Annotated in this window: 49 protein-coding genes and 1 pseudogene (2 of these 50 cut by a window edge); 23 read left to right on the plus strand and 27 right to left on the minus strand. The window is 69.3% G+C overall.

Annotated features, from left to right (window positions below; all coding sequences use genetic code 11):
- A protein-coding gene (locus tag DBO33_RS35400; RefSeq protein ID WP_234391443.1) for an ATP-dependent DNA helicase UvrD2 crosses the window boundary here: on the minus strand, positions 1 to 1,631 show its 5' portion. 541 nt of this gene lie to the left of the window's left edge; 1,631 of the gene's 2,172 nt are visible here — the first part of the coding sequence; its start codon is at positions 1,629 to 1,631; its stop codon lies off the left edge, out of view.
- Positions 1,632 to 1,682: 51 nt separating this feature from the next.
- Between DBO33_RS35400 and DBO33_RS35405 the strand changes: the two genes are divergently transcribed.
- Positions 1,683 to 2,942 (plus strand): low temperature requirement protein A, encoded by a 1,260-nt coding sequence (locus DBO33_RS35405; RefSeq protein WP_107658931.1) that lies wholly within the window; start codon positions 1,683 to 1,685, stop codon positions 2,940 to 2,942.
- Here DBO33_RS35405 and DBO33_RS35410 read toward each other — a convergent pair.
- Positions 2,937 to 3,395 (minus strand): MarR family winged helix-turn-helix transcriptional regulator, encoded by a 459-nt coding sequence (locus DBO33_RS35410; protein ID WP_107658932.1) that lies wholly within the window; start codon positions 3,393 to 3,395, stop codon positions 2,937 to 2,939. The two genes, DBO33_RS35405 and DBO33_RS35410, sit on opposite strands and share 6 nt — an antisense overlap.
- Positions 3,396 to 3,744: 349 nt before the next feature.
- On the opposite strand from DBO33_RS35410, the gene DBO33_RS35415 reads away from it, so the two are divergent.
- Positions 3,745 to 3,975, plus strand: a complete 231-nt coding sequence (locus DBO33_RS35415) for a mycoredoxin (protein ID WP_107660865.1) — start codon at positions 3,745 to 3,747, stop codon at positions 3,973 to 3,975.
- 139 nt (positions 3,976 to 4,114) lie between these two features.
- Here DBO33_RS35415 and nudC read toward each other — a convergent pair whose 3' ends face one another.
- Positions 4,115 to 5,014: an NAD(+) diphosphatase gene (gene nudC, locus DBO33_RS35420; protein WP_107658933.1), complete on the minus strand. Its 900-nt coding sequence runs from the start codon at positions 5,012 to 5,014 to the stop codon at positions 4,115 to 4,117.
- Positions 5,015 to 5,059: 45 nt separating this feature from the next.
- The gene (locus DBO33_RS35425; protein ID WP_199857053.1) at positions 5,060 to 6,115 is read right to left on the minus strand and encodes a potassium channel family protein; all 1,056 of its coding nucleotides are present in this window, start codon (positions 6,113 to 6,115) and stop codon (positions 5,060 to 5,062) included.
- Positions 6,116 to 6,254: 139 nt separating this feature from the next.
- On the opposite strand from DBO33_RS35425, the gene DBO33_RS35430 reads away from it, so the two are divergent.
- Complete coding sequence (locus DBO33_RS35430) at positions 6,255 to 6,668, plus strand: DoxX family protein (protein ID WP_107660866.1); 414 nt, start codon at positions 6,255 to 6,257, stop codon at positions 6,666 to 6,668.
- On the opposite strand, the gene DBO33_RS44830 is transcribed toward DBO33_RS35430, so the two are convergent.
- The 3 genes and pseudogenes from DBO33_RS44830 to DBO33_RS35440 form a co-directional block, all read right to left on the minus strand.
- Positions 6,625 to 7,509, minus strand: a complete 885-nt coding sequence (locus DBO33_RS44830) for a RecB family exonuclease (RefSeq protein WP_234391225.1) — start codon at positions 7,507 to 7,509, stop codon at positions 6,625 to 6,627. The two genes, DBO33_RS35430 and DBO33_RS44830, sit on opposite strands and share 44 nt — an antisense overlap.
- A gap of 20 nt (positions 7,510 to 7,529) precedes the next feature.
- Positions 7,530 to 8,156 (minus strand): annotated as a pseudogene (locus DBO33_RS44835) (UvrD-helicase domain-containing protein); the annotation flags it as partial.
- A gap of 199 nt (positions 8,157 to 8,355) precedes the next feature.
- A complete protein-coding gene (locus DBO33_RS35440; RefSeq protein WP_407670570.1) occupies positions 8,356 to 12,288 on the minus strand; it encodes an ATP-dependent helicase in 3,933 nt (1,310 codons plus the stop codon).
- Between the two features lie 71 nt (positions 12,289 to 12,359).
- Between DBO33_RS35440 and DBO33_RS35445 the strand changes: the two genes are divergently transcribed.
- The 5 genes from DBO33_RS35445 (at position 12,360) to DBO33_RS35465 (ending at position 16,874) form a co-directional block, all read left to right on the plus strand.
- Entirely contained in the window at positions 12,360 to 13,136 is a 777-nt protein-coding gene (locus tag DBO33_RS35445; RefSeq protein WP_107658935.1) for an alpha/beta fold hydrolase, read from the plus strand.
- A gap of 5 nt (positions 13,137 to 13,141) precedes the next feature.
- A complete protein-coding gene (locus tag DBO33_RS35450; protein ID WP_107658936.1) occupies positions 13,142 to 13,438 on the plus strand; it encodes an MGMT family protein in 297 nt (98 codons plus the stop codon).
- A 40-nt stretch (positions 13,439 to 13,478) separates the two neighbouring features.
- Positions 13,479 to 14,228, plus strand: a complete 750-nt coding sequence (locus DBO33_RS35455; protein WP_107658937.1) for a VOC family protein — start codon at positions 13,479 to 13,481, stop codon at positions 14,226 to 14,228.
- 77 nt (positions 14,229 to 14,305) lie between these two features.
- Complete coding sequence (locus DBO33_RS35460; RefSeq protein ID WP_107658938.1) at positions 14,306 to 16,042, plus strand: NTP transferase domain-containing protein; 1,737 nt, start codon at positions 14,306 to 14,308, stop codon at positions 16,040 to 16,042.
- A 73-nt stretch (positions 16,043 to 16,115) separates the two neighbouring features.
- Positions 16,116 to 16,874, plus strand: coding sequence for a class I SAM-dependent methyltransferase (locus DBO33_RS35465; RefSeq protein ID WP_107658939.1), 759 nt, complete (start codon positions 16,116 to 16,118; stop codon positions 16,872 to 16,874).
- Positions 16,875 to 16,981: 107 nt separating this feature from the next.
- On the opposite strand, the gene DBO33_RS43250 is transcribed toward DBO33_RS35465, so the two are convergent.
- Entirely contained in the window at positions 16,982 to 17,269 is a 288-nt protein-coding gene (locus DBO33_RS43250) for a hypothetical protein (RefSeq protein WP_159080688.1), read from the minus strand.
- 105 nt (positions 17,270 to 17,374) lie between these two features.
- On the opposite strand from DBO33_RS43250, the gene DBO33_RS35475 reads away from it, so the two are divergent.
- The 5 genes from DBO33_RS35475 (at position 17,375) to mtnC (ending at position 23,237) form a co-directional block, all read left to right on the plus strand.
- Complete coding sequence (locus DBO33_RS35475) at positions 17,375 to 19,687, plus strand: arylsulfatase (RefSeq protein ID WP_107658941.1); 2,313 nt, start codon at positions 17,375 to 17,377, stop codon at positions 19,685 to 19,687.
- A 104-nt stretch (positions 19,688 to 19,791) separates the two neighbouring features.
- Positions 19,792 to 20,139, plus strand: a complete 348-nt coding sequence (locus DBO33_RS35480; RefSeq protein ID WP_107658942.1) for a DUF1330 domain-containing protein — start codon at positions 19,792 to 19,794, stop codon at positions 20,137 to 20,139.
- A 106-nt stretch (positions 20,140 to 20,245) separates the two neighbouring features.
- The gene (gene mtnA, locus DBO33_RS35485) at positions 20,246 to 21,979 is read left to right on the plus strand and encodes an S-methyl-5-thioribose-1-phosphate isomerase (RefSeq protein WP_107660868.1); all 1,734 of its coding nucleotides are present in this window, start codon (positions 20,246 to 20,248) and stop codon (positions 21,977 to 21,979) included.
- On the plus strand, positions 21,976 to 22,551 hold the full coding sequence (locus tag DBO33_RS35490) for a 1,2-dihydroxy-3-keto-5-methylthiopentene dioxygenase (protein ID WP_107658943.1): 576 nt from the start codon (positions 21,976 to 21,978) through the stop codon (positions 22,549 to 22,551). Before mtnA ends, DBO33_RS35490 begins: the two co-directional genes overlap by 4 nt.
- Positions 22,548 to 23,237, plus strand: a complete 690-nt coding sequence (gene mtnC, locus DBO33_RS35495; RefSeq protein WP_107658944.1) for an acireductone synthase — start codon at positions 22,548 to 22,550, stop codon at positions 23,235 to 23,237. Before DBO33_RS35490 ends, mtnC begins: the two co-directional genes overlap by 4 nt.
- On the opposite strand, the gene DBO33_RS35500 is transcribed toward mtnC, so the two are convergent.
- Complete coding sequence (locus tag DBO33_RS35500) at positions 23,238 to 23,669, minus strand: YdeI/OmpD-associated family protein (protein ID WP_107658945.1); 432 nt, start codon at positions 23,667 to 23,669, stop codon at positions 23,238 to 23,240. It abuts the gene before it with no gap.
- A 119-nt stretch (positions 23,670 to 23,788) separates the two neighbouring features.
- Between DBO33_RS35500 and DBO33_RS43255 the strand changes: the two genes are divergently transcribed.
- Complete coding sequence (locus DBO33_RS43255; RefSeq protein WP_159080689.1) at positions 23,789 to 24,595, plus strand: CPBP family intramembrane glutamic endopeptidase; 807 nt, start codon at positions 23,789 to 23,791, stop codon at positions 24,593 to 24,595.
- 33 nt (positions 24,596 to 24,628) lie between these two features.
- Here DBO33_RS43255 and DBO33_RS35510 read toward each other — a convergent pair whose 3' ends face one another.
- Positions 24,629 to 25,081, minus strand: a complete 453-nt coding sequence (locus DBO33_RS35510) for a VOC family protein (protein WP_107658946.1) — start codon at positions 25,079 to 25,081, stop codon at positions 24,629 to 24,631.
- A gap of 111 nt (positions 25,082 to 25,192) precedes the next feature.
- A complete protein-coding gene (locus DBO33_RS35515; RefSeq protein WP_159080690.1) occupies positions 25,193 to 26,095 on the minus strand; it encodes an aminoglycoside 6-adenylyltransferase in 903 nt (300 codons plus the stop codon).
- Between DBO33_RS35515 and DBO33_RS35520 the strand changes: the two genes are divergently transcribed.
- The 5 genes from DBO33_RS35520 to DBO33_RS35540 all read left to right on the plus strand — a co-directional run bounded on the left by DBO33_RS35520 (position 26,060) and on the right by DBO33_RS35540 (position 34,323).
- Positions 26,060 to 29,056, plus strand: coding sequence for an ATP-binding protein (locus DBO33_RS35520; RefSeq protein WP_159080691.1), 2,997 nt, complete (start codon positions 26,060 to 26,062; stop codon positions 29,054 to 29,056). The genes DBO33_RS35515 and DBO33_RS35520 overlap by 36 nt on opposite strands.
- 73 nt (positions 29,057 to 29,129) lie before the next feature.
- Positions 29,130 to 29,567 carry a DUF4267 domain-containing protein gene (locus DBO33_RS35525; protein ID WP_107658948.1) on the plus strand — a complete coding sequence of 146 codons (438 nt, stop codon included), beginning with the start codon at positions 29,130 to 29,132 and terminating at the stop codon, positions 29,565 to 29,567.
- Between the two features lie 70 nt (positions 29,568 to 29,637).
- Entirely contained in the window at positions 29,638 to 31,077 is a 1,440-nt protein-coding gene (locus DBO33_RS35530; protein WP_159080692.1) for an amidase, read from the plus strand.
- Positions 31,078 to 31,090: 13 nt separating this feature from the next.
- The gene (locus DBO33_RS35535; RefSeq protein ID WP_107658950.1) at positions 31,091 to 32,398 is read left to right on the plus strand and encodes an FAD-binding oxidoreductase; all 1,308 of its coding nucleotides are present in this window, start codon (positions 31,091 to 31,093) and stop codon (positions 32,396 to 32,398) included.
- A 221-nt stretch (positions 32,399 to 32,619) separates the two neighbouring features.
- Positions 32,620 to 34,323, plus strand: coding sequence for a metallophosphoesterase (locus DBO33_RS35540; protein ID WP_107658951.1), 1,704 nt, complete (start codon positions 32,620 to 32,622; stop codon positions 34,321 to 34,323).
- Between the two features lie 4 nt (positions 34,324 to 34,327).
- On the opposite strand, the gene DBO33_RS35545 is transcribed toward DBO33_RS35540, so the two are convergent.
- The 8 genes from DBO33_RS35545 to DBO33_RS35580 all read right to left on the minus strand — a co-directional run bounded on the left by DBO33_RS35545 (position 34,328) and on the right by DBO33_RS35580 (position 46,833).
- Positions 34,328 to 34,666 (minus strand): TfoX/Sxy family protein, encoded by a 339-nt coding sequence (locus DBO33_RS35545; RefSeq protein ID WP_107658952.1) that lies wholly within the window; start codon positions 34,664 to 34,666, stop codon positions 34,328 to 34,330.
- Positions 34,667 to 34,711: 45 nt separating this feature from the next.
- A complete protein-coding gene (locus DBO33_RS35550) occupies positions 34,712 to 35,689 on the minus strand; it encodes an alpha/beta hydrolase (protein ID WP_107660871.1) in 978 nt (325 codons plus the stop codon).
- A gap of 140 nt (positions 35,690 to 35,829) precedes the next feature.
- The gene (locus tag DBO33_RS35555) at positions 35,830 to 40,086 is read right to left on the minus strand and encodes a non-ribosomal peptide synthetase (RefSeq protein ID WP_234391227.1); all 4,257 of its coding nucleotides are present in this window, start codon (positions 40,084 to 40,086) and stop codon (positions 35,830 to 35,832) included.
- 244 nt (positions 40,087 to 40,330) lie between these two features.
- Positions 40,331 to 41,086 carry a sirohydrochlorin chelatase gene (locus DBO33_RS35560; protein ID WP_107658953.1) on the minus strand — a complete coding sequence of 252 codons (756 nt, stop codon included), beginning with the start codon at positions 41,084 to 41,086 and terminating at the stop codon, positions 40,331 to 40,333.
- Positions 41,083 to 42,306 (minus strand): uroporphyrinogen-III synthase, encoded by a 1,224-nt coding sequence (locus tag DBO33_RS35565; RefSeq protein WP_107658954.1) that lies wholly within the window; start codon positions 42,304 to 42,306, stop codon positions 41,083 to 41,085. The genes DBO33_RS35560 and DBO33_RS35565 overlap by 4 nt, the downstream gene beginning before the upstream one ends.
- A 4-nt stretch (positions 42,307 to 42,310) precedes the next feature.
- A complete protein-coding gene (nirD, locus tag DBO33_RS35570; protein ID WP_107660873.1) occupies positions 42,311 to 42,712 on the minus strand; it encodes a nitrite reductase small subunit NirD in 402 nt (133 codons plus the stop codon).
- Between the two features lie 64 nt (positions 42,713 to 42,776).
- Positions 42,777 to 45,287 carry a nitrite reductase large subunit NirB gene (nirB, locus tag DBO33_RS35575; protein ID WP_107660874.1) on the minus strand — a complete coding sequence of 837 codons (2,511 nt, stop codon included), beginning with the start codon at positions 45,285 to 45,287 and terminating at the stop codon, positions 42,777 to 42,779.
- A 286-nt stretch (positions 45,288 to 45,573) separates the two neighbouring features.
- Entirely contained in the window at positions 45,574 to 46,833 is a 1,260-nt protein-coding gene (locus DBO33_RS35580) for an MFS transporter (RefSeq protein ID WP_407670571.1), read from the minus strand.
- A 65-nt stretch (positions 46,834 to 46,898) separates the two neighbouring features.
- Between DBO33_RS35580 and DBO33_RS35585 the strand changes: the two genes are divergently transcribed.
- Together DBO33_RS35585 and DBO33_RS35590 are read left to right on the plus strand one after the other, a co-directional pair.
- Positions 46,899 to 47,570, plus strand: a complete 672-nt coding sequence (locus DBO33_RS35585) for a FadR/GntR family transcriptional regulator (protein WP_107660875.1) — start codon at positions 46,899 to 46,901, stop codon at positions 47,568 to 47,570.
- 209 nt (positions 47,571 to 47,779) lie between these two features.
- A complete protein-coding gene (locus DBO33_RS35590) occupies positions 47,780 to 49,270 on the plus strand; it encodes an MFS transporter (RefSeq protein ID WP_107658956.1) in 1,491 nt (496 codons plus the stop codon).
- An 85-nt stretch (positions 49,271 to 49,355) separates the two neighbouring features.
- On the opposite strand, the gene DBO33_RS35595 is transcribed toward DBO33_RS35590, so the two are convergent.
- From DBO33_RS35595 to DBO33_RS35605, 3 genes are all read right to left on the minus strand, one after another.
- The gene (locus DBO33_RS35595) at positions 49,356 to 50,210 is read right to left on the minus strand and encodes a TIGR02569 family protein (RefSeq protein ID WP_107658957.1); all 855 of its coding nucleotides are present in this window, start codon (positions 50,208 to 50,210) and stop codon (positions 49,356 to 49,358) included.
- Positions 50,211 to 50,306: 96 nt separating this feature from the next.
- On the minus strand, positions 50,307 to 51,491 hold the full coding sequence (moeZ, locus tag DBO33_RS35600) for an adenylyltransferase/sulfurtransferase MoeZ (protein WP_107658958.1): 1,185 nt from the start codon (positions 51,489 to 51,491) through the stop codon (positions 50,307 to 50,309).
- Between the two features lie 86 nt (positions 51,492 to 51,577).
- Complete coding sequence (locus tag DBO33_RS35605; protein ID WP_407670572.1) at positions 51,578 to 52,747, minus strand: DUF3152 domain-containing protein; 1,170 nt, start codon at positions 52,745 to 52,747, stop codon at positions 51,578 to 51,580.
- 309 nt (positions 52,748 to 53,056) lie between these two features.
- Between DBO33_RS35605 and DBO33_RS35610 the strand changes: the two genes are divergently transcribed.
- Positions 53,057 to 53,713 carry a TetR/AcrR family transcriptional regulator gene (locus tag DBO33_RS35610; protein ID WP_107658960.1) on the plus strand — a complete coding sequence of 219 codons (657 nt, stop codon included), beginning with the start codon at positions 53,057 to 53,059 and terminating at the stop codon, positions 53,711 to 53,713.
- Between the two features lie 73 nt (positions 53,714 to 53,786).
- Here the strand turns inward: DBO33_RS35610 and DBO33_RS35615 are convergent, their stop codons facing one another.
- On the minus strand, positions 53,787 to 54,014 hold the full coding sequence (locus DBO33_RS35615; RefSeq protein WP_107658961.1) for a DUF3107 domain-containing protein: 228 nt from the start codon (positions 54,012 to 54,014) through the stop codon (positions 53,787 to 53,789).
- A 143-nt stretch (positions 54,015 to 54,157) separates the two neighbouring features.
- Entirely contained in the window at positions 54,158 to 54,709 is a 552-nt protein-coding gene (locus tag DBO33_RS35620) for a YceI family protein (protein ID WP_107658962.1), read from the minus strand.
- A gap of 102 nt (positions 54,710 to 54,811) precedes the next feature.
- Between DBO33_RS35620 and DBO33_RS35625 the strand changes: the two genes are divergently transcribed.
- The gene (locus DBO33_RS35625; RefSeq protein ID WP_107658963.1) at positions 54,812 to 55,648 is read left to right on the plus strand and encodes a helix-turn-helix transcriptional regulator; all 837 of its coding nucleotides are present in this window, start codon (positions 54,812 to 54,814) and stop codon (positions 55,646 to 55,648) included.
- Between the two features lie 3 nt (positions 55,649 to 55,651).
- On the opposite strand, the gene DBO33_RS35630 is transcribed toward DBO33_RS35625, so the two are convergent.
- The 3 genes in view from DBO33_RS35630 to DBO33_RS35640 are tightly spaced (at most 58 nt apart) and all read right to left on the minus strand, a layout consistent with a single transcriptional unit that may run on beyond the window.
- Positions 55,652 to 56,341 carry a ferritin-like fold-containing protein gene (locus DBO33_RS35630; protein ID WP_107658964.1) on the minus strand — a complete coding sequence of 230 codons (690 nt, stop codon included), beginning with the start codon at positions 56,339 to 56,341 and terminating at the stop codon, positions 55,652 to 55,654.
- 58 nt (positions 56,342 to 56,399) lie between these two features.
- A complete protein-coding gene (locus DBO33_RS35635) occupies positions 56,400 to 57,467 on the minus strand; it encodes an alpha/beta fold hydrolase (protein WP_107658965.1) in 1,068 nt (355 codons plus the stop codon).
- A gap of 54 nt (positions 57,468 to 57,521) precedes the next feature.
- On the minus strand, positions 57,522 to 57,671 hold the end of the coding sequence (locus DBO33_RS35640) for an SCO6745 family protein (RefSeq protein WP_107658966.1). It continues 708 nt past the right edge of the window; the window shows 150 of its 858 coding nt (coding positions 709–858); its start codon lies off the right edge, out of view; its stop codon occupies positions 57,522 to 57,524.

Raw genomic sequence — 57,671 nt, forward strand, 5'->3', positions numbered from 1 at the left:
ACCGAACCGTCGTCGGCGAGCACGTGCGCGATCGGCAGGGTGCCGTCGGCGACGCCGACCAGGAAGACCGCGTCCCACTCCAGCCCCTTGGCGGCATGCAGCGAGGCGAGCGTGACGCCCTGCACGGTCGGTGGGTGCCGCGCCTCGGTCCGGGCGGCCAGCTCGCGCAGGAGGCCGGGCAGGTCGAGCTTTTCGTCGTGCTCGACCAGCTCCTCGGTCAGCGTGACCAGCGCGACGAGCGAGGCCCACTTCTCCCTGGCCTGGGCACCGGCCGGTTCGGCCGTGGTCAGGCCGAGCGGGGCCAGCACCGCGCGCACCCGGGTGACCAGCGCGGTGCCGCTGCGCGCCTCGCCGGGCAGATCGTCGCGCGAGGCGGCCTGGCGCAGCGCCGAAACGGCTTGCCGCACTTCGGCACGCGAGAAGAAGCCTTCGCCGCCGCGCACCTGATACGGGATGCCGCGTTCGGTGAGCGCCTGCTCATAGCTTTCGGACTGGGCGTTGATCCGGTAGAGCACGGCGATCTCGGCGGCCGGGGTGCCCGCATCGATCAGCCGCTTGATCGACTTCGCCACCGCGGCGGCCTCGGCGGGGCCGTCCTCGAACTCGGCGAAGACCGGCTCGGGTCCGTCCGGGCGCTGGCCGATCAGCTGTAGCCGGGTGCCCGCGATGCGGCCGCGGGCCACGCCGATCACCCGGTTCGCCAGCGACACCACCTGCGGGGTCGAGCGGTAGTCGCGTTCCAGGCGGACCACAGTGGCGTCGGGGAAGCGGCGGGAGAAGTCGAGCAGGTAGCCGGGGGTCGCGCCGGTGAACGAGTAGATCGTCTGGTTGGCGTCGCCGACCACGGTCAGGTCGTCGCGGTCGCCGAGCCAGGCGTCGAGCACACGCTGCTGCAACGGGGTGACGTCCTGGTACTCGTCGACGACGAAACTGCGATAGCGGCCGCGGAATTCGTCGGCCACCGCCGGATAGTCCTCCAGCGCCGCCGCGGTGTGCAGCAGCAGATCGTCGAAGTCGAGCAGCAGGCCGTCCGGTGTGGCCTTGAGCTTCTCGTAGCCCGCGTACACCTCGGCCACGCGCAGCGCGTCGTAGGGCGTCTCGCGGCGGTTCTTGGCCACCGCCGCCGGATAATCCTCCGGGGCGATGAGCGAGGCCTTCGCCCACTCGATTTCGCTGAGCAGGTCACGCACGCTGTCGGTGGCCGAGGAGAGCCCGGCCCGGTTCGCCGCCTGCGCGACGATCGGGAACTTGCCGTCGATCAGCCGCCACGGCACGTCGCCGACAATCTGCGGCCAGAAGTATTTGAGCTGGCGCAGCGCGGCCGCGTGGAAGGTGCGCGCCTGCACCTGGTTCGCGTCACCACCGAGGCCGAGGGCGCGCAACCTGCTGCGCAGCTCCCCCGCCGCCCGTGCGGTGAAGGTCACCGCGAGCACCTGATCGGCCTTCACATGTCCCGCGGAAACCAGGTGCGCGATGCGGTGGGTGATGGTCCTGGTCTTGCCGGTGCCCGCACCCGCGAGTACACACACCGGACCCCGTGGCGCGCGCACCGCGGCGGCCTGTTCGGGGTCGAGCGAATCCAGCTCGAGGCCGGACGGTCGGTGTGTACTGGTTGACGACACGGCACCCATCATGACAGTGACCGCCGACAACTCACGCGGCCCGCGCAATACTCTCGCCTGGTGGCACACGACACGCCGTCAACGGACGCACAACCGACCGACCGGCATGCGACCTGGATGGAACTGTTCTTCGACCTGGTCGCGGTCGCCGGGATCGGCCAGCTCACCCACCTGCTGCACCGTGGGCCATCGCTCGGCGACTTCGGCCTGTATCTGCTGCTCTACCTGGCCTTCTGGACGGCCTGGGCGTGCATGATGCTGTACGGCAACATCGCGCGCGACCAGACCAGGATCCGGCTGATGCTGGCGGCGATGCTCGGCCTCGGCGTGATGGCGAGCGCGGTCGCGGGCATCCCGGACCGGCATGCGACCACGTTCGCTGCGGTCTACGTGCTCGTGCGCATGGTCGCCGCGCAGGTCTGGGGCCGCGGCACGCTGGTGGTCGACTGGCCGATCGCGCAACTGTCCGTCGGTGTGTTGCCGTGGATCGTGTCGCTGTGGGTGCCCGAGCCGTGGAAGTACGGCCTCTGGGCGCTGGGCCTCGCGCTGGATCTGTGGCTGATGTTCGCGATGACCGGCGATCGAATGCTGGCGGGCGCGCAGGAGGCGATCGATCGCCGGTTGCGTAATTCGCGCCGATTCCGAAATGTCGAACCGCCGAAAGTCAAGGCGCTGCACGCTGATTCGGCACATCTCGGCGAACGTCTCGGGCTGTACGTGATCATCGTGCTCGGCGAGGGTGTCATCGCCGTGATCGCCGCGGTGGGCGGCGTGCGATGGCACGCACCGGTGCTCGCCCTCGGCTTCGGCGCGTTCGTGATCCTGGCCAGCCTGTGGGCGCTGACCCTGATGTACGGCTTCGTGCCGCGCCTGATCACCGGTATCGCCCCGGACGGCTCGCTGCCGAGGCAGTACGCGATGGCGATGCACTGCTGGATCACCGCAGCGATCGCCACCATCACCGCCGGGCTCGGGCTGGCCGTCGAGCACGCGGACGGGCACGTGTCCACCGGCATCGGCTGGTCACTCGGTGGCGGCGCGGCCGCGTATTTCGTGATCACCGGGCTCGGCGGCGCGCACAGCGGGGCCGGGTGGCGCTGGATGCTGAGCTGGCCGCTGCCGTGCGCGGTGCTCGCGGTGCTGCTCGGTGCGTTCGGCCCGCACCTCGGTGCGCTCGGGCTGGTGTACGGCGTGGTGGTGCTGTTCCTGTGGGCCGTGCTGTGCCAGACGCACGCCGCGGGGCAGTGGGGCGTCGGATCCGAACGCCGCGGGCGGTGGCGGCGGCCGAACCACGGTCTCGGGATCGATGAGGTGCTATAGCCGCCGGTCGCGCAGGCGCCGCAGATCGACGCCGAATTGCCCGGTCCGCGGCCCGAGCGGACCGAAGAACTCGCGGTCGCAGGCTTGCACCGCGACCACCGCCCGGTTCGCCAGTGCCGCACCGGCTTCGGTGGGCACCAGCGACTTCGCCCGCCGATCACTCGGATGGTCGCGCCGCTCGACCAGGCCCTTCTGTTCGAGTACGCGCAGCACCTGGGAGGTCATCATCGGGTCGGTGGCGGCCTGCGCGGCGAGATCACGCTGCATCACCGGATCGCCGGCGACCGCAAGGTAGGTGAGCGAGGTGAGCAGCACGAACTGCACGTGGGTGAGTTCGAACGGGGCCAGCGCCGCGCGCTGGGCGGCCTGCCAGCGGTTGGTCACCTGCCAGAGCAGCAGGCCCGGACCTTCGTCGGCGTGTTCGAATTCGCTGCGTAGCCCATTGTTTCGCATCGGCCTGCCTCACTCGCCTGACATCGCTGCCGCGATCACCGCATGGTCGTGTTCGGTGAGTTGTATCAGGCCGCGGCGCAATATCATTCCCCAGTTCGGGGTGCTCGTCATCGCCAGTTCGTCGCGCAAGTCGCCGATCGGGAACTCCCTGACCCCGGTCCGGTGGCTGACCGAACGACGCCACGGCCGGCAGCGGCTGCCGCCCGACAAGTCGACCGGGCGGCCTACCGAGCGGGGCGGTCATCGATGGTGCCGATCGCGGTCAGCGCGTGGATCGGCGACCACGCGGAACACCATCGCCCCGGGCAGCGTTGCATCCTTCGTGACTGACGCAACCCCCGACCTGACGATGTACTCGACCACCTGGTGCGGTTACTGCCGCAGGCTGAAGAAGCAGCTGGACGAGTCCGGTATCAGCTACATCGAGATCGACATCGAACAAGATCCGGCGTCGGCCGAGTTCGTCGGCAGCGTCAACGGTGGCAACCATGTGGTGCCGACGGTGAAGTTCGCGGACGGCTCGACGGCGACCAATCCGTCGCTGGTGGACGTCAAGAAGGCGCTCGCCGCACTCGCCTGATCAGCCGCGCCACGGTGCCCTGATCAGCACGCTGTGCTGGTTCGGATCAGCAGGCGGCAAGGCTGCTCGGCCAGTTCCAATGAGCACGTATCCGCGCGGGCCGTCTCCGGCCCGCCGCGGACTTTCGCGCGCGCCGAACTCAGTCGAGCGCGGCCCAGGATTCCATGATGGTGCGGGCGATGGAGATCGAACCCGGCAGCAACAACCGCGCGCCCGACCCCTGCGCCGACCAGTCGCCCGCCGCCAGCGCCGCGCGCACCTCGTCCCGGGTGAACCAGTGCGCCTCGGCGATCTCCCCGTCGGAGAAGACCAGCGGCTGCGCCGGATCGCCGACCGCGGCGAAGCCGAGCATCAGCGAGCGCGGGAACGGCCACGGCTGGCTACCCAGGTAGTGGATGTCGCGCACATCGACGCCGACCTCCTCCTTCACCTCCCGCTCGACGCACCGCTCCAGCGACTCCCCCGCCTCGACGAACCCCGCGAGCAGCGAGAACAGCGTCTCGGGCCAACTGTGCTGGCGCGCGAGCAGCACCCGGTCGGCGCCGTCGTGAATCAGGCAGATGACCGCTGGATCGATCCGCGGGAACTCCTCGTAACCGCTCTCGGTGACCCGCGACCAGCCGCCCTTGCTCGAGGTGGTGGCGGTGCCGTCGGCGCTGTTGAATCCGGCCTTGTCATGCCAGTTCAGCAGTGCGACGGCAGTGGAGAGCACCCCGGCGGTGAGATCGTCGACCGTGTTCGACATGCCGCGCAGGTCGGTCAGCGAGCCGGTCAGTTCCCGGTCGCGCACCGCCCACAGGTGCACACCGTCGATACCGAGGAACACCGCCTCGGGGCTCGGCTCGGGCGACAGGTCGATGGCCTTGTCCAGGACGAGCGCGCCGTTCTCGAATCTGACCTGGCCGCGCGCGTTCACCCGCAGCAGCTTGGCGTCGCGCCAGCCTTCCAGTAGGGCCTGCGCGTCGGCTCGCGTCTCCTCGGCGCGATCGAGCACGGAACGGGACAGCAAGGGCACACCATTGAGCTGAAAGACCGGCACCCTCCGAGACTATCGCGCCGAACGCCCAATGCCCGTGGCGCGGCCTTACTTGGCAGTGCGCCGGATGTAGAGCAGCTTGTCGCTGCCCTCCAGCGAGTCCACTTCCGGCTCGCCGACCCGGACCAGCACGCCCGCGCGCACCACGCCGAGCACGATGTCGCTCAGATGCCGTGGGGAGCCGCCGATCTCCGAGGGATCGACGTCGCGCTCGGCGATCGCGAACCCCTCCTCCGGGGTGAGCAGGTCCTCCATCATCTCCACCACCGAGGGCGTCGTCGTCGCGACACCGAGCAGCCGGCCCGCCGTCTCCGAGGAGACCACCACCGAGTCGGCGCCGGACTGCCGCACCAGGTGGGTGTTCTCCGCCTCGCGGATCGCGACCACGATCTTGGCGCTCTTGGTGAGCTCACGGGCGGTGAGGGTGACCAGCACCGCGGTGTCGTCGCGGTTGGTCGCGACCACCACCGAGGACGCGTTCTGCACGCCGGCCAGCCGCTGCACATCGGACTGGGTCGCCGAGCCGTGCACTGTCACCAAGCCGGCGTTCGCGGCAGCCTCCAGCGCGATCACATCGGTGTCGACCACCACGATGTCGGCGGGCTGCACGTTGTCGCCGAGCATCGCGTCGATCGCGGTCCGTCCCTTCGTGCCGTATCCGACGACCACGGTGTGATTGCGCACGCTGTGCCTCCATCGCTGAATCTTGAAAGCCTGCCGGGACCGTTCCGTCAGCACGCCGAGGGTGGTACCGACGAGAACAATGAGGAACAGCACACGCAGCGGCGTAATGATGATGATGTTGGCCAGTCGCGCCTGCGGCGTGATCGGCGCGATATCGCCGTAGCCGGTGGTCGACAGCGACACCGTGGCGTAATAGAACGCGTCGAGAAACGACAGCGGATCGCCCGAATTGTCGCGGTAACCGTCCCGGCCGATGAACACCACCAGGGCCGCGGTGAACAGCAGTCCGATCGCGAACAATACGCGGCGGCTCAGCGAAATCCACGGGCTGGTCTGCACTTCGGGGATGCGCAGCACGCCGACCAACGCGAAATGCGGGCGACTCGACAGCCCGAGCGTGCGCGCTCGATCACCGAACAGCGGACTCACCCGCCCTGGTATTCAACGAGTCGGCTGTACCCGGCTCTGCTTGTCCCTCCAGCACAGCACGGGAGCCTACCTGTTTCCCGGGATACCACCCGGTCTCGACGCGAATACCCGGGGAATGCGAAAGTTCCTCATGGCAGAAAACGCTCACGTACCCACCCGCGCCGCCGGGCGTCGCCCCGCACTGGCCATCGCCGCCCTGCTGTTTCCCATGGGCATCCTGCACTTCGTCGCGCCCAAGTTCTTCGACGGGATCGTGCCCCGCGCGCTGCCGGGCGAGGCGCGCAACTACACCTATGCCTCGGGCGTCGCCGAGATCGGCGTCGCCGCGGCGCTGGCGATCCCGCGCACCCGTAGCCTCGGCGGGCGGCTGGCCGCGCTGCTGTTCATCGCGGTGTTGCCCGCGAACGTGCAGATGGCCGTCGACACGCTCGGCAACAAGAAGGCCTCGCAACTGATGAAGGTCGGCACGGTGCTGCGGCTGCCGTTGCAGATTCCGCTGATCACCCAGGCGTTGAAGGTGAGCCGGTCGGCGCGGAATTCCTGATCAGCTCGGCCAATTCGTCCGGTCCGGCCAGCGCTGTTGGTGCGATGGTGCGGCCGGTGCGCACGTAATGGAAAGCGGCACTGATGCGCTCGAGCATCTCCTGCTCGGGCCTGCCCTCCCTGGACGCCATCAGCCTGGCCCAGGCCAGCCGGTAGACGGCCAGCTGCATGGCGACCGCGGGCTCCTCGGCGGGGGTCGGCTCGGCGCCGGTCTTCCAGTCGACCACGATCCAGCCGCCGCCCGGCTCGGCGAACACCGCGTCCATCCGGCCGCGAATCACGGTGCCCGCGAGCGACGTTTCGAACGGGACCTCCACATCGATCGGGCTGCGGTTGGCCCACGAGGAGTTCAGGAACGCGTCCTGCATCGCGGTCAGCTCGTCGTCGACGCCCGCGTCGGCGGCGGTGCTGTCGGCCGCGCCCGGCAGTTCGTCCAAACCGAGCAGCCGGGTCGAGCCGAACCAGCGCTGCACCCAGGCGTGGAATGCGGTGCCGCGGCGGGCCAGCGGGCTCGGCGGGAACGGCAGCGGGCGACGCAGGCGCGCGGCGAGTTTCGCCGGATCGGCGCGCATCTCCACCAGGGCGGTCGCGGCGATCTGGCCGGGGAGTTCGACCTCCTCGGCAGCGGCCTGCTCGGACTCGAACTCGGCGAGTAGGGCGTCGACGTCGGCGGCCCAGCCGTCGGGGTCGTCGGGGTCGGGGGCGGGGGTGATCGGGTCCAGGGGCTGGTCGGCCGCGAATTGTGCGGTGGCGAAGGCGATGTCCTCGTCGGAGAGGGGCTCGTCCATGGGGTCGGGTGGGATATCGCTGAGGTGCTGGGGTTCGGTGAGGTGGGTGTCCATGGGGTCCGGCGGCAGAGTGTCGGGGTCCGGNGCACCAGTTTCTCGAGGTCGGTGTGCGCCTCGGCCAATTGTTCCGGCTCGACCAGGTGCTCGGCCAGCTGCCCGGACAGGGCGAGAATCGCCTCGGTGACCGAGACGGGGGTGCGGTCGGTGTCCAGGTCGCCGTCCCAGGTGCGCACCACCTGGTGCGCGAGCTGCCAGAGCTGGGTCTGGGTGAGCAGCGTCGCCGAGGGCTCCACCGGCAGCAGCAGGCCGTGCTCGGTGAGCAGCCTGCCCGCGTACGAGTGGTAGGTGCTGATCTCCGGCTCGGCGCCGGACAGCTGCGCCCGCAACTGCCCGGACGGGTCGAGGTCGCGCAGCAGCGGCGCACCGGCCAGCCGGGCCAGCCGGGTCCGGATGCGAGCGGTCAACTGCTGCGCGGCTTTTCGGGTGAACGTCAGGCCGAGTACTTCATCGGGCAGGACGAGGCGGTTGGCCACCATCCACACCACGCGGGCGGCCATCGTCTCGGTCTTTCCTGCCCCGGCTCCTGCGACGACCAAGGTCGGGCCCGGCGGCGCGGCGATCACCGCCGCCTGTTCGTCGGTGGGCGGCGGCAGACCGAGTGCGTCGGCCAGCTGGTGTGGGGTTACCCGTGCGCCGGTCACGGCTGTGCCTCGGTGGCGCCGCACTCCGAGGCGCCGGGTGGCACAGGTCCGCCGGGTCGCGGCCGACGTGGTCCGGTGGCCCGGCGACGTGGCCCGATACTCGAGTGCGCCGCGGCGTCGATCGCCCGCTCCGGTATGACGGAGCAGCACAGGCATTCGGGGCCGCAGATCGGCAGCGGTACGCGGCGGGGCTTGTCGTTCACTCGTCGGTCACCTGCCTGCCGGTGTCCTGGACGGGGCAGCTGCCTGCGACCGGGCAGTGGCGGCAGCCGTCGTTGCGCATCGCGAGATAGCTCGGGCCCTCGGTGGCGGCGGCCGCATCGTGAATGGTGTTGCGCCACTTGTCCAGAGCTTCCGGATCGAGCGGCGGCTGCATGCGCTGGGTGGCGCCCTCCTTGCTGCTCGGCTTGGCCACGTAGACCAATCGAGCGCCGCCCGGCTCGCCGAGTGCGCCGCCCTCGTCCGCGATCTGTTCGTCCGAGTCTTGCTCGTCGGCACCCGGTTCGCCTGGGGCGGTGAGCGATTCGCCCGCAGCCGAATCAGCCGGCCTATCGGCGGGGTCTGAGTCGTCCCGCGCTTCCTCGGTAGCCGCGTCGAGCGCGCCCATCGCCGCCGCCACCTGGTACGTCGCCAGCTGCGCGTGATCGACCGCCGCCTGCTTGGTGACCGGCGACTTCCCGGTCTTCACGTCCACGATCACGAAGCGGCCCAGCGCATCCCGCTCCAACCGGTCCACCCGGCCGCGAATCCGCACGGGTCGTTCGCCTTCCGTGCGCGGCGGCAGCACGCAGTCCACCGGCACCTCGACCCCGGCCTGGGTGAGTTCGCCGCGGGTGTTGCGCACCCACGCCATGAAGGTTTCCAGCATGGCCTCGGTGCGGCGCAGCTCCTGCCGGGAATGCCAGCCGGACCCGGGATCGACGGACTGCCAAGCCTTTTCGAGCGCGGCGCGCACCTGTGCCTCGGGCACCTGTCCGGCCAGCGCCTGCACCAGGGTGTGCACCAGGTTGCCCTTGACGGCGTGCGGGTTGTCGCCGTCGGTGCCGCCGTGCCGTTCCAGTGCCCAGCGCAGCGGACAGGTGCGCAGCAGCTCCACGGTGGACGGCGAGAGGCCGATCGGGCTCTCGTCCTCCTCCCACAGGGACCGCGCCGAGCTCAATTCGGCGGTGCCGTACCACTCGTCCGGGTGGGTGCCCGGCACGCCGGCACGGGCCAGGCGCGCCAACTGGTGTGCGGCCCGTTGCTTGCGGTCCGGATCGGCCTCGGGATCGCAGACGGCGCCGCGCAATTCGGCCACCAGCGAATGCATGACCAGGGCGCGGCCGGGGTCGGCGATCGGCAGCGCGCCGGGTTCCCCGTCCTCGTCGTGCCCGAGCAACTCGGCCAGGAACCGCGACGGAACGAGATCCCGCTCCCCCGAGACCGATTCGACCGCGGTGACCAGCAGCGAGCGCCGGGCCCGGCTGCACGCGACGAGCAGCAGCCTGCGTTCCTCGGCGAGGATCGGCGCCGCCCGGCTCACCTGTTCGCCGCCGTCGATGACGCCGGCGGTCAGGTCCACCAGGTCCTCGGTGTTCAACAACGTCCCGCGCGCCCGTGGGTTCGGCCAAATCCCTTCCTGCACAGCGGCGACCGCGACGACGTCCCATTCCCGCCCCGCGGCGGCGTGCGCGCTGAGCAGGGCGACCGCTTCCTTGGGCGCGGTGCGCGGCGCCGAGCCGTTCGGAATCTCCTGTTGCACCAGGTATTCCACGAAACCCTCGATACTCGCGCGGGGCAGCCGGTCCACATAGGCCGCGGCCGCGTCGAACAAACCGACGGCGGCATCGAGATCGCGGTCGGCCTGCATGCCCACCGCGCCACCGCGTTCGGACTGCGCGACCCACCGTCGCTCGAGCCGCGAGGCGGTCCACAGCGCCCACAGCACGTCCTCCAGCCCCGCGCCGCGCCGACGCGCCTTACGAGCACGCTCCAGCGCGTCGAGCACCCGGCGCAGCGGTGCCGCCTCGACATCGGTCAGCCGCTCCAGGATGCGCAGATCACCGGACCCGATCAGCAGATCCCGCAGCACCTCCGCTGACGATTGATCTATGCCGTGCCGGAGTACGGCGGATTCACCGCTCGCCGCCGGATCGTCCGCGGCATCGCTGGAGTGACTCGCTTGCGCGGAGGAGCCGTCGACCGCGGCGGCGGTCGCGGCCGTCGAGTCGGCGGAGTCATCGGTGGTGGCGGCGGTCGGATCGTTGGCGGTGACGCCGTCGTCGTCGGCGGCTGTCGCGTCGGTGGCGGCGGTGGCGGCAGCGGCGGCATCAGGGTCAGCGTTCTGGTCTGCGTCCTCGCCATCCTGTTCGTCTTCGATGCCACGCCATTCGGAGTCCTCGATGCTCCATTCGGCGTCTACCCCATACCAATCCGCGTCGTCCGCAGCCCGCTCGACGCTGCCCGGACTCGGCTCGGGCAGCCCGGTTTCCCGCTCCGAGCTTTCGATAGCCCGATCGGGCTCACCCGGATTCCGCTCCGAATACTCGTTTTCCGGAGCCTCGTCCGCACCCCGGCCGAACTTCGCCTTGTTCCGCTCGGATTCCAGCACGCTGCGCCGCACACCACGCCGCAACCGCCGCAGCGTGATCTGATCGGCCCCACCGAGCGGACCGGCGAGCAGGTCCAGCGCGTCCTCCGGCTCGAATGCCGAACCTTTTTCGCCCGCGAGCAACGCCCGTAGTGACAGCAGCATCCAGGCCGCGCCCCGTCGCCGGGCCAGCGGTGTGTCCAGCGCGGGCTGCTGCACGGGCACCCCCGCCGCCAGCAGCGCCCGGCGCAGCGGCGGCAACGACAGCGGCACCGACCGGACGATCACCGCCATCCGCGACCAGGGCACCCCACCGGTCAGGTGCGCCCGCCGCAGGTGATCGGCGATGAGCGCGGCTTCCTTCGCGGGCGTGGCGAGTACCCGCACCCGCACCGCGGTGCCGTCGTCCGTCGGTTGGTCCGCCCGCTTGGGCAACGAAAAGCGTTGTGGCGCACTACCGGGCAACTTGGCCGCCACCCTGGCGACCGCCAGCTCCACCGGACCGCCCGAACGATGGTTGTCCCGCAGCACGATTCGCTGCCCGTCGGGGGCGGGCAGGTCGGCGACGAATCGGGCGTCAGCGCCGCGGAAGGCGAAGACGCCCTGGTCGGGGTCGCCCGCGACGACGGTGGTGTGCGCACTGTGGCCGATCGCCCTGACCAGCATCGCGGCCTGCGGGTCGAGATGCTGTGCATCGTCGACCAGCAGGTACCTGATCCGGGCGCGTTCGGCGGCAAGCAGATCGGCGTCGCCGGCCAGCGCGTCCAGCGCGGCGCCGATCAATTCGGCGGCGTCCAGGGCGGGCGCGGTCGCCTCCGGCGCCTCGACGCCCACCGACCAGCGCAGCAGCATCGTCTGCTCGTAGCGCACCGCGAACTTGCCCGCCGCCACCCACTCCGGTTTACCGTGCTCACGACCGAGCCGCACCAAATCTTCGGGCCCGAGCCCGCGTTCGGTCGCCCGCAACATCAGGTCCCGCAACTGCTCGGCGAAGCCACCCAGCGCCAGCGCGGGTTGCAGACGTTCCGGCCACAAGTCGTCCGCGCCCTCAGCAATGTCGATCAGGTCGCCGCGCAGCATTTCCCGCAGCACCGCATCCTGCTCGGCACCGGTCAGCAAACGCGGCGGCGGGTTGCCGTGCGCGGTCGCGTGCCTGCGCAGCACCGAGAAGGCGTAGGAGTGCAGGGTGCGGGCCAGCGGCTCCCTGGTCGCGCCGGGTACGCCGCCCTCGGCGTCGGGGCCGGCCAGGCGTGCGGTGATGGCGTCGCGGGCCGCACTCGCGGCCTGCTTCGAATGGGCAAGGACCAGCACGGATTCGGGATCGTCGCCCGCCGCGATGCGGTCGGCGGCGAGATCGACCAGCAGGGCTGTTTTGCCCGTGCCCGGTCCGCCGAGCACCTGCCAAGGTCGCCACCCTGGGCGCGTCGGCCCGGCCGCGGCCGCGGCCTCGAACAGCGCGCGAACGTCGGCACCCCAGGCGCGCGGCCGGGGTGCCGCCACGTTCCGGCGAACAAGTCGCACCGCGCTATCCGATCGCACCACGCGGGCTATTGCAACAGACACGACCGACACGCCGACGCGCCCCTCGGGCAACTCGCCGAGCGGCCCGCCGCCACGCAGGTCAAAATGGACCGGTGTCTGCTCTCAATGTCTATCGATTCGGCCCGGCGACCGGACCGGCCGTCCTCACCCTGCACGGGGTGACCGGCCACGGCAAACGCTGGGAAGACCTGGCCGCGAACCATCTGCCCGGTGTCCGGATCATCGCACCTGACCTGCGCGGACACGGGCGGTCGAGCGCGTTGCCGCCGTGGACCTTCGAGGCCGTCGTCGCGGATCTGGTCGAGTTGCTTGCCGAGGAGACCACTGATCCGGTGACAGTGGTCGGGCACTCGTTCGGTGGCGCGTGTGCGCTTCATCTCGCCGATCGCCATCCGGACCTGGTCCGGCAGCTCGTACTGTTCGATCCGGCCATCGCGATCGATCCGGCACTGATCAACGACATCGCCGAATCGCTGCTGGCCGCCCCCGACTACGAGAGCGTGGCTCGCGCCCGCGAGGACAAGCTGGCCTCCTCGTGGGGCGAGGTCGCGCCCGAGCGCCTGGACGCCGAGCTGGCCGAACATCTGATGCCCACCGCGGACGGCCGCGTCGGCTGGCGGATGAGCCTGCCCGCCATCACCTCCTACTGGGGGCAACTCGCCCGCCCCTTCGTGCTGCCGCCCGCCGGCCTGCCCACGGTCCTGGTGCAGGCGATGAAGGTACAGCCACCGTTCGTCACACCCGAGTTCCGCGCGGCGCTCACCGAGCACCTCGGCGCGCGCCTCACCGTGCACGAGTGGCAGTGCGATCACATGATCCCGCAAGCCCTTCCGGCCGAGGCCGCCGCGCTCATCCGCTCGGTGCTCTGAGCGCGATGGCCACCACCGACGATCAGGTCGAGCGGGTGCGTGCGTTGGTCGCGTCCATCCCGCCGGGCCGGGTGGCGACCTACGGCGACATCGCCGCGGCCGCCGGGCTGTCCACGCCGCGCACGGTCGGCTGGATCATGCGCACCGACGCCGCAGATCTGCCGTGGCATCGGGTGATCGGCGCGGCAGGCAAGCCCGCCGCGCACCTGGCCGACCGCCAGCTGCGCCTGCTCGCGGCCGAGGGGGTACCGATCCGTGAGGGCCGAGTGAACTTGCGGGCGGCGCGTTTTCCGTTTGGGTAAACCCACCCGGCGCGAGCCGCGCGACGGTTACCGTGGAAGCATGTCCACCCGCCTGGCGTGTGTCGTGTTCGATGCAGACCGGCCGCGGTTCATCGCGGATTTCTGGGCCGAGCTGCTCGGCTGGGGCGTGACTCTCGACCGCCCGGACGAAGTGGATGTGGCGGCGCACGATCCCGACGGTGCCGATCTGGCCTTGGCCTTCCTGCCCGCCACACGAGCCAAGCACGGCAAGAACCGCATTCACCTCGATCTGGCCAGCCGCTCGATCGATCATCAACGCCTGCAGGTGGATCGCGCGCTGTCCCTCGGGGCGCGCCGCGTGGACATCGGGCAGGGCGCGGTGCCGTGGGTGGTGCTCGCCGATCCCGAGGGCAACGAATTCTGCGTCCTGGAGCCGCGCGAAGAATATGTGGACACCGGTGCCGTCGCGGCGATCGTGATGGACACCCGGGATCCGCTGCGGTTGGCCGAATTCTGGTCCGCCGCCTCCGGCTGGCCGGTCGCGCACGGCGGCGCGCAGGTCGCCGGACTGCGCTCGGCGACCGGGCTCGGCTCGTGGCTGGAGTTCGTGCGCACGCCGGAGGCGAAGTCGGGTCGCAACCTGCTGCACCTGAATCTGGCCTCGTTCGACGACCAGGCCGTCGAGCTGGCCAGGCTGCGGGCCGCCGGTGCCACCCCGATCGAGCACGACGGCGCGAACGTCGACACCACGCCCGGCCTCACCCTCGCCGACCCCGAGACCAACGAGTTCTGCCTGCTCCGGCCGGTGCGCGACTGCTCGACGGTGTAAACCGTCGGTGTCCGCCTCCCGGGTTCGCGGCGACGACGAATTAGCATGTCCGCCATGTCGTACCTAGGCCCTGCTCGGTGACCGCCGCCGATGCCATCGTGCTCGCCGGCGGGCGAGCCAGCCGGATGGGCGGTGTCGACAAACCCGCGATCGTCATCGGCGGTCGCTCCATGCTCGACGCCGCGCTGGCTGCCGTCAGCTCGTGTGTGCACACGGTCGTGGTCGGGCCGCATCGGCCCGAGCTGCCGCCGGAGATCAAGCAGACCCGCGAGGTACCACCGGGGTCGGGGCCGGTCGCCGCGATCGGCGCCGGGTTGCACGCACTCGGCTCGGCGGCCCCGCTCGTGGTGGTGCTCGCGGCCGATCTGCCGTTCCTGTCCGACTGGTCGGTCACCGAATTGATCAGGCACGCCTGCGAATCCGGGGCCGAAGCGGTGTTCGCGGCGGACGAGTCGGGGCGGCCGCAGTATCTGATCGGGGTGTGGCGGCGCACCGCGCTGGCCGCGGCCCTCGATGGACTGGACTCGCTGATCAATCAGCCGATGAAGGCGCTGATACCGGCAGATTCCGCGATCATCGCGCTGCCGGGTGTCGCCGACTGCGATACCGACGAGGAGGTGCGTCAGGCCCGCGCCTCCGTCGACCCGGCACCACCGCTGTCCCTGGACGAGGCACGGAATATTCTGCGCGACAACCTCTCTCGGCTCACCACCTACACCGCCGACCTGGCTTCGGTGCGCGGGGCTGCACTCGCGGCCCCACTGGCGGCCGTCGGACCGCTGCCCCGCTTCGACGTCTCCGCGATGGACGGGTACGCGGTGGCCGGCGACGGACCGTGGCGGTTGCGCCGCGATATCGGGTTCGCGGGCGGTCAGCGTCCGGTCGGGCTGCTGTCCGGCGAGGCGGTGCGCATCGCCACCGGCGCACACGTGCCCGACGGCACCACCAGCGTGGTGCGCGACGAATTCGTCCGGGTGACCGCCGAGGACAGCCTGCACCGACTACCCGATACCCCGATCCGGGACGATGTGCGCCGCCGGGGCGAGGACCGGCAACCCGGCGATCTCGTTGCGCCGCAGGGGACTCCGGTCACCGCCGCGTTGATCTCTGCGGCGGCGAGCGTGGAGGTGACCGCGGCGCCGGTGCGCGGGCCGGTCCGGGCCAGGATCGTGATGACCGGCGACGAGATCCGCAGCGAAGGTCCGCTGCACGCGGGCCAGACCCGCGATTCGATCGGCCCGATTCTGCCGGAACTGTTGTCGCTGTGCGGTATTCGCACCGCCGACCGGGTGCACCTGCGTGATACCCCCAACGGTTTCGACCAGGTGCTCGCCGCAGCTCCCGAGTGCGATCTGCTGGTGATCGTCGGCGCGACGGGCGGCGGGGCGGCCGACCAGCTACGCGCGGCGGTGGACCGCTCGCGAGCCCGGGTATTGGTGCGGCGACTGCGGCTGCGGCCGGGCGGCTCCACCATCGTCGCCGAACTCACCACGGGCACTACGGTTCTCGGCCTGCCCGGTAACCCATTCGCCGCCGTGGCTACGCTGCTGGCCTTGGCGCCCGCTATCGTCGAGGGTCGCACCGGCGGCGCACCGCGTCGCGCCCTGCTCGGCCCGCTGCACAACGCGTCGGAGATAGCGGGACCGGTCGCGCGCATCGTGCCCGCTCGTTTCGCCGAGGCGGGCGGCTGGGTCGGCGACCCGCACATTCGCACGGCTCACCTCGGCGGTCTGGTGGACCGCGACGGTCTGGTCATCGTGCCCGCCGACGCCGCCGACGGTGCGACGGTCGAGTTCCTGCCGCTCCCGCGATAGGCAGAGTCCAGCCGCCGACGCGCGGTAGGTAAACCTGTTGCCCCTGCGGCAACCGCTCGGCAACAATCGGAGCATGGGACGCAGCTTCGAGGATCTGGTAGCGGAGGCCGGCACGGCCTCCGTGGCAGGCTGGGATTTCGGCTGGCTCGACGGGCGGGCCAGCGAACAGCGGCCGTCCTGGGGGTATCAGCGGGTGCTGGGTGAGCGGCTCGGGAAAGTCACTGCGGCACTGGACATTCAGACCGGCGGCGGCGAAGTACTGGCCGGTGCCGGGAACTTTCCGCCGCTGATGGTGGCCACCGAGTCGTGGCCACCGAACATCGACAAGGCGACACAATTGCTGCATCCGCTGGGCGTGGCGCTGGTCGCGGATCCGGATGAACCGCCGTTGCCGTTCGGGGACAATGCCTTCGATCTGGTGGTCAGCAGGCACCCGGTCACCGTCTGGTGGGCGGAGATCGCCAGGGTGCTCCGTCCGTCGGGCACCTATTTGGCGCAACATGTCGGCGATGCAAGCGTTTTCGAACTCGTCGAATATTTCCTCGGTGCACAGCCGGAAGAAATTCGTAAGCGCCGCAATCCGAATGACGATCGGACCGCCGCAGCAGCCGCCGGACTCGATATCATCGACCTCCGATATGAACGGTTGCGCGTCGAGTTCGGTGATATCGGCGCGGTCGTGTACTTCCTGCGGAAGGTGCCGTGGATGGTCCCCGACTTCACGGTGGACCGATACCGCGACCGCCTCCGGACCCTGCACGACGAGATCGAAGCAAATGGTCCATTCATCGCCCATTCGACCCGATTCCTAATCGAAGCCCGCAAGCCATAACGCTTCTACCTGCTGAAATGCCTAGGATCGCCGGTGCGACAGGCTTTTTTCACTTTCCCTTCCGGAATTGCTCGATGCTCGCTATCGTGAGTGACGTTAGGCGAATATCAATCCCCGGAAAGGACCGAGTGGAGATGGCTGAAAAGTCGAAGAAAACGCCTAAGAAAATGCCTAGGCAGATGGATCGGCAGCAGCAGCAACAGCGCCAGGATCAAAACCAGAACCAGGGCATGAACCGCCCAGGCGCAGACGGCCAGCGCATGCCGAACCAGCGCCAGTCCGACGATGATCGGCGCGATGCCGACCAGCGCAGGATGGGCCAGAACTAACTGATCCGCACCGCGTGCCGCCGGTTCACCGAACCGGCGGCCGCGGTTGTGGTCGTTCTGGCGCATTCGGCGCCGGACAGCTCGCCGAAACGGTGCGTCCCGGGCCGCCGGTTGCACGCATCGTGCGCGAAACGCTGGTGACCTGGGCATACCCCGCCTATTACTGGGTGGATGCCTGTTCCTTCCCATGCCCGCGGTTACGAGTCCTTCGCCGGCACCATCGGACGCACCACTGCGGCCTCAACCCCCGACTGGACCTACCCGCCGACGGCCCCGGCCGGCGCACCGAACATCCTGGTGGTGCTGGTCGACGATCTGGGATACAGCGACATCGGCCCGTTCGGCTCCGAGATCGACACCCCGACGCTGGATCGGCTCGCCGCGGGTGGTGTCCGGCTGACGAACTACCACACCACCCCGCTGTGCTCGCCGTCGCGGGCCGCGCTGCTCACCGGAATCAACTCCCACCGTGCGGGTTTCGGTTTCGTCGCCAATGCCGATCCCGGCTACCCCGGCCTGCGCCTGGAGCTGGCCGACGACGTGCTGACCCTGCCGGAGATCTTGCGCGCCAACGGATACGCGACCTACGCGGTCGGCAAGTGGCATCTGGTGCGCGATGCCACGATGAACCCGGCGGCGCATCGGGACTCCTGGCCGACCCAGCGCGGTTTCGACCGCTACTACGGCTCGCTGGAGGGACTGAACTCCTTCTACTACCCGAACCAGCTGGTGTCGGACAGCTCCGTCGTCGACGTCGAGGAGTACCCGCCGGGCTACTACCTGACCGACGATCTGACCGACAAGGCGATCTCCTATCTCAAGGACCTGCGCGCACACGATGCGGCCAAGCCGTTCTTCCTCTACTTTGCACACGTCGCCATGCACGGCCCCTTGCAGGCCAAGCCAGCTGACCTGGCCAAATACCGTGGCCGCTACGCCGAGGGCTGGGACACGTTGCGGCAGAGCAGGTTTGCCGCTCAGCTGACGCAGGGCCTGTTCCCGCCGGGCACCGAGCAGAAGCCGCGCAATACCGAGCCCGGTTACGAAGCGGCGGAATGGGATTCGCTCACCACCGCGCAGCAGCGCCGCTTCGCCAGGTACATGGAGGTGTACGCGGGCATGGTCGACAGCATCGACCAGAGCCTCGGCCGCATTCTCGAAACCCTGGAGCAGCTCGGCGAACTCGACAACACCATCGTGGTGTTCACCTCCGACAACGGCGGCACCGCCGAGGGCGGACCGGAGGGCACCCGCAGCTACTTCGCCGAGTTCGCGCACATCGACGACCCGGACTGGATCGGGGATGTCCCACTCGACGAGGAGCTGATCGGCACCGCACGGCTCGGCGTGCACTATCCGCGCGGCTGGGGGCAGGCGTCGAACACGCCGTTCCGGTTCTACAAGGGACAGACTTTCGCCGGCGGCGTGCGGGTGCCGTTGCTCGTTTCGTGGTCGAAGGGGTTGCCGCGCGGCGACGGCGACAACGGCATCCGCCACGAATACGCCTACGTCACCGATCTCGCACCGACCCTGCTGGAGCTCGCCGGACTGCAACGGCCGAGCGTGCGTAACGGTCTGCCCGCCAAGGACTTCGACGGCGTCTCCGCCGCCGAGCTGCTACGCGACCCGCACGCTCGGACCGCGCACACCGAGCAGTACTCCGAGATGACCGGGCATCGCGGCTTCTATCGCGACGGCTGGAAGCTGCTGTCCCTGCACGAACGCGGCAGCGATATCGACGCGCCGAACTGGCAACTGTTCGACGTACGCGCCGATCCGACCGAGCTGCACGACCTTTCGGAACGATTCCCCGAGCGGGCCGCCGAGCTAGCCGCCGCCTGGGATGAATCCGCCTGGGCCAATACCGTTTTCCCCTTGCTCACCCGGCAAGACCTGGCCCGAAGGCGGCCTGAGGAACGGCGCCTCGCCGAGCCGCTCCGATTGCTGCCCGGGACACCGACCTTGGAGCGCTACCGGTCCCAACGACTGATCGCCTACCGGGACTTCACCATCGGCGCGGAGCTGGACAACTATCGGCCCGGCGATGAGGGAGTCCTTGTCGCCCATGGCGATCCGCTCGGTGGTTACCTGCTCTACCTCGAGGACGGCTGGCTGACCTTCGGGATGAACAGTTACGGCAGGTACGACGCGGCGTCGGCCGGTCCGCTCGCGCCGGGTATCCGCCGCATCTCGGTGACGGCGACGGTCCGTCCGCGCCTGCGCTGGGACTTCGTGCTCGAGGTCGACGGAGTCCGAGTCGCCGAGCTCCGCGACCAGGTGCAATTGGTCGGCATGTCGCCGTGGACCGGCATTTCCGTCGGCGTGGACGCCCGCGGACCGGTCTCGTGGGACCTGCGGGAACGTCGCGGCACCTTCCGCTACACCGGCGCGCTGCGCGCCGTCACCTATACCCCGGGCCCGATCCGGGTTCCCGCGGGCACCATCGAGGCGGTCGAGCGGGAAGCGGAATTCGTTGCGGAGTAAGCAGATCGACGCTTACCTCGGAGGTAATTGTCCGGCAGCGGCGCGCGGCCTACGTTCGGATCGGCGTCGTGCTCCGGCGACGCCACCGACGACGGGAGCCGCCCATGTCCGCTTATGGCTTCGCGCACCTGCGCGCCCGCAGGCCGCACCCCGACATCCTCGAGTACCTGGAGCGCATTCAGGACACCTTGGATCCGTTCCACGGCCGTTTCGTCATCCACGGACCGCCCGCCGAGGTGGTCGAGGGCGACTGGCCGGGCAGCATGGTGCTGCTCGAGTTCCCCGATCTGGATACGGCACGGGCCTGGTACCACTCTCCCGAATACCAGCAGATCATGCACCTGCGCACCGACCACATCGACGGCGATTTGCTGCTGATCGAGAGCGTCGGACCGGATTACGACCCGCGCGCACGGGCCGTGAAGTTGCGGGCGGAAGCCGCATCCGGGTAACCCGGCTCGTCCGGTTCCGGCCACTCGGCCGACTTTCTCCGCGCCATTCTCGTCCGATACCGTTGACCAGGCACAACACGGTTCGACGCGACGAAGGATGCGCCTGATGGACGACAGTTCCCTGAGCTGGGACGACGGTGCGCTGGTCACCATCGATCAGCGTGGACTGCCGCACGAAGTCCGTGAGCTGCGGCTCGACACGGTCGACGCGGTCATCGACGCCATCCGGGTGCTCGCCATCCGGGGCGCGCCCGCCATCGGCATCGCGGGGGCGTTCGGCGTGGTCATCGCCACCGCCGCGCATACCGTCGACGGGGTGGTGGACGAGGCCCGGGTGCACGACGACGCCGATCGCATCGCGGCCGCGCGGCCGACCGCGGTGAACCTCGCGTGGGCGGTGCAGCGCGTGCGCGGCAAGATCGCGTCGGGCGCCGACGCCGTGCTCGCCGAAACCCTGGACATGCTCGCCGAGGACGGCCGGGTCAACCGGGCCGCCGCGACGCACGCCGCCGACCTGGTGCGGGAGCTGTGCCCGGACCGGCCGTTGCGGGTGCTCACCCACTGCAACACCGGTCGGCTCGCGACGAGTGCGTTCGGTACCGCGATCGGCACGTTGCGGATGTTGTTCGAGCGCGGCGCGCTCGACACCGTTCTGGTCGACGAGACCCGGCCGTTGCTGCAGGGCGCGCGGCTCACCACCTGGGAGCTCGCCGAGGCGGGTATTCCGCATCGGCTGACCATCGATGCCGCGGCGGCCTGGGCCATGGCGACGGGGCAGGTCGACTGCGTGCTGGTCGGCGCCGATCGGGTCACCGTGAACGGTGACGTGGCGAACAAGATCGGCACGTACTCGCTCGCGCTGGCGGCGCGGCATCACGGTATTCCGTTCATCGTGGTCGCGCCGGAATCGACCAGGGATCCGAATATGGCGACCGGGCGCGACATCATCGTGGAAGAACGGGCCGCCGCCGAGGTGATCGGATTCGGTGGTGTAGCAACGGCTCCCGAAGGGACCGCGGTGTTCAACCCGGCGTTCGATGTGACGCCGGGCGAGTTGGTGACGGCGGTCGTCACGGAACTCGGTGTGGTGCATCGCTCGGACGTGACCATTGGGTCTGGGTCGACCCGATCCGGCGTACCGGGAGCTCATCGGCCGGCTGATGCCGGAACGGACGCGGCCACCGGTAATACCTTGCCCGGCAAGACGATCGCCGACCTCGCGCGCGGCCTGTACCAGCGGGGCTGGATGCCGGGGACCGCGGGCAATATCTCGGTGCGGACCGGCGAGACCGCCGTGATCACCGGCAGCGGGTTATCCAAAGGTGAACTCACCGAACACGACATGGTGACCGTTCGGATCGCGGATTCGGCACCGGTGGCCGGGAGCAGCCGGAAACCGTCGGCGGAGACCACGATTCACACCGCCGCGTATCGTGCCACCGCGGCGCAGGCGGTCGTGCACATCCATCCGCCCTATGCCACCGCGCTGGCCACGCGGGCCGGTGGGACCGACGAGGTGACCTTGCTGCGGATCACCGATTACGAGCTCATCAAGGGTCTCGGCGGCAGCGACCCCGCGGTCATCGACATTCCGGTGTTCCCCAACTGGCCCGACGTACCGCGCATCGGCGCCGATATCGAGCGCTATCTCGCCGAACACCCCGCCGCTCCCCCGATCCTGTTCATCACCGGTCACGGGATCACCGCGTGGGGGGACAATCTTTCCCAGGCGCGTGATCGTGCCGAATGCCTGGAGGCGCTGTGCGAGCTGGTGGCCCGCACCGGTCGCAGGCAGGCGTTCGGGTCGCGCGACGAGACTCTCGAGATTGGACTGACATGACCCTGCTCCAGGTGATGGCCGCCGACAACGCGGCCGACGTGCGGGTGCGGACCACCGACGACGCGGTGATCGGCACCGAATTGGCAAAACACGGCATAACTTTCGGCCGCTGGCCGGTGGTGGACAACGCGGCGGCGATCGCCTCCGACGAGCTGCTCGCGCACTACACCGACCAGGTCGCCGAGCTGAACGAGTCCGGGCGCTATAAGCACATCGACGTCGCCCGCATCCATCCGGACGATGCCGACCCCGAATGGCCGAAGGTCGCCGAGGGTGCGCGGGCGAAGTTCCTCGACGAACACCGGCACGCCGAGGACGAGGTCCGCTACTTCGCCGCAGGCCGCGGCTGCTTCTACCTGCATCTCGGGCACGAGGTGCTGGCCGTGGTCTGCGAGGGCGGCGATCTGCTCTCGGTGCCCGCAGGCACCCTGCATTGGTTCGACATGGGCAGCCGACCCGACTTCATCGCCATCCGATTCTTCGAGGAGGCCGACGGCTGGGTGGGTGACTTCACCGGGGATCGGATCAGCGCAGGGTTCCCGACCCTCGACGAGTTGCTCGCCACCTCATGATCACGACGGTCGTCGTCGATATCGAGGGGACCACCAGCCCGACCAGTTCGGTGCGCGAAGACCTGTACGGCTATACCCGCGAGCGTCTTCCGGCGTGGCTGGCCGAGAACCGCACGGGTGCAGCGGCTCCCATCATCGCGGCGGCCAAGGCGCAGGCTGGGCAACCGGCGGCCGGCACAGATGAGGTCGCGGCGATATTGCGCGGCTGGCTCGACTCCGACGTCAAAGCCGAGTCGCTCAAGGCCGCCCAGGGGCTGATCTGCGCGGAGGGGTTCCGCAACGGCGCGCTGCACGGGGAGTTCTTCGCCGATGTGCCACCGGCGCTGCGTGCTTGGCACGCGGACGGTCTCGCGGTGTACGTGTATTCGTCGGGATCTGTTCGTAATCAACAGGATTGGTTCACGTTCGCGCGCGGCGGCGAATTGGCGTCGCTGGTCCGCGGCTACTTCGATCTGTCGACGGCGGGTGGCAAGCGGGAGCCGTCGTCGTACGAGAAGATCGCGGGGGCGATCGGCGTCTCCGGTGATCGGATTCTGTTCCTGTCCGACCATCCGGACGAGCTCGACGCGGCCGTCGCGGCCGGCTGGCATGCCGTCGGCCTCGCCAGGCCCGGCGAGCCCAATCCGCCTCGGCCACCGCATCGTTGGGTGGATACCTTCGCTGACATCGATCCGGGCGCCGAGTAGTCAGCCCAGCGAGTCGACGATCTTCGTGATCCGACGCGAGCGAGTATCAGGCCGCTTGGCTTCGGTTACCGCCGTGACGTGTTCGCGGCGGCGCGAGTAGGACAGCTTGTCGAAGGCGTCGCGGCGACCCGCGGAGCGCAGTGCGTCGGCCAGGTCGTCCGGGACGTCTACGGTGCGTTCGGCGTCGTCGCGGGACACCGTCACCACCACCGTGTCACCGGGCGCCTTGCCCAACTCCGTGCGTATCGCCTTCAGCAGGCCGAGACAGGGCCCGGACCCCATGTCGACGATGGAGCCGCGGTAGTCGATGCCGTCGAAGTCCGCCTCGACCGGGACGCGGCTGCCGCCACCGAGCGCCGCGACGACTTCCGTGGGCACCGCGACGTACGCGCCGCCGTCGGCGCCGGACTCGATTCTCGCTTCGAATCGCATGGACCGACCATAACCCCTGAGGCGTGCTGACCTCGGGATTCAGGGTGTTCCCCGATAGCAGGGGTGCGCCGGTCCGGCCTACGGTGAGCGTCGGTCGGTCGGTCACCGGTGGAGGTAGTGTGCGGCGTCAAGTTTCGGATCGGTCGGCGGCGGCCGTGTTCATTGCGCTGGTGCTGGGGATCGCGGTGGCGTCGGCGAATGTGGCCGGTGGGTTGATTCTGGCGTTGTCGCCGGTGTTGGTCACCGTGCTGCTGCTGGCGTTCACTCGCGACAGTCGCACCGGATGGGACCGGGTCGGGTTGTCCCGCAGTGGGATTCGGCAGTGGCCGCTGGCTGTCGGTGGCAGTGTCGCGGTGTCGGTGGTGGCCACGGGTCTCGTGGTGCTGCTCGGCTACGCGTCGTTCACCTCGCCTGCCTCGGATATGTGGACGAATATGCTCGTGCTGGCGATCACCGGGCCGATTCTCGCGTTCGCTGAGGAAATCGGTTGGCGCGGTTACCTGCTGCCGCGGGTGATGGGGTTGGGCGAGCGGTGGGCCATGCTGCTCGTCGGCGTAGTTTGGGCGGCTTGGCATCTGCCCTACATCCTGTTCACGCCCTACTATCACAGCGAAGGCAATCGGCTGCTTACCCTTTCGCTGTTCGTCGGCAGTGTGCTCGCGTTCTCCTTCTTCTTCGGTTATCTGCGGCTCGCGTCCGACAGTGCGTGGCCGCCGGTGCTCGCGCACTTCGCGCACAACTGGGCGTTCGCGGTGCTGCCCGCGATCGTGGCGACGAATCATCCTGTGGTGTTCGGGGAGTATCTGGCGGGTGATACCGGGCTTTTCGTCATGCTCGGAACGGGTCTGCTTGCCTGCCTGTTCGCAGGAGTGTGGCGACGGAGGCTCGTGCTGTCGGAACGTCCGGCGGTCAGCGGCAAGATTTGAACGCCCGCCTCTCGGTGGAGGCGGGCGGTCGGTTCAGGCGTTGTCGTACGCGTCCTGGAGGGTTTTGATGTCGAGTTTGGACATGCTGCGCAGGGCGGTGCCGACGGCGATGGTCTTGGCGGGGTTGTCGCCGCTCATCAGGTTCGGCAGCACGGCCGGGGTGACCTGCCAGGACAGGCCGTAGCGGTCGGTGAGCCAGCCGCACGGGCCCGGCTCGCCGCCGTCGGTCAGGGCGTCCCACAACCGGTCGATCTCTTCCTGGGATTCGACGATCAGTTGCAGCGAGGCCGCGTCGGTGAGTGGGTGGCCGGGGCCGCCGTTCATCAGGGTGACCGCGTGGCCGTCGAGTTCGATCGCGACGACGAACGCCGTCCCGTCCGAGTTGCGGGCGACGTCGGTGATCCGGGAGTTCGGTACGAGGGTGGTGTACCGGGTGGCGGCTTCCTCGGCGGCGCTGTCGAACCAGAGGAAAGTGTTGACGGACATGATGGGCTCCTTGCCGGTGGTGTGTGACTTGCTGTCACCCTCTGGTCGGAGCCGTTTTCGCTGTCTCGACCTATCTCGCCGAAATTTTTCGAGATTTTTCGACGAGGCCCGTCAGAGAGATGGCAGCTGGTCGAGATACGGCCGGATCGCCTTCTCGGCCTTTTCCGGATAGTCGAGTCCACCGGCCGCAGCGACCTCCCTGGCGAGCTCACCGAACAGATCCGCCGTAGCCTGCGCCTGCCGCAACGGGTCACCGATCGCGAAGATCCGCTCGACCTGCTCCCACACCCCCGGCGCCGCCCACTGCCGCATCTTGGTGCCCGCATGCCAAACATCGTGCCCACTGCCGTGCCGCGAAATCGCGTGCCATTCGATCATCGTCAACAGCAGTTCCTTGGTCTCCCAGTCCCGGGACTTCACCACCCAGAGGTCACCCCGCGCCAAATACCTTGGCAGATGGGCGATCTCGAACCAGAACTCCGCACACAGCGCCCCGAACTCCTCCTGATCAGGCAACTCGCCGACCGGTGCCGACCCGGTCGCCGCCGGCAGCCCCGCCGCCGACCCATCCCGATCGAACAGCACCTGATATCCCCGCTCATGCAACTCGTCGAGACCGTCCTCGACCATCTCCTCCAACCGCTCCACCGGCACCACCTGAAAGTCGACCTTCACCCCACCCTCGAAGAACACCAGATGCGCCGGATTGTCATACGGCCCCTCTAACTCGACATTCACCCACACCTCCCCCAACTCCCGCACCCACCCGTCGTCCCCCGAATAGTGCTCCACATCCGTGGTGTACAGCTCGATATCGTGGTCCGACAACGCATCCACCACCCCATCCCCCCGCCCCCGCGACCCCGTCCGCAACACCACCCCACTGGCGGCACCCCCCCNGGCAATGCGTTGCAGACCTTGGCGAGTCGGGTGCGCGCAGTGGCCCCGGGAGTGGTGCGCAGGGATGGGGGCGGGTATGTGCTCGAACTTGCAGCAGAGGACGTAGACGCGCATCGGTTCACGCGTGCGGTGGAGGCGGGGCGGGCATTGCTCGCGGCTGGGGAGGCCGAACGAGCCAGCGCGTGCTTCGATGCTGCGCTCACGTTATGGCGCGGGGAGCCGTTGATCGATGTGGGGGAATCGGAGGTATTGCACGCCGCGGCACTGCGATTGACCGAACAGCGGCTCGAAGCGGTCGAACTGCGCGCGGACGCACTGCGAGCCCTGGGTCGAGGCGGCGAAGTAGTGCGCGAACTCCTCACGGAAGTCGCGGCACATCCGTTCCGGGAGACGCTGGCCGCGCGGCTGATGCGGGCGCTCGCGGCAGCGGGGCGCACCTCCGAGGCGATGCAGCAGTTCCAACGCACCGAGGCCCTGTTGCGGGAGGAGCTCGGAACGACACCCGCCGAGGTGCTGCGCTCGGCCCTGGCGGAACTTCAGACGAACACAACCCGGGTTTCTGCCGTCGACGGACCCGCCGCCGAGACGGCGTCCGGATCGGACCCGACTGGAGATGCGGCGGCAACCGCGGCTGCGAGGGTGTCCACGCCACTGCCCAGGCGCCGCACGAGCTTCGTCGGACGCGGACACGACGTGGACGGAGTACGGCAGGCGTTGCGCGCGTCCCGCCTGGTGACACTGTCGGGTAGCGGGGGTGTGGGGAAGACCCGGCTGGCGGCCGAGACGGTCGGGGCGCACGCCGCGGACTGGGCCGATGGCTACGCCTTCGTCGAACTGGCCCCACTCGAGCGAGAACGAGCCGACCGATCGGCCGTGACCGCGGTCGGAGCGGCGATAGCGAACGCCCTCACTCGGTTCGAACGACCCGACGAACTGGCCACGGAGTGGGCCGAAGCGCTGGAGCGCACGTTGTCCGGCCGGCGAATGCTGTTGGTGCTCGACAATTGCGAGCATGTCGTGGAGGCGACCGCGCACCTGATCGACGATCTGTTGCACCGACTGCCCCTGCTGCGGGTCCTCACCACGAGCCGGGAGCCGATCGGGGTGGACGGCGAGCGACTGTATCCGGTCCAGACCTTGGATCTGCCCGCAGCCGACGCGGCTTTCCCGGTGGCGACCGGATCGCCCGCGGTCCGGCTGTTCCTCGACCGGGCCACTGCGGCACACCCGGATTTCGCGCTCTCCGAAGCCAATTCGGCGGATATCCGTGCCATCGTGCGCAGCCTGGACGGCATGCCGCTGGCCATCGAGCTCGCCGCCGCGCGGGTGCGCAGTCTGCCGTTGCCGGACCTGCGCGCGCGACTGAGCGATCGCTTCCAGCTGCTCACCAACAGCACTCGGCACGCGGTCCCGCGCCACCGCACCCTGCACGCGGCCGTCGCCTGGAGCTGGGAACTACTCACCGATGCGGAAGCCGCGGCAGCCCGGCGCTTCTCGATTTTCGCGGGCGGCGCGACCTTGGACGCCATCATCCGGGTGTGCGGTCCGGACGCCATCGACACGGTCACCTCGCTGGTGACGAAGTCGCTGGTGGATTTCGATGGACAGCGCTACCGAATGGCGGAGACCATCCGAGCCTATGCGGCCGTGGAATTGACCGCGGTCGGCGGGGCGGACGAGGTCGCCCGAGTCCATGCCGACTGCTTCCTGGAGTTCTCCGACGCCGCCGCCCCCGGATTGCGCACTGCGGCACACCCCGATTGGCTCGGGCGGCTGATCGCCGAACACGGCAATTGTGCAGCCGCGCTGCGGTGGGCGCTGGACGCGGGCGACGGCGAGCGTGCGGTTCGCCTGTACGCGAATCTCGTCTGGTATTGGCTGCTGCGCGGGTTGCACGGCGACATCGCCGAACGCCGCCGCGAGATCCTGACCCTGCTCGGCGACACACCGCCACCAGGGTGCACAGCGGCCTATCTGGCCTGCCGGTACGCCGACGAGGTGCCGGCCTACTTCACCAACATCTGGTGGGGCCAAATCCAAGAGAACACCGGCCAATTCGAGAGGCTGACCCGTGCGGCCCTCACCGAGGATCGGGCCCCGCACCCGATTTTCGTGCTCATCCTGGCGCTGCGTGACCTGCTCGCCGACGACGACAGCCTGTTGCTGGCCTGCACCACCTCCGACGACCCATGGCTGCGTGGAAATGCGCTGATAGCACAAGGTTTCGACGAATTGGGCGGCGACCACCCCGCCCGCGCCCTGCCCACTTTGGAGGCGGCGCTGGCCTGCCTGAGCGTGCACGGTGACGCCCGGTCGCACAGCCGAGCCCTGATATCCCTGGCCAGCTACCGGACCCGGATGCTCGGCCTGGACAGCGCCCGTCCGCTCATCGCGCGTGCGCTGGAACTGCTCAGCGCCGACCTGGGCGCGGGTGAGCGCATCGGCGTGCTGCTGTTCTCCGCGGAGATGTCCCTGGTCGGCGGCGATACCGACAGCGCCGCAACCTATCTCGACCGGGCCGAACCGCTGATCACCCCGCACATCATCCCCGCACCCGGGCGCTTCCTGGCGGCGACGCAGGCGCACCTGGCGCATCTGCGCGGCGACAACGACCGCGCGCTGGCACTGTTCCGGCGGATGTCCGAGATGCCGTTCCCCGCCGGCCCGCCGCCCGCGGGGCGCCACGATACCGCCCGCTTCGTGATCCCGGTCTTCGTGAGCACGGTGTACGCGGCGACCCTCGTCGCGGCGGGGCAGCCGGACGATGCGCTGCACGGCCTGTCCATCCCCCGCGAGCTGGCCGCGCAGACCTCGGCGGCGCTGCTGGCCGAGGTCGGTATCGGTTACGCCCTGGTCGCGCTGGCGAAGGGCGCCCCGGCGAGCGCGGCCCGCATTCTCGGCGCCACCGACCGGATCAACCGCAGAGCCGGGGTGAGCCGGATCGGCCCGTTCCGGCGGCGAGCGCTCGACCAGGCGGAAGCGGCGCTCGGGCCCGCGGACCTGGGCGCGGAATTCCTTGCGGGCGCCCGCCTTACGGACGAGGCGGTGCTCGAACTGCTGCGTACGGTTCGCTGACAACGACTGTCAGCGAACGGTACGGGCCACGCTGGATGCTCGGGACGCGTATCCCACCGATCCAGGAGTGCTCATGTCCGTCCTCTCGAATACCGAATCAGTTGTTTCCGTGCGTAGTGCCCGTCGGCCCGGCGAACGTGTCGGCGTAGCCGGTGCCGTACTGGGTGCCGTGTCCATCATCGCGGTCGGCGGTGGTTACCTGCTCGTGCCACAGCAAATGGCCCAGGGGTTCGGTTTCACCGAATGGCCGCACAGCGAGGCCAACGGGTTCCTGAACATCAAAGGCGTCCGCGATGTGGTCTCCGGCCTGATCTTGCTCGCCTTGCTCGGGGCCGGGCAGCGTCGCGCCCTCGGCGTCGCCACGCTCACCGTCGCCCTCATCCCGACCGGCGACATGCTCACCATCCTGCTGCGCCACGGCTCCACCGCCACCGCCCTGGGCGTGCACGGCCTCACCGCCGCCCTGGTGGCCGCCAGCGGCGCACTGCTGCTGCGCCGCCGCAGCCGGTGAGCGCCCATGCCGAATTCATCTACGAAAGCCGAACGCCGCACGCGTCGGTATTCGCAGAACAGGAGGCGTCGTGACCACCGGACATGACAGCGCGTTGTGGACAGCGGACGCGGTCTCGCTCGCCGCACTGATTACCGAGGGCGCCGTCACCGCCGCGCAGGTCGTCGAGGCGCATCTCGCGCGCATCGAGCAGGTCGATTCCGAAATCGGCGCGCTCACAACAGTATTCGCCGAGGCCGCCCGTGCGGAGGCGGCTACGGCCGACCGCAAGGCGCCGATCGGGCCGCTGCACGGGGTTCCGGTCACCGTCGAGAACAACCTCGATGTCGCGGGCAGCCCGACCACCTGGGGCGTGGCGGCTTTCGGGCAGGCTCTCGCCGCAGCGGACGCACCCGCGGTGTCCGCACTGCGGCGAGCCGGGGCGATCGTCATCGGGCGAACGAACATGCCCGAATGGGGCATGCGCTGGCACACCGACAACGACGCGGCGGGCCCGACGGTGAATCCGTGGTATCCGACCCGCAGCCCGGGCGGTGCCGGCGGTGGTGACGCCGCCGCGGTGGCGACGGGTATGACACCCCTCGGCCTGGGCACCGACTTCGGCGGTTCACTGCGGATACCCGCCGCGTTCTGCGGAGTCGCCGCCCTGCGCACTACACCTGGCCGGGTGGCAGTTGCGTCGAGCCGGCCCGCGGCCGCACGCGCACCGGCAAACCGATTGCTCGCGGCGCCAGGGCCGTTGGCGCGCAGCGTGCGTGATCTGACGACCGTCTTCGAGGTCCTGCGGGACAGCGCCGAGGTGCGCGATCCCGGATGGATTCCGGTGCGTGACCTGACGGACACCGCGCTGCCCGCGGTCGCCGTGACGCTCGGTGACGATATCGATCCACAGGTGCGGGCCGCGGTGCTCGGCTGCGCCGACACCCTCGAACGCGCGGGATATCCCGTGGCCCAACTCGATCCGCCGCACTTGAACGAGGTGGCGGCCGACTACGGCCGATTGGTCTCCACCGAGGTGCTGGTCCAGCACCGCGAAACCATGCGGTGTGTCGGCAGCACCGGACTGAACGCCTTCGTGGACGCCGCGATCAACCTGTTCCCGCCGTTGGATCCAGCGGCCTATCTGACCGCGCTGGGTGAGCGCCGCACCCGCCGCGCGGCCTGGTCCCGTTTCCTCGCGGAGCACCCGATCGTGCTCGGCCCGGTCTCGGCCGAACTGCCCTGGCCGGTCGGCTACGACCTGGGCGGTACCGCACAGGTCGCGACCATGTATGCGGCGCACCGCCTTACGATCGCCGCCGACTACCTGGCGCTGCCCGCGGTCACGGTTCCCGCGGGCGTCTCGGTCGAGGGGATTCCCATCGGGGTCCAGTTGATCACCGCCCCATTCGCCGAACGCCGCGTACTGACTGCCGCCGCCCATATCGAGGTGGCCTTTCCGATGCCCACGCCCATCTCCCCGTCGACCGACCCGGCCACCCGGCGCCCTGCCCCGAATCAGGCTCCGTAACAAAGGAATTCAGATGTCATACAACACATTGCGATCCGCCGTGCGCGGCCGAGTACTGCTGCCGGGCGACGAAGAGTTCGATACAGCACGCACGCCGTGGAATCTGAGTGTCGACCAGCCGGTCGCGGCGGTCGTGCACGTCGAGGACGCGGACGATATGGCCGCTGTGGTCGGCTACGCGCGCGCCGCAGGTCTGTCGGTCACCGCTCAACCCAACGGCCACGGCGCTTCCGGTACTGCGGCCGACACCATCCTGGTGCGCACTCGCCGACTCGATCGCATCGAGGTGGATCCGGTGCGGCGACGCGCCCGCGTCGGCGCGGGAACCAGTTGGGGCGAACTACTGACGGCGGCCGCTCGACACGGCTTGACCGGGCTGGCCGGAAGCTCACCGGTGGTCAGCGTTGTCGGCTATACCCTCGGCGGCGGATTGTCGTGGTTCGGCCGCAAATACGGGTGGGCGGCCGACAGTGTCCGCGCGTTCGACATCGTCGATGCCGACGGCCGTCAGACCCGGGTCACCGCGGAAACCGACCCGGAGCTGTTCTGGGCATTGCGCGGCGGCGGTGGGGATTTCGCACTGGTGACGGCGGTGGAGTTCGATCTGTTCGCGGCTCCGTCCCTCTTCGGCGGCTCGATCGTCTGGCCTGCCGAGCGGACCGCGGCGGTCTGCGCGGCATTCCAGGACATCACCGACGACGCACCGGCGGAGCTCACGGTGTGGCTCAATAGACTGCAGCCGCCCCAGGGGCCGCCGGTAATCGCGATCGCCGCCACCTATCTGGGCGAATCGGCGCGGGGACGTGACCTGCTGCGACGGCTGGACGCGATCGACGGCATCGTCGCGGATACGCGCCGGGAATTCTCCCCCGCCGAGTTGGGCACCATCGCCAACGAGCCCACCGCGCCGGGCCCCGGGCTCCTGCGAACCGAACTGCTGACCACGCTGGACGAGACCGCCGTCGAGATTCTGCTGCAGGCGCCGATCGATCCGCTGATGGGCATCCAACTGCGACAGCTGGGCGGCGCGCTCGCCGAGCCGACCCGAGGCGCGGTCCCGCCGTTCGCGGAGCCCTACGCACTGTCCCTGCTGGCCATCGGCTCGGACCCCGACACCGTCGACGCGGTGCGCTTCACGCAGAAGCGCATCATCGCTGATCTGGGCGCGCGAGTCAGCGGCCGCAGACCGTACACCGTCCTGTCCGCCGGCGACAGCGTCACGGAGGTGTTCGACACCAGCACCTTGGATCGGCTGCGAAAGCTCAAGCGGGCCCGCGACCCACACGGCGTATTCCGCGCCAACTTCCCGGTTCTGTACTGAACCTTTCGCAAGATACTGGGGGAAGTGGCATTCGGGTGAAGTGCATGGACGGGACAGCCTTCGAAGGGATGGCCGAATTCGGCTGCGGTTGTGGGATTCGGGGGTGGTTTGTCGTGATTGCCGGAATGTAGCGCCATGATGGGGAGAGTTCATCCAGTGTTCGCACTTGGCTTGCGGTGTCGAGTTGCTGGGGGCTTGCGGGGGGTACAGCATCGGTGGGCATGGGGTCGAATCCGCTGAATCCTGTTGGTGATGTGCCGGAGACCGGGATACCGGGCAGGCTGGCTGCCGGGATGACCATGGCTGAGCAGCATGAGTGGCATCAGGAGTATTTGCGGCGGCATCGGGTTTCGCGGCGCAATGTGTTGCGGGGGGCGGCGGCTGCGGCTGCTGTGGCGGCGGTGGGTACGTCGCCGTTCGGGGGGCGGGCTTATGCGCAGGATGCGCCATTAGCCGTCGGGGGGCGGCATGTGGGGTTCGGGGCGGATGCGACGAGTCAACTGCGGTTCGCGGGGCAGTTGTCCAGGCGACCTGCGGGTACCGAGGTGTTTCTCGAGCATGGGCCGACGCCCGCGCTCGGTGCGACGGTGGAGGCGGAGGTGCGTAACCTGCTGACGCAGGTGCCGAGTAGTGATGGCGGCGTGCTGGCGGCCGAACAGTTCTATGTGCACGCGCCGGTGGACGGGTTGCCGGGGCGGGTGCCGCACTACTATCGCTGGCGCACGTCGGACGGGTTCGCGGGTGATATCCGGGCGGCGGCGACGGCGATGCCGACCGCGCGGGCGGCGATCGTGCCGTTTCGTTTCACCATGATGGGCGATCAAGGGACCGATGAAACGCCGGCGTTGCCGTCGGGTGTCGTACCCGGTGATTACGACGACAAGTATTACAAGGCGGACAACGATCCGAATGTCCCGCATGCCACCAATGTGCTGCGCCAAATCGCCAGGGCCAAACCGGATTTCCATATTTTGGCGGGCGACATCGCCTACGCCGATCCGTCCGGTGCGGGCAAACCGAACCAATTCGTTGCGCACGGTGCGAAATCGGCGCACGGCTTCGACAAGTTCAATCCGTACGTCTGGGACGTCTACTTCGGCGCCATCGAGGTGAGCGCCGCTCAGACGCCGTGGATGTTCGCGACAGGCAACCACGATATGGAGGCGACCTACAGTTCGCACGGCTACGGCGGTCATGCGGCGCGCCTCGACTTTCCCGGTAACGGGCCGGTCGGCTGTCCTTCGGCGTATTCGTTCACCTACGGCAATGTCGCGGTGCTCTCGCTCGACGCCAATGACGTCTCCTACGAGATCCGCGCCAACACCGGGTATTCCGATGGGGCGCAGACGAGTTGGGTGGAGCGCACGCTCGCCGCCTACCGGGCGAACCCCGACATCGATTTCCTGGTCTGCTTCTTCCACCACTGCGCCTATTCGACGACCGAGGCGCACGCCAGCGACGGCGGCGTGCGGGACGCCTGGGTCGCGCTGTTCGACCGCTACCAGGTGGATCTGGTGTTGCAGGGGCACAATCACGTTTTCGAGCGCACCGACCCGATCCGCGGCAATGTCGCGACGAAGGTCGCGGGCGACAACTCGGTGGTGTACCCCGAGACCGACGGCACCGTCTACTACACGGTCGGCGGCGGCGGTCGGCCCCGCTACGACTTCCAGCCGGGATCACGAGAGTCCTACCGGGGGAACGAGTTACCGGACACGGCGGTACCGAACAGCTATGTGTGGGCGCCCGGCGGCGACAAACAGGACGAGGCGGCCCCGTGGTCGCGGGTGCGGTTCCGCAATTATTCGTTCCTGCGCGTCGACGTCCGTCCCGGCATCTTCGCCAGCGAGATGGACGTGATCGCCGTCGACGAGTACGGCCACGAATTCGACCGGGTCACCTACCGCAGGCAGGTGCGCGGGTAACCGGCTACTTCTTTTTCGGCGGCAGCGTGCGCGCGTAACCGACGCCGCGATCGACCCATTCGCGCAGCACGGTGTCGTCGTCGGCTGCCTCGGGGGTGACGCGCAACCAGCCGACCATTTCCCGGCCACCCATCACCATGGGCTCCACGAAGTCGTTCGCGAGCAGGCTGTCGCTTTCCGCCCGATCGACCCGGACCAGCAAGCCGCCTTGCCCACTGGCCGCCACCGCCATATTGCCGCCGATCAGAAAGGCCAGGCCGCCGAACATCTTGCGCTCGGACAGCTCCGGCCCCGGCTTGATCAGCAACCGGATGCGATCGGCCAATTCCTCGTCATATGCCATAGCGGAATTGTCGGCCCTGGCACCGACAGATTCTCGGCGAAACCCTCAGGCGCCGATCGCCGCGGCGAACAACGGCCAGGACAGGTGCACGTCGTCTTCCCAGTAGGTCCAGGCATGCGTGCCCGCGGGGCGCAGATTCGCGGTGACCGGGATGCCGAGTTGGTGCAGCCGATCCACGAACGGCCGGGTGCAGCCGCCGATCACGGTCTCCATCACACCGCCGACGAGCATGCGGTCGAGCAGTCGGGCCGGGTTGCCGTCGATGCCGCGGTCGCCGATGGTGTCGTGCTCCCCCGGTGCCCCGGTGCCCGACGAAACATACAGCGCCACACCGCGCAAGCGTTCGGCGTTCAGCATCGGATCGTGCTCGGCCCAGGCCGGGCTCTCCGGCCCGCCCCACATGTTCGCGGCGTTCGCGCCGAACACCGCGAGCTGCGACGAGACGTAGGCCTGAGCCACCGAGTCGCTGGTGCGCGGGCATCCGCTGTAGGCGCCGACCGCCTGATAGAGACCGGGCGCCCCGGTCGCGAGGTTCAACGCCGAGGTCGCCGACATGGACAGTCCCGCAACGGCATTGCGCCCCGTCATACCGAACCTGCCCTCCAGCAGCGGCGGCAGCTCGCGGGTCAGGAAGGTGGTCCACTTGTTGCGGCCGAGCACCGGATCGTCGTGCAGCCAGTCGGTGTAGTAGCTGGCGCGCCCACCCATCGGCACGATCACGTTGACATTCTTGTCCGCGAAGAACTGCGCGACATCGGTGCGCCGCATCCACGGCCCGCCGTCCTCGCCGCCGTCGACCGCGTTGAGCAGATACAGCGCGGGCGCACCGGCGCCGGGATGCGACATCCACAGCGTGATGGGCTTGTTCATCGCCGCCGAGTGCACGACGACCTCGAGCTGCCGCCCGTCGAGCGGGCGGACCTCGAGGATGCGGGCGTCGGGATCGGCGGCGGCCGGACCGGCCGGGACGATCGCGGCGACGACCGCGAGAAGAGGAACCAGGCATCGCATCAGCCGGCGCATGGCGTCGAGTATCTCCCAGGGCCGCCGGGACATCCGGCATTCACCGGGCGTGTTCGGGCAACGAATGAACGCGCAGGTCGGTGCTGGCACCGTCGGCGATCACCGATATCCAGCAATCGACCAGCGACGGCGGGTATCCCTTACGCGCTCGAACCGTGCACCGCACGCTGCCGCACCGCGACAGGCACCGCCGTGCGCTCCAGATGCCGCAACAGGATCGGCCCGATCACGCCGACCACATCCGCGTTGGTGAGCTGCGCATGTGTCGCCGGCACCGGATGTTCGATGAGGTCGCCGGTGATGAACGGCCGCCATATCTCGGCGCCGAACAGCTCGGTCACGCCGCGAGTGGCCGAAAAGTACAGCAGGTCACCATCGAAGACGCCGGGCCGGTAACTGTGCGAGAGGGCGACGCCGTCCACGTAACCGCGGTGCAGCCGTTCCAGTTGCGCCGCCGACAGGCCGGTACCGAGTGACGCACCGGCGCCGGCCAATTCGTCGGCGGCCTCGGCGGCCGTCAGCTCGGGGGCGGCGTCGCCGTCTTCCGGTTCGTCACCGAGCAAGTGCGTCAGCAGATCTCGCATCCGAGGGGCGGGCGGCGGATCGACCCCATCGGGGAAGACGACGCTGTCCAACATGGCCAGCACCGCCACCGCGGCACCGCGGGCGCGCAGCCGCACCGCGATCGCGTGCGCGATCTGGCCGCCGAGGGACCAGCCGAGCAGGTGGTACGGCCCCTCCGGCTGCACGCGCAGCATCGCGTCGACGTAGCTGTCCGCCAGCTCATCGATGGTGCCGAGCGAGCGGCCCGAACCGGTCAGCGTCGGGGCTTGCAAGCCGTACACCGGCCGGTCGGTGATGTGCCGCGCCAGTCCGGCGTAGCACCAGGCCAGCGGGACCGCCGAGTGAACGCAGAACAGTGGCGGGCGGGTTCCGTTGCGGCGCAACGCGAGCAGCACACCGAACGCGTCGTCGTCGCTGGTGTCCGTGCCGTCGTAGGTGGTGATCCGCTCGGCGAGCGCCCGCACGGTGGGTGCCGCGTACAACCAGCGCACCGTCACCGGCACACCGGTCGCCGCGGTCAATTCGGCCGAGACCGCCACGCCCAGTAGCGAATTCCCGCCGAGTTCGAAGAAGTCGTCGTTCAGGCCGACCCTGGACTGCCCGGTGGCGGTGCCGATGCGCTCGGCGACCAGACGCTGAATCATGTTCTCCGGGGCGAGATACGGGCGCTGCACGATGATCGACGGGGGCAAAGCGGCACGATCGAGTTTTCCGTTGCTCGCCACCGGAAGCCGATCGAGTTCGATGAGCGCCGAGGGCACCAGCGCGGCGGGCAGCGTCGCGCGCAACCGGTGCAGCGTGGCCGCCGCGTCGAACGCGACGCCGGGGGCGGCGACCACGTAACCCACCAGTCGCGCCTCGGGGCGACCGGCGTCGGCGACCGTGACGACCGCGTACTCGATGTCCGGTCCGGCGAGCAGCGCCGCCTCGATCTCGGCGGGCTCGATCCGCCGCCCGCGCACCTCGACCTGGGCGTCGACCCGACCGAGGAACTCGAATACCCCGTCCGGTCCCGCGCTGACCAGGTCGCCGGTGCGGTACAGCCGCCGCCCGACCCCGAACGGATCGGCGATGAACCGCACTGCGGTGCCCGCCGGATTGCGGACATAACAATCGGCGACGCCGATGCCGCCGAGGTACAGCTCGCCCCGGGCACCGTCGGGCAGCCGGGCCAATCGCGAGTCCAGCACCACCGCGAGCACCCCGGGGAGCGCGCGTCCGATGGTCACCGGCGCGTCGATCGCCATCGCCGCGGTCTCCGTCGCCATCACGGTGGCCTCGGTCGGGCCGTATCCGTTGAACAACCGCACATGCGGCGCCCATTCACGCACCAGCTTCGCCGGGCAAGCCTCGCCACCGATGGCCACCACCGAGAGACCGGGCACCTCCGCCGGCGAGAGCGTGGCAAGTACCGCGGGGGTCGTCAGGTAATGGGTGCAGCCTGTCTCGCGGAGCAGCCGCGCCAGCTCGGCGCCGGACACCACCGATGGCGGCTGCACCACCAAGCGCGCACCCGATGCGAACGCGGCAAGGACATCGAGTAGATGTGCGTCGAACGACGGGGCGTGCGAATGCAGCACCACCGAGTCCTTGCCGACGCCCCAGTGCTCGACGATGTAGTCGGTCAGCGAACCGAGGCCGCGATGGCTGACCGCCACGCCTTTCGGCCGCCCAGTCGTGCCCGAGGTGTAGATCAGATAGGCCGGATGGGCGGGCCGCAGGGCACGCGGCCGCTCCGTGTCGGCCACCGGTGTGGCCGACCGGCGCTCGACCTCCGCTATGCACCGTGCATCGTCGAGCACGAGCCAGTCGATGCCGCACCCGATCGCGCCTGCGTCATCGTCGCTCGCGCGGTCCGCATCCGCCGCCCCGGGGTCGAGGCGACCGAAAAATCCGGTATCGCAGGGAAATTTCTCCCGCACCGCACTGATCGTGATTCCTTGCCGGGCACGGGAATCCGCGATAACAGTGGCGATCCGCGCGACCGGATCGGACGGATCGACCGGGACGAAGCAGGCACCGGTCTTCGCGACCGCCCACAGTGCCAGCACCGATTCCAGCGATCGGGGTACAGCCACCAAGACGAATTCACCGGGACGCGCCCCGCCCGCCATCAGCTCGCGGGCCAGCCGTGAGGACGCCTCATCCAGTTCGCGATAGCTCATGGTGCGGGTATCGTCCTGCACCGCAACAGCATCCGAGGCCGAGTCCGCGCCCAGCAGTTCGGGCAGCACCCGCACCGGCCCGGCGGGCGGCGCGACCACCGGAGCGGGCCGGGCACCGTCGACCGCGGTGATCGGGCAGTCGGGCGCCGCGGTGAGGAAGCGGCGGAAGTACTGCAGGAACATGCGGTGCTGCCAGACCACCGTGTCGTGGCGGTAGCGCGCCGGGTTGGCCTGAAAATCGATGCTGACCGAGCGGTCGTCCGGACCGGCCTGATAACCGTTGACCATCAGATCCTCGACGGGTCCGAGCGCGAGCAGCCGGGCCTGGCCGGTCAGCGGGCCGAGCCGGAGCGGTTCGGCGAAGCCCAGGACATTGACCAGCGGTCCGAATCCGCTGCCCAGGGCCTGATCCCGGCCGCTGTCACGACGCATGTCCTCGAAACGGTAGCGCTGGTGCCGCAACGCGCCGATGACGGTCGATCGGACCTGGGCGATGACCGCACCGACGGTGCTGGTGTCGAGCCCGGATAGTCGCAGCGGCACCACATTCGACAGCGAACCGGCCGATCGGCGTAGTCCCGCGGTGGTGCGGGCGGGCACGGGCAGGGTGAGGCAGACCTCCCCGTTGCCCGTCATCCGCGCCAGGAAGCAGGCGAAGGCCGCGAGGGCCAGCTCCGGAAAGGTCGCACCGTGGCTGGTCCTGGCGGCGGCGAGCAGTTCCGCGGTGGCGGCGTCGACGGTCGCCGTCACCCGGTGCGGCCGCGCCTGCGGTGCGGCAGGCTGGCCGGCCAGGCTCACCGGCGCGCCGAGTCCGGCGAGCCGGTCCAGCCAGTAGTCCCGATCGGCCGCTCGGCGTGGCGAATCCCGGTAGGCCTGCTCGGTGGCCAAGATTTCCGGCACCGAGAGCGCCGGAAGGTCCTGCACCGAACCAGCTTTGGTGTGATCGACGGCGCCGCTCGACAGCACCGCGCCGTCACGCTGCGTGGAATCGCCGGCCGTTTCCCGTGTTTCGGTCGACGTCAGATGATCCGCGGACCGCCACAGCACTCGTCCGGAGGGGCGACGGCCCGCTCCTACCAGGCGGCCGGTGTCGAGCAGCGCGGTCTCGCTCGTCCCGCGCACTACTCGCGGCTCGGTATCCCGCTGAGCCGCAAGGACTTCGGCCCGGTAGAGCTCCCCGGTGCGGCGCAGCACCGCGGCGGCGCCGAGCCCGTCCACTACGAGGTGGTGGCTGCGCAGGTACAGCAGGTGGTGCTGTGGCGCTACCCGGAAGAGGGTGGCGACGGTGTGGTCGTCGGTGCGCGGATCCAGCGGTGCGCTGTAGTCGCGTTCCATCGCGGCGAGCGCGGTAGCGACCGGGTCGAGATCGGTCGTCAGGTCCACCGTCTCGATCGGCAACTCCGCGTCCGGATCGACATACTGCCGTGGCTGCCCGTCGACGGTCCGAAGTCGCACGTGCGGGGATTCCAGTTCCCGGGCCGCTCGCCGGGCACAGCGGGCCATCAGTGCTACGTGCAGCGGTCCGCAGAGATCCAGGTACATCGCGACCGCCAGCGGCACCTCGGGTTGCAGTTGCTGGGCGACCCACCAACTCTGTTGCACGGTCGAGAGGGGGTACATCCGCTGCGCCGTGGCATCGCCAGGCACGGCGTCGTCGGCTCCGGTCAACACGCCTCCCATGCATTCGGAAGCCACCGCTGAATCGTTTCTCGGGCAAACCTACGGCATCCGGGCCCGAACTCGCCGTAATTGCAGCATGATCGGCGCGTGCAAGGACCACTGCCAGGGCAGACAGCGGCCGCCGGTCTATCGGATTCGACCGCCGGTCTATCGGATTCGACCGCCGGCCGACCACAAGCACGATGTCGGCACACACCCTGCTACGTGAGGTCGTTCACCTCGAAGCCCGAGCTCAAGCGGCCCGAGTCCGCACCAGTTCCCGCGCGGCCGCGCGATAACGGTCGGCGATGAGCCGGACCACGGCGGGATGCACGCCGATGGGCTCGGCGACGCCGTCGGCCCCCGCGTCGTGCAGGCGTTGCTGGAACAGCCCGTGCGCCAGCAGATACGAAGCGACGAAGACCCGTTCCGAACCCGACTCCCGCAGTGCGGCAACGACTTCCGCAACCCGCGGCGCACCGGTGGCGATGTAGCCGATCCGAACCGGGGTATCGAGGTGCTCGGCGAGCATGGCGGCGGCCCGGCGAACATCCTGGCGGGCCCGAGCATCGGAGGATCCGGCAGCGGCGAAGACGACCGCGTCACCAGGACGCCAGCCAGCGGCCCGCAGCCGCATGGTCATGATCCGGGCCAGTGCCGGATCCGGACCCATGGCCGGGGTGACAGCCACGGCGGCATGCCCGCTCTCGGCTACTTCCCGAGGCACGTCCTGGTAGACGTGGTACCCGGAGGCAAGGAACGCCGGAACCACCACGGCGGGAACAGAATCCCCCGCCGTATCGCACAGATCGCGCAGCACCTCGGCCGGTGACGGACCGAGCACGTCCACGAACGCGGTCCGCACGGCCGGGTCGGGCAGCTCGGCGTCGCGCCCCGAAACCGCGACGCCGAGCTCCCTGGCCACCGCCTCGGCCAGCGCGGCGATCATCTGTACCCCACGGGTGCTCCTGGTGCCGTGCGCCACCAGCACCAGGGCGGGGCTCGTCATAAGGAGCCCATTGTCTGCACGTACCGCGTCGGCGCGCCGGGCGCCTGCGGCCCCGACAGCTCGGGGCGCGGATTGTTGTCGATGCATTCGGCCGCGTCCAGCGCCAGTCGATAGCCGCGCTTGACCACCGTCTGGATCGCCTTCGGCGCACCGAGCCCGGCCCGCAGCCGGGCGATCGCGGTCTCCACGGCATGCGTGTCGTCACCGCCACCGGGCAGCGCGGCCAGCAGGTTCTCCCGGGAGACGACCCGGCCGGGCTGGCGCGCCAGCGAGCGCATCAGCGCCATCGGCGCGGGCGCGAGCTGACGCACCTCACCGTCGACCACCACGCAGCCGCCCCGCACGCTGAGCGTGTGGCCCGCGGCGTAGATCCGGTTGGCCCGCCGCGGCAGTTCCTCGGCCACGTGGCGAGCCAGCGCACCCAGCCGGGCCCGGCCCGGCATCGACGTCGCCACCCCGAGCTCTTCCAGCGGCGCCGCGGTGATCGGGCCGACACAGGCGGCCAGTACTCGGCCGCGCAGCGCGTGCAGCACACCCTCCAGCAGTCCGGTTTCCTTGGCGCGCATCAACATCGACGCCACGGCGGGCGCGCTGGTGAACGTCACACAGTCCAGGTTCGCGGTGACGATGGCCTCGATCAGCTGGTCCATCGGACCCTGATCCTCCGGCGGCATCCACCGGTACACCGGTACCGGCACGACATCCGCACCGGCGCAACGCAATACCTCGCAGAAGTCGGGCACCGGCTCCCACTCGGTGGTGGCGCCGTGCAGCTGCACCGCGATCCGCACGCCCTCCACGCCCTCGGCGAGCAGGTGATCGAGCACCTCCGCGGACGACTCCGAGGCGGGCGACCATTCCTCACGCAATTCGGCGGCACGGATGGCGCCCTTGGCTTTCGGGCCGCGCGCCAGCATCCGGGTGGCGCCGAGCGTGGCGCGCAACTCCTCCGCGACGCCCCAGCCTTCGGCGGCCTCCATCCAGCCGCGGAAGCCGATGCCGGTGGTGGCGACCGCGATCTGCGGCGGTTCGACGATGAGCTGGCGGGTCACCCGCTCCAGCTCGGTGTCGTCGGCCAGCGGGATGATGCGAATGGCCGGCGCCGACACGATGTCGGCGCCGCGCCGGACGAGCAGCGTGGCGAACTCGTCGGCCCGTCTGGCCGCTGTGATGCCGATGGTGAATCCGGCAAGGCAGGGGCCCGGCTCGATGGTTGTCATGCGTTCATCCGTCCGAGGAGGCGAGCCCGGCGACGACCGGCTCGTTGGAGATCGACACGATGCCGTCGGCTACGCGGACCGCGTACACCGGCAGCGCCGCCGATTCGTCGTCCAGGCAGCGCCCGTCGACCAGGGAGAACGCCTGCTTCAGCAGGGGTGAGGCGACGACCGGGACGCCGCCGCGGTCACCGACGATGCCGCGCGACATGACCGCCGCGCGTCCGATCGGGTCGATGTTGCCCACGGCATAGAGCATGCCGTCGGACAGCAGGAACAACGCGGCCTGACGGCCACCTTTCAGCAATACCGCAACGCCGCGGCCGGGGATCAGGTAGTCGAGCCGGCATGCCTGCGTCCAGCCGGTGACGGTCGTAGCGGCAAAACCGGGGGTATCGATCACGGTCATCGGTGTCATCCTCCAAACGCCTTACCCATTGGTACAGGCGTCCTGTTTCTATGCGGTTAAGCCGTTATTTCCCGGGCATGGCGGCGGGCACGTCCGGCATGCCCAGCAACACCGGTACCTTGCGTTCCCCGGTTTCGTCGAACGCGATTGTGGGGTCGGTCTCATCGGGGGCATTGACGAAGGAAACGAAGCGCGACAGCTTCTCCTCGTCCTCCAGCACGGCCGCCCATTCGTCGCGGTAGCCGGCGACATGCTGGGCCATCACCGCCTCCAGTTCCTCGGCGATGCCCAGGCTGTCCTCGCAGATGACCTGCTTGAGGTAGTCGATGCCGCCCTCGAGCGCCTCCTGCCACGGCGCGGTGCGCTGCAAGCGGTCGGCGGTGCGGACGTAGAACATCAGATACCGGTCGATGTACTTGATCAGGGTCTCGTCGTCGAGGTCACCGGCGAGCAGCACCGCGTGCTTCGGGGTGAGGCCGCCGTTGCCGCCGACGTAGAGGTTCCAGCCGTGCTCGGTGGCGATCACGCCGACGTCCTTGCCGCGCGCCTCGGCGCACTCGCGCGCGCAGCCGGACACGGCCAGCTTCAGCTTGTGCGGGGAACGCAGTCCGCGGTAACGCTTTTCGAGCAGCACCGCCATGCCGACCGAGTCCTGCTGGCCGTAGCGGCACCAGGTGGAGCCGACGCAGCTCTTCACCGTGCGCAGCGACTTGCCGTACGCGTGACCGGATTCCATGCCGACGTCGACCAGGCGCTGCCAGATCTGCGGCAGCTGCTCCACCCGGGCGCCGAACAGGTCGATCCGCTGACCGCCGGTGACCTTCACGTAAAGGTCGAAGTCCTTGGCGATCTGGCCGATGGTGATGAGCTGATCGGCGGTCACCTCACCACCGGGCATGCGCGGCACCACTGAGTAGGTGCCGTTCTTCTGCAGGTTGGCCAGGAAGTGGTCGTTGGTGTCCTGCAGCGCGGCCTGCTCGCCGTCGAGGATGTGCTCGCTGGAGGTCGAGGCCAGGATGGAGGCGACCGTCGGCTTGCAGATGTCGCAGCCGGTGCCCTTGCCGTACTTGGTGATCAGGCCGGAGAAGGTACGAATGCCGGTGACCTGGACGATCTGGAACAGCTCGGCGCGCGACTGGGTGAAGTGCTCGCACAGCGCCTTGGACATCTCCACGCCGGACTGCTCGAGCAGCTTCTTGAGCATGGGAACGCAACCGCCGCAGGAGGTTCCGGCGGTCGTGCACTTCTTGATGCCCGGGATGTCGCAGGCGCCCTCGGCGATGGCGCCGCAGATCGCGCCCTTGGACACGTTGTTGCAGGAGCAGATCTGCGCGTCGTCGGGCAGCGCGTCGGCGCCCAATTCCGCACCGGCGGGCGAGATCAGCGCGGCGGGCTCGGCCGGCAGCGGCCGCCCGACCAGCGGGCGCAGCGCGGCGTAGGCGGTGGCGTCGCCGACCAGGATGCCGCCGAGCAGGATCTGCGCGTCGTCGGAGACAACGAGTTTCGCGTAGGTGCCCTTGGCGGCGTCGTGCAGTACCACCGACAGCGCGCCCTCGGTGGTGCCGTGCGCGTCACCGAAGCTGGCCACGTCGACGCCGAGCAGCTTGAGCTTGGTCGACATGTCCGCGCCGGGGAATTCGCCTGCGCCGCCGAGCAATCGGTCGGCGACGATCTCGGCGGTGGTGTAACCGGGCGCGACGAGGCCGTAGCAGGTGCCCTCGACCGCGGCGCATTCGCCGATGGCCCAGATGCTCGGATCCGAGGTCTGCAAACCGAGGTCGGTGATGATGCCGCCGCGCGGGCCGACCTCCAGCCCACTGTCGCGGGCGATCTGGTCGCGCGGGCGGACACCCGCGGAGAAGACGACGAGCGAGGCCTCGATGACCGAGTCGTCGGACAGACTGACCCGGATGCCGTTGTCCCCCTCCTCGATCGAGGACGTGCCGACGCCGGTGTGCACGTGCAGACCGAGATCGGTGACCAGGCGTTCCAGGATGGCGCCACCGCCCTCGTCCACCTGGGCGGGCATCAGCCGCTGGTTGTACTCGACCACATGTGGGGTGAGGCCGAGCAGCCGCAGCGCGTTCGCGGCCTCCAGGCCGAGCAGACCGCCGCCGACCACCACGCCGACCGCGCCGGGTCCGGCGGCCTCGGCGGCCGCGCGGATGCCGTCCAGGTCGTCGATGGTGCGGTAGACGAAGCATTCCGGGCGATCGTGGCCGGGCACCGGCGGCACGAAGGGATAGGAGCCGGTGGCGAGCACCAGCGCGTCGTAGGCGATGGTGTCGCCCGCCGACGTGGTGACCTTGCGGGCGTCCCGGTCGATCGACTCGGCGCGCTGGCCGAGCCGCAGGTCGACGAGTGCGTCACCGGCGTATTCGTTGCCGGGCAGGGCCAGCGCCGCGGTATCCCAGGCGCCGACGTAGGTCGACAGACCCACGCGGTCGTAGGCGGGCAGCCGTTCCTCGCTGAGCACGACGACCTGCCACTGTCCTGCCTCGTCGCGCGAGCGCAGTGCCTCCACGAACCGATGCCCGACCATGCCGTGGCCGACGACGACCGCGGTCTTGCGCAGGGCTGGTTCGACTGGGTGATTCGTCGACGTGCTCAAGAAGGGCCTCCCAAGATCCGGTTGGCCCCACGGTAGGAAACAGGTATTGCCGCCATGCTGCGCGCGATGACCGGCGCATCAACGGTTGCTCACGGACCCGTATTCACCAGGGTGAGCTCGGCGCAATGTTGTGCGGTATGACGCGCCGATTCCGCACGTCATCGCGAGCCGACCTCGGTTTAGTCGGCCGATGCGGGATGACGCGCACAGCATGAACGCCGCCGCACCACCCCGCAACTCGAGCCGGGAATCAATTCCAGGTGTCTTCGAGCATCCGCGGCTTGCAGGCCTGCCAGGCACCGGCGAGCAGCACCAGTACGGCCACCCCGAGCAGTGCGAACGGAGCGATCCAGCCGCCGGTGACCGAGTGCAGCACGCCGAACAGCAGCGGTCCGATGCAGGCCACCGCATAGCCGACGCCCTGGGTGAAGCCGGACAGTGCCGCGGAACCACCGGGGGTGTTGGTGCGCAGGTTGATCAGGGTGAGCGCCATCGGGAAGGTGCTCGGGCCGAGGCCCAGCAGCACAACCCAGAGGATGGGCGCGCTCATCGGCGCGACGATCAGGCCGACGAAGGCGGCGATAAAGAAGACCGCGCAGCCGATCACGACGGGAAAGGGATTACGGAATCGGGTGACGACCGTCGGTGCACTGAGCGCCGCGACCAGACCGACCACCGCGAACAGCGCGAGCATCGACCCGCCGAAGCCGGCGCTTGCTCCGGCGTCGCTGAGGATCTTGGGCAACCAGGTGAACATCGCGTAGGTGATCAACGACGTCATACCGAACATGCCCGCCATGCCCCACGCCACCGGCGACCGCCAGACCCGCCCGGTGCGCGGCGCGTCGATCGCGCCGAGCGCGGTGGTGTCCTGCACGTCGCGGCCGCGCCGGTCGCGCAGTACGCCGAGCCACGGCACCACGGCGGCGAAGCCGAGGATCGCCCACAGGCCCAGCGAGATACGCCAGCCGTGCGCGTCGGCGACCGGGACCGCGACGAAGGCGGGCACCACGGTGCCGAGCTGCACCATCACGATGTAGAGCGAGCTGACGATGGCGACCCGATCGGCGAAGTACCGCTTCACCAGCGGCGGGATCACCACGTTGCCGATGCCCATGCCGGCCAGCGCCAGGGCGGAGAAAACGAGGAGTTCGGCGGTGCCGGACAGCAGCACCCGGACCAGCTGGCCGGTGCCCGCCATCAGCATGGCGACCAGCGCGGTGCGCTCCAGCCCGAGACGGCGGACGAGCACCGGGGTGAGCAGTCCGGACAGCGCGAACATCGCGGTCGGGATCATGCCGAAGACGCCGACCACCGCGGTGCCGTAGCCCACGTCGGCGCCGATGCGTTCGGCTAGCGGACTGAACGCGGTGACCGCGACCCGCAGGGTAAGCGCCGACATAACGATGGCAGCCAGAACGAGCAGACGGCCCTCCGTCAGCGCACGTCGGCGCTGCTCGACCTGCGGAGTTTCCTGTCCGGTCGGAGTTTTCTGGAGGGTTGCAGTCACTGCGAAATCATAGGATGACCGGATGATAGGAGGCAACGATTTGTGATGAGCGGTACTCTATGGCAGTGCAACCAGTCCGGCGCACCAGCCTCATCGCCCAGGTCACCGAGCAGCTGCGTGCCGAAATTCGTTCCAGCCGTTGGCCCATCGGGTCCCGCATCCCCACCGAACCGGAGCTGACCGAGCTCACCGGAACGGGTCGAAACACCGTGCGCGAGGCCGTCCAGGCCCTCGTGCACGCGGGGATGCTGGAGCGACGCCAAGGCTCGGGAACCTACGTGATCGCCTCCTCCGACCTCGGCGGCACCCTCGGCAAGTACTTCGCCGACGCCGAAGAGCGCGACGTCCTCGAGCTACGCCTGGCGCTGGACACCACGGCCGCCGCGCTGGCCGCGCGCCGCCGCGACGACGGTGACATCGCGAACCTGCTGCAGCTGCTCGCCGAGCGCGACAAGGCCTACGACGAGGACAACCCGGCCGCGATCGAGTCCGATGTCGAGCTGCACCGCGCGATCGTGGTGGCCAGCCACAACGCGGTCTACCTCGAGTTCTACGACTCGCTGCTGCCGATCATCGAGCAGGTGATCCGCGCCCGAACCCTGAAGTCCGACGACTCCTACCCCGAGGAGCACGCCGAGCTGGTGCACGCCGTGATCGACGGCGACCCCGAGCGCGCCGCCTCCGCGGCCAGCTGCTTCCTCGAGTCGCTCATCGCCGAATACCCCGACGTTCGATAAACAGCCCTTTCCCTAGCGGACGGCACGTGAATAACCACTCACGTGCCGTCCGCTTCGCATGTGAGTCGGAATTGCCGGGAACGTCACGCGTAGCCACGGAGCCGCAACAACCGGCCCCTACGTTGTGAAACGACCTAAAAAGGCAACTCGACTCCGCCGGCGGCGCCAGCCGCGATGAGGGCCGGTCGAGTGCGAACGAGAGGAAGCCGATGACTGCCATCGCAGCCGCCACCGGCACCGAGTCGAACACAGCACCCGACACCTTCCAGCACCAGACCCGCGGGCGCTGGCTGGAACACTGGGAGCCGGACAATCTGAAGTTCTGGGAGTCCGGTGGCGCGCGGACGGCACGCAAGAACCTGATCTTCTCGGTGTTCGCCGAGAACCTCGGCTTCAGCATCTGGGTCATCTGGGGCACCGTGGTCACCAGCATGGGCGCCGCGGGTTTCCCCTTCCTCGAGGGGCTCGGCAAGGGCAACCCGACGGCGGTGAGCAACGCGCTGCTGCTGTCGTCCACCCCGACCCTGGTCGGCGCCGCGCTCCGCATTCCCTACACCTTCGCGATCCCGAAATTCGGCGGCCGGGCCTTCACCGCGTTCAGCGCGGCGATGCTGCTCATTCCGACTCTGGGGCTGGCGTACTTCGTGAACCAGCCGGGCACGCCCATGTGGGTCTTCATGATCCTGGCCGCGCTCGCCGGTGTCGGCGGTGGCAACTTCTCCTCGTCGATGGCCAACATCAACTTCTTCTTCCCGGAGAGCAAAAAGGGTGCGGCGCTCGGCATCAACGCGGCGGGCGGCAATCTCGGTGTGGCACAGACCCAGCTGGTGTTGCCGCTGCTGATCACCCTGGGCACGCACCTGATGGCCAAGGATGCGGCGGGCTACCGCTTCGGCATCACGCTGTCGGTGCTGGTGTGGATCCCGTTCATCCTCATCGCGGCCTTCGGCGCGCTGCGCTACATGGACAGCGTCGCCAGCGCCAAGTCCGACGGCAAGTCCTACCGGCTGGCGCTGACCAACCAGCACACCTGGGTGATGGCGCTGCTGTACATCGGCACCTTCGGCTCGTTCATCGGGTTCTCCTTCGCCTTCCCGACGCTGATCAAGGCCAACTTCCCGGAGCTGGCCAAGATCGGCTGGATCAGCACCATCGGCAACTTGGCCTTCCTTGGCGCGTTCGTCGGCTCGTTCAGCCGGCCGTTCGGCGGCTGGGTGTCCGACAAGGTCGGCGGCGCCAAGATCACCGTGTGCGTGTTCGGCGGCATGGCCGTCTCGGTCGCGCTGATCATGGCCGCGCTGGAGCTGAAAAGCTTCCCGCTGTACCTGATCTCGTTCCTGCTGCTGTTCGTGATGACCGGCATCGGCAACGGCTCCACCTATCGCATGATCCCGACCATCTTCAGCGCGATCTCCAAGAAGTACGCCGCCGAGCACGGTCTGGACCTCACCGAGTCGACCGCGTCGGCCCGGCGTCAGGCCGGCGCCGCGATCGGCGTGATCGGCGCGGTGGGCGCCTCGGGCGGCTGGCTGTTGCAGCAGGCGTTGCGGCTGTCCAACATTCACTACCACTCGATGGCGCCCGCGTTCTGGGCCTATGCCGTGGCCTTCCTGCTGATGGGCGCGGTCACCTGGTGGTTCTATCTGCGGTCCTCGTTCGCGGTGGAGCGGATGCCGTCGCTGGCCTACGCCAAGGTGTAACCGGCGCAACGCAGCACGCACGTCGGTCGTCGAAAGGCGCTGAGCCGCAAGGCTCGCCTTTCGGCGGCCGGCGTTTTCGTCTGCGCTACACCATCAATCGGACCATGTCGGCCGTGCGCGCCAAGCCGGGGAACGCCTCCGGCGTCGACCGTGGATGCAGCGCGTGTACCGCGAGCCGGAACATGACCGCGCGCAACAACATCTGCGGCCATTCCGGCAGATCGCGCCAGCGCTCCAGCAGTCCGTCGTCGGCGCCACCCCAGGCCAGCGCGTCCACCACGATCACCCCGGCCGCCCACGGCGCGGGCCGCCAGTACGGCGTGATGTCGGTGAGGCCCGGCGTGTGGGTCCCGGCGAACAGCACGGTGCCGAACAGGTCACCGTGCACCAGCTGGGCGGGCGTCTGCACCGGCTTGCGCAGGGTGGCCAGCTGCCCGATGAGCTCCATGCTGCGCTGGCCGTCGGGTGAGTCCGCCGAGGGCAGTGGGCCGCCCGCGCGCAGGCTGCGCAGCGGCACCGCCTCCCAGGCGGCCCGGTCGGCCGCGACGAACACGTCCACGTCGACCCACGGCGCCACCGGCGGCTGCACCAGGAACCGGGGCCGCTCGAGATGGGTCGTCGCCTGATGCAGGCGCAGCGACACCGAAACCACTTCGTCGTGCCTGGGTTCCGGGATGCCTTCCAGATACGTATCGGCGCGCCAGCCGGAGACCACGTAGCGGCCGTCGGTCGCACGCACCGGGCGGGCCAGGCGCAGCCCGTCCACCTTCAGCGTCTCGCGCACCTTCGCCGACCACGCCGCTCGCGCGTGATCGGCGACCGGGCTGAGCACCACGTCCCCGAACCGCCAGCCACCCTCCCAGTCGCCGAGCGTGACCGGGGAAACTTCGCGCAGACCGAACGTGGATCGCACGTGCTCGGGAGGTTCCACAGAAGTCACGGCCGTACCGTACCGCCGTGGTGGACGCTGTACAGGACGCCGCGCCGAAGTGCAACCCCCGCCGTTAGGGCAGGGGTCACAGCGTCCTTCGGTCGATCAGTAGACGGGCAGCGACGGGTCGATCTGCCGCGCCCAGGCGATGACCCCGCCTTGCAGGTGGGTGGCGTCGGCGAATCCAGCGCGCTTGAGCGCGGCCAAGGCCTCCGCGGAACGCACACCGGTCTTGCAGTGCAAGACGATCGGCCGGTTCTGCGGCAGCTCGGACAGCGCCTCGCCGGACAGGATGCGGTCCTTCGGGATGAGCCGCGCACCATCGATGTGCACGATGTCCCACTCGACCGGCTCGCGCACGTCGATCAGCTCGATCTCCTTGCCCGCGTCGAGCAGATCCTTCAGCTCGCGCGCGGTGACTGTCGAGTCGGCCGCGGCTGCCTGGCCCTCCTCGGACACCACCCCGCAGAACGCCTCGTAGTCGATCAGTTCGGTGATCGGCTGGCGCTCGGGGTCGCGGCGCAGCTTGATGGTCCGGTAGTTCATGTCCAGTGCGTCGTACACCATCAGGCGGCCGAGCAGCGGCTCGCCGATACCGGTGAGGAGCTTGATCGCCTCGGTCACCATCACCGAACCGATGGACGCGCACAGCACCCCGAGCACGCCGCCCTCGGCGCAGGACGGCACCATGCCCGGCGGCGGGGCCTCCGGGTAGAGGTCGCGGTAGTTGATGCCGCGACCGTCGGGGGCGTCCCCCCAGAAGCCCGAGACCGGGCCCTCGAGGCGGTAGATCGAGCCCCACACGTGGGGCTTGCCCGCCAGCACCGCCGCGTCGTTGACGAGGTAGCGGGTGGCGAAGTTGTCGGTGCCGTCCACGATCAGGTCGTAGTCGGCGAACAGCTCGACGGCGTTCTCCGGCTCCAGCCGGATCTTGTGCAGCCGGACGTCGATGCCGGAGTTGATCTCGAGGATCGAGTCGCGCGCGCTGTCGGCCTTCGGGCGGCCGATGTCGGACTCGCCGTGGATGATCTGGCGCTGCAGGTTCGAGGCGTCCACCTCGTCGAACTCGACGATGCCGAGCGTGCCGACGCCCGCGGCGGCCAGGTACAGCAGCGCCGGGGAGCCGAGCCCGCCCGCGCCGATCACCAGGACCTTGGCGTTCTTCAGCCGTTTCTGCCCGTCGACGCCCAGGTCCGGAATGATCAGGTGGCGGCTGTAGCGGGCGACCTCGTCCTTGGTCAGCTCCGCGGCCGGCTCGACCAGCGGCGGCAGGGACTTAGGTGATGACACGTCCAGGACTCCTCGAATCGAATGGGTCGATCTCGTTGTGCAACACCCGCGACCAGACCGTTCTTCCCGGCCCATCGTCGCGCATGTCAGCCGCGGGGGTACGGCCAGGGGTTGAAGCGGCAGCGCTTGCCATCCATCGGGACGACGCCGTCGGGCTCGAGGGCGGCGATGTCGTTGTTCTTGGTGCCGAAGGTCTGCTGCATCATCACCGGGGCCAGGCCGCCGTCGGTCTCGCACGGCTGGTGCTGGTGGTAGCCGATGGCGTGACCGACCTCGTGGTTGATCAAGTACTGCCGGTAGGAGCCGATGTCGCCCTCGAAGGCGAGCGCGCCGCGCACCCAGCGGACCTCGGAGAGCACGACCCGGCCGAGTTCGGCGTTGTAGCAGGACGAGTCGATCGGGATCTCGTATCCGCAGGCCTTGCGGGTGGATTCGCGGGAGGTGAGCGAGATGCGGAACTCGGTGTCGCCCTGGTCGACCCGGCGGAACGCGAACTTTTGGTCGTGCGTCCAACTCTTCGGGTTGGCGAGGGTGGACTCGATCAGCTTCGCCACCGACTCGTCGCCGCCGAAACCCGTGGTGTCGATGCCGTCCTCGATCTCCACGGTGTACCGGAAGACCGAGTCGGTGCCGGTGCCGACCTGAGCGGACGCGCCGGGCACCACATGCCAAGTGCCGGTACCGGTTTCGGCGAAGCTGCCACCCTGCGGCAGCGCGCCGGTCGGCAGGTCGGTGGGAAAATGGCCGTCGCCGGCCGGTCCGCCGATGATGCCGTCGCTCGCGGCGCGCGGGCTCAGGTGGCCGAGGCCGGGCACGCCGCTCACCGTGGTCGCCGGATCGGAGCCGCGCACCGCGTCGACCACCACCAGCACCGTGACGGCGAACAGCACCGGCAACGCGTAGGCCCGCCAGCCGTAGGTGGAGACGAATCTTCCCAGCGCGCTTTGCTTCTTGACGCTGCGGTCCGGGCGTTCCCTGGTGCGCCCCTCGGTCGGCGCGGTGGGATCCCAGCTGGCGCGCAGCGGTTGATGGGAGCGGTCCGGCTGAGCGTAGAGACCGAGGGGGTCGTAGATCTCCACGCCGTCGCGGTCACGGCGGGTGGCGGCCGAATCGGGCTGCCGGGGAAGCGGATCGGCACCGTTGGGGCGACCGTTGCGGTCCGGCCTGCGAACTGTGCCTGCTTCGGCATCGAGCGGTGGCGCAGCGCCGGTGCGGGCGGCTGCGCCCGGTCGTGCTTCTGGGCCTGACCTTGCCACGGGTTCCGACCCTACGGAACCGGGCGCGCCGGGGCCAGCACGGCGGCGCGGATCGCGTCCGCCGCCGGACGTGACCGGGGGGTCTGCGTGCCGCTCCCCGGGTCGGTCGGCGCGGAAAGTCACGGACACCAGGTTCTCACAGCGGCCCCGCACCGCCGTCGGGCACGCCACAACCGCCGGGCGGTGCGACATTTCTCACCGGGTTCCCTCAGTTCTCCGGGCCCGGTCTGCGGGCGGGCAACAACCGAGTATCGTTCTTGGGATACCCGGTGCTTACCCCTTGCCGGGGAATCAACTGGGAGAGCCGAAATGACTGACCTCGTGGACCGGATGGCGTCCCGTAGATCGTCGTCCGAGCCCGCCAAACGCGGCACCCGGCTTCCGCGCGATGAGCGACGTCAACAACTACTCGCGGCCGCCAGCGAAGTCTTCGTGCAGCGCGGCTACCACGCCGCGGGCATGGACGAGATCTCGCAGTGCGCCGGTGTGAGCAAGCCGGTGCTGTACCAACACTTCACCAGCAAGCTGGAGCTGTATCTGGCGGTGTTGCAGAACTATGTCGACATGCTGGTGTCCAGCGTCCGGCAGGCGCTGCGGTCGACCACCGACAACCGCCAGCGGGTGCGGGCCGCGGTGCAGGCCTACTTCGATTTCGTCGACAACGAGATGCAGGGCTTTCGGCTGGTCTTCGAATCCGACCTGACCAGCGAGCCGCAGGTGCAGCGCCGGGTCGAGCAGGCCACCGAGGCCTGCGTGGACGCGGTGTTCGACGTGGTGGCGCACGACTCCGGCCTGGACCCGTACCGGGCCCGCATCCTCGCGGTCGGCCTGGTCGGCGCGAGCCAATTCACCGCGCGCTACTGGCTGGAGGCGGATCGGCCGATTCCGAAGGAAGAGGCTGTGGACACCACCGTCTCGCTGGCCTGGGGCGGTCTGTCGCACGTCCCGCTGCACCCGATCGACTGAGTACACGAACGACGCGAGCCCCTGCATCCCGAGGTTGCAGGGGCTCGTTGCTGTCGGCCCGAGGCCGAGAAAACTAGACGGTGGCGAAGCCGACGCGACCGCTGGTAACGGTGCCGATCTCGACGTAGGCAACCTTCGAAGCCTGGATCAGGAACTTGCGACCCTTGTCGTCGGTCAGCGAGACGACGCCGCCGCTGCCGTTCAGCGCACCGGCCACCAGCGCCTCGACCTCGTCCGGGGTCTGCGAGCTGTTGATCAAGAGCTCGCGCGGGCTATCCGAAATACCGATCTTGACCTCCACGGCCAACCTCCGAACGTAAGAGTCCTGTGCTGTCGATCCAAGGCTAGTGCAGGGCAACGCTGTGCAGGCAGACGGCTGCCTGCGCCCTCAGCGAACAGCAACGGCCCGCACACCGTTGTGCGGGCCAGTTCGGTGCGGCGGTGTTACTTCGGCTCGATGAGCTGGATCTCCAGCTCGATGTTGACCTTGTCGCTGAGCATGCCGGGCAGCGGGCCGCCGACGCCGAAGTCGGTGCGCTTGATGGTGCCGGTGGCGGAGAAACCCGCGTGCCGGTTGCCGGTCGCGCCGAACTCCTGCACGCCACCCCACTCGACGTCCAGGGTGACCGGCTTGGTGATCGCGCCGAGGGTGGCCTCGCCCTGCACCTCGAAGCTCTCCGCGATCTGCACCGGCTCGGTGGCGCGGAAGGTGAGCGTCGGGCGGTTCTCGGCATCGAGGAAGTCGGCGGTGCGGATGTGTGCGTCACGGTCCGGGTTGCCGGTGTCGAACGAGTCGAGGTAGATGGTCGCGCCGAGGGTGGCGGCGCCGGACTCGTCGACCACGAATTCGGTCTCGAAGCGGGTGAATCCGCCGCGCACCTTGGAGATGCCGAGGTGGCGGATGGTGAAGGCCACCGACGAGTGCGCGGTGTCCAGGGTCCAGGAGCCGGGCTTCAGCGACTGGGTGGTCGTGGTGGACTCGGAAGAAGTTGTCATGCCAACCACCTTGGCCGGACCACGGTCCGTTAACCAGACCGCAGTTATCATGGCCCCCGTAGGGCGAGGTTAAGCCTCCTAGGACACGGCACGATGGGAACCATGGCACGCAACGGATTCGCCGAATTCCTCGTCGCGCGACGCGCTGAGTTACGCCCGGCAGACGTCGGCATGCCCGAGGGCAGGCGGCGGCGCACACCCGGGTTACGCCGCGAAGAAGTGGCCGTGCGCGCGGGTGTCAGCGCCGACTATCTGGCGCGGCTCGAGCAGGGCCGCGACACCAATCCCTCGGTCGCGGTGATCGACGCGCTCGCCGACGCACTGCTGCTGCGTGGCGACGAACGCCACCACTTCAGCCTGCTCGCGCTGGCCTCCGGCAACGAATCCCACTGCCCCGGTAGCGAATCGGCGCAGGAGAAGGTCGCCGAGACGATCCAGTCGATCCTGCGCGCGTTGCAGCCGACTCCCGCGTTCGTGGTCGGCCGCAGGCTGAATGTGCTCGGCTGGAACGCGGCGTGGGCGGACTTCGCCGCACCGCTGGGCCTGCTCGACGGCGACGGACAGCCGAACCTGGCCTGGTACACGTTCGTGCAACCGACCGCGCGCCAGGTGCTGCGGAACTGGTCCGAGGTGGCGGACACCTTCGCCGCGGCACTCTCGCGCGCCAAATTGCGCTGGCCCGGCGATGATTCGCTGGTGGAGACGATCGACGCGCTGCGCCGCCACCCGGAGTTCGCGGCCCGCTGGAAGCCGCACCATGTCGGGGCGCCCATCTCCGGCCTGCTCCAGATCGACCATCCGGTACACGGCCTGGTGCAGGTCCCGTTCGAAACGCTCGACGCCGATCGCGATCAGAGCATCATCGTGTGGCTCGCCGATCAGGCCCAGATGCAGACGCCCGGCCTGCGACTGGTCCGGCCCGCGGCGGTCAACGAATAGCCGTCAGATTCCCAGCTTCGCCATGCGTTCGGCGTGGCTGGCCTGCATGCGCTCGAACAGCGAGGCGATGCCGTTGAGATCGCCCGCGGCGCCGAGCACGAGTTCGGTCAGCTCGTCGCGCTGCGCCATCACGTACTGCGCCTGCGTGATCGCCTCGCCGAGCAGGCGCCTGCCCCACAGGGTGAGCCGGTCGCGTTCGGAGCGGCTGGCCTCGACCGCGCGCCGCACCTCCTCGACGACGAACTCGGAGTGGCTGGTCTCGGCGAGCACATCGCGGACCACCTCGGCGACCTCGGGCGGCAGGGCGCCGGCGATCTCGTTGTAGAAGTCCGCGGCGATGCCGTCGCCGACGTAGAACTTCACCATCGACTCGAGCCAGGTGGAGGGGTCGGTGGAGGCGTGATAGGCGTCCAGCGCGCGCACGAACGGCGCCATCGCGTCGAAGATGTCCACGCCACGCTCGGCCAGTGCCGCCTCGAGCGCGTTGAAGTGGCCCATCTCGGCGGAGGCCATCTTGGCCACGGCTACCTTGCCGCGCAGTGTCGGCGACAGCTTGGCTTCCTCGGCCAGCCGATAGAACGCGGAGATCTCACCGTAGGCGAGCACCGCGAACAGATCTATGACGCCCGGATGGTCGGCGAGGTCGGCATCGGTCGACGAAACACCCAGCGCGGCAGGTGACTGTGCTCCCATGACCCCAGCCTAGTACTCCCCGATGGTCACGCTGCCGCAGCGCGAAAGTTGTCCCTTTTCACGGGGCCTCGGCGAGGAACTTGTCCAAATATGCCCATGTCGAGTCGCGCGCTTCCGGTCCGGTGAGGATGCCGAGGTGGCTGCCGGGGGCGGTTTCGAAGCGGACCGAGGCCGCGCCGGTGAGCGTCCGGGTGCCCGCCTCGACGGCGGCGGCCGGGGTGATCACGTCGGTGGGGCCGCCGACCAGCAGGACAGGTGCACTCACCTGGGCCAGCTCGATGCGCCGCGCACCGAGTTGAACGACGCCGCGGCCGATGTCGTTGTTCAGGATCAACCTGCCCCACAGCTGGCCGTAGAAACGGCCGGGGTAGCCGGGCATTTCGGCCATGAAGCGGTCGATGGTCTCCATCCGCGCCAGCGTCTCGGTGCGCGCGATATTGCTGGCGACGAACCACGGCCTGGTCAGTTCGCGGTCCCAGGCGGTGATCTTGTAACCGATCCTGGTCAGCGGCGCGGGCACGCCACCGGCCGCGCGCACCAGCGTCGAGGTGGCGATGCCGCCGGTCAACTTGGCGACCGCGCGCAGCTGCGGGATGCCGGTCAGCTTGTCGTAGTCCAGCGGTGCGCCGACCGCGGTGATGGAGCGGATCGGCAGCTCGGCGTGCGCGGCGGCGGTGAGCAGCGCCAGCGTGCCGCCGAGCGACCAGCCCACCAGATCGACCGGCTTGCCGTCGCGGTCGGCGGAGGTACGCAGCACCGCCTCGGGCAGGATCTCGTCGATCCAGTGCTCGAAGCCCATCCGCCGGTCGCCGAAGGTGATGTCGCCGTAGTCGATCACGTACGGTGCGCGGCCGGTCTCCAGCAGGAAACCGGCCAGGCTCTGATCGGGGCGCAGGTCGAAGCAGGTCGCGGGCGCGGCCAGCGGCGGCACCAGCAGGACCGCGGAATCCGTTGCGGGCACAGCGGTTTCGGTGCCACCCTGGCGGCGCTCGAAGCGACGCAGCTGCCGATGCGGCTCGTCCCAGAGCACCGTCGACGGCGTGGGATCCGGTGCCTCTACGCCCGAACCGAAGGTCAGCGCCCAGGCGTTGCGGGCGGCGGTCGTGACGGTGTCCGCGATATTCACCCGGAGAATGTCTCACATCCGGTACCGGCGGTAACAGGCAAGTCCGGTTTGCGGTTACCGCTTGCCCATGGCGAGCGGATTCGCCGCAGGCACGATGGCCGCGTGCACCCGGTCGGCCAGCGGCGCGAGCGAGGTCGTCAGCTCGGTCACCGCGTCGGCGGACAGCACCGCGAGCGCGCCGGTCCAGGCCGCGTCGTCGGTGCT

The organism is Nocardia suismassiliense, assembly GCF_900269665.1.
In the GTDB taxonomy this organism is placed as follows: domain Bacteria; phylum Actinomycetota; class Actinomycetes; order Mycobacteriales; family Mycobacteriaceae; genus Nocardia; species Nocardia suismassiliense.

Coding starts and splice junctions, on each gene's coding strand:
- DBO33_RS35410 (WP_107658932.1), bottom strand. CDS start 3,395: ATGCGAAACAATGGGCTACGCAGCGAATTCGAACACGCCGACGAAGGT.
- DBO33_RS35415 (WP_107660865.1), top strand. CDS start 3,745: ATGTACTCGACCACCTGGTGCGGTTACTGCCGCAGGCTGAAGAAGCAG.
- DBO33_RS35430 (WP_107660866.1), top strand. CDS start 6,255: ATGGCAGAAAACGCTCACGTACCCACCCGCGCCGCCGGGCGTCGCCCC.
- DBO33_RS44830 (WP_234391225.1), bottom strand. CDS start 7,509: ATGGACACCCACCTCACCGAACCCCAGCACCTCAGCGATATCCCACCC.
- DBO33_RS35450 (WP_107658936.1), top strand. CDS start 13,142: ATGGCCACCACCGACGATCAGGTCGAGCGGGTGCGTGCGTTGGTCGCG.
- DBO33_RS35455 (WP_107658937.1), top strand. CDS start 13,479: ATGTCCACCCGCCTGGCGTGTGTCGTGTTCGATGCAGACCGGCCGCGG.
- DBO33_RS35465 (WP_107658939.1), top strand. CDS start 16,116: ATGGGACGCAGCTTCGAGGATCTGGTAGCGGAGGCCGGCACGGCCTCC.
- DBO33_RS43250 (WP_159080688.1), bottom strand. CDS start 17,269: ATGCGCCAGAACGACCACAACCGCGGCCGCCGGTTCGGTGAACCGGCG.
- DBO33_RS35475 (WP_107658941.1), top strand. CDS start 17,375: ATGCCTGTTCCTTCCCATGCCCGCGGTTACGAGTCCTTCGCCGGCACC.
- DBO33_RS35480 (WP_107658942.1), top strand. CDS start 19,792: ATGTCCGCTTATGGCTTCGCGCACCTGCGCGCCCGCAGGCCGCACCCC.
- mtnA (WP_107660868.1), top strand. CDS start 20,246: ATGGACGACAGTTCCCTGAGCTGGGACGACGGTGCGCTGGTCACCATC.
- DBO33_RS35490 (WP_107658943.1), top strand. CDS start 21,976: ATGACCCTGCTCCAGGTGATGGCCGCCGACAACGCGGCCGACGTGCGG.
- mtnC (WP_107658944.1), top strand. CDS start 22,548: ATGATCACGACGGTCGTCGTCGATATCGAGGGGACCACCAGCCCGACC.
- DBO33_RS35500 (WP_107658945.1), bottom strand. CDS start 23,669: ATGCGATTCGAAGCGAGAATCGAGTCCGGCGCCGACGGCGGCGCGTAC.
- DBO33_RS35510 (WP_107658946.1), bottom strand. CDS start 25,081: ATGTCCGTCAACACTTTCCTCTGGTTCGACAGCGCCGCCGAGGAAGCC.
- DBO33_RS35525 (WP_107658948.1), top strand. CDS start 29,130: ATGTCCGTCCTCTCGAATACCGAATCAGTTGTTTCCGTGCGTAGTGCC.
- DBO33_RS35535 (WP_107658950.1), top strand. CDS start 31,091: ATGTCATACAACACATTGCGATCCGCCGTGCGCGGCCGAGTACTGCTG.
- DBO33_RS35540 (WP_107658951.1), top strand. CDS start 32,620: ATGGGGTCGAATCCGCTGAATCCTGTTGGTGATGTGCCGGAGACCGGG.
- DBO33_RS35545 (WP_107658952.1), bottom strand. CDS start 34,666: ATGGCATATGACGAGGAATTGGCCGATCGCATCCGGTTGCTGATCAAG.
- DBO33_RS35550 (WP_107660871.1), bottom strand. CDS start 35,689: ATGCGCCGGCTGATGCGATGCCTGGTTCCTCTTCTCGCGGTCGTCGCC.
- DBO33_RS35560 (WP_107658953.1), bottom strand. CDS start 41,086: ATGACGAGCCCCGCCCTGGTGCTGGTGGCGCACGGCACCAGGAGCACC.
- DBO33_RS35565 (WP_107658954.1), bottom strand. CDS start 42,306: ATGACAACCATCGAGCCGGGCCCCTGCCTTGCCGGATTCACCATCGGC.
- nirD (WP_107660873.1), bottom strand. CDS start 42,712: ATGACCGTGATCGATACCCCCGGTTTTGCCGCTACGACCGTCACCGGC.
- DBO33_RS35590 (WP_107658956.1), top strand. CDS start 47,780: ATGACTGCCATCGCAGCCGCCACCGGCACCGAGTCGAACACAGCACCC.
- DBO33_RS35610 (WP_107658960.1), top strand. CDS start 53,057: ATGACTGACCTCGTGGACCGGATGGCGTCCCGTAGATCGTCGTCCGAG.
- DBO33_RS35620 (WP_107658962.1), bottom strand. CDS start 54,709: ATGACAACTTCTTCCGAGTCCACCACGACCACCCAGTCGCTGAAGCCC.
- DBO33_RS35625 (WP_107658963.1), top strand. CDS start 54,812: ATGGCACGCAACGGATTCGCCGAATTCCTCGTCGCGCGACGCGCTGAG.
- DBO33_RS35630 (WP_107658964.1), bottom strand. CDS start 56,341: ATGGGAGCACAGTCACCTGCCGCGCTGGGTGTTTCGTCGACCGATGCC.